Raw genomic sequence first — 55,149 nt, forward strand, 5'->3', positions numbered from 1 at the left:
ACCGGTTCAAGGGCAGGGAGATCTTCGAGAACCTCGGGATGCCGGTCAAGGAGTGCATGGAGTACGTCGACAACGGGCCGATCTACTCGCTGTACCAGTCGCTGCTGTTCAGCCGGATCGTCCCGTGCGTCCGCGACATCGGCCTGTGGGGCGACAAGGTGCAGAAGGCCTACGCCGACATGGGCGTGCTCGACGCCGCCAAGGGCGACCTCGTCGCGCTGATGAAGCAGGACGAGGAGATCGCCGAGGAGGTCGACCGGGCCAAGCACGAGCGTGAGCTGGCCGAGCGCCGGGCGGAGGTCCACGCGGCGATCGCCGACGGCGCCGCGGAGTAGGGGTCTGACAAATCCGCTGTCCGGCTGCGCGAACGAGATCTACCAGACACGCGCTGGCCCACCCCCGTAGGGTGGCCGGTCTCCCGTCACCGCCGGGTAGCCCGGCTCCTCACCGCCGGGTGGCCCGGCTCCGCCACCCTCGGAGGTCGATTCGCGGCGACGGGACACCTGCCGAAAACGGTGAGTTACCCACGATCACCGGGCGCTACCCCTATCGTCGGGGACTTGTGCGCGACGCCTCCGGGCGCGGCACCGCTCGGGCCTTACCGGCCTCCGGCCGGGGCCCGATGTCCTGTCCCCTACCGAAGGACGCTCTGTGGGTGGTTCGGGCCGACACCGCCGGGTCCATCGATTCACGCATCTCCGTACGCGCCTGCTCGCGATCGCGGGACTGGCCACGGCCCTGCTCGCGGCCGTCGTCGCGACGCTGATCGGGTCCGGCCGGTCCGCGCCCCGGGCGGACGTCGGGGCGGCGGTGGCCCCCGCGGCCCCGCCGATCGCTCCCGAACGGGCCAGCAGGGCGAGCCGGACGCAGCGCCGCGGCCCGCTCCGGGCCCGGTCCACGCGACACCGTACGTCGAAGAAGAGGACTCGCCGGCCGGCGCGAACCAAGGTGGTGGCCCAGGGGTCCTGCGAGGCGTCGTTCTACGGGACGGGCCCGGCGACCGCGAGCGGCGCGCCGTTCGATCCGCAGGCGCTGACCGCGGCGCACCGTACGCTGCCGATGGGCTCGCTGGTCCGCGTCATCAACCTGGGCAACGCCCGGTCCGTCATCGTACGGATCAACGACCGAGGGCCGTTCGTGCCGGGCCGCTGCCTGGACCTGTCCACGGCGGCGATGCGGGCGGTCGGAGGGGTGCTCTCGGGCGTCATCCCGGTACGGTACGAGGTGCTGGGGGGAATCTGAGCAAGTCCACAAATGAGTGAACGCCCGCGGGTAGGCCCCTTCCCCCAAAGAAGCTCAACCCGCGGACGTTCACCTTCCTGCGCGGCCTGGACGGGTACAGATCCAAGCCTGCGGATCCGGCCATCGCATCGCGTCCCCCGTTGAATCCCCCAATTCATCGCGACGCGTCGGCCGTATAGGGTGGTCCGTGTTCTTGCAGTAGCTACGGTACGTGAGACGGAGACGGCATTCCGTCCACCTCTGGTTGACACTTCCCCGTACACCCCCGGTTGACCTGCGGCTTTGCCCTCTTTTGGGGTTGGCAAGGCAAGTATCGACCGATGATCGGAATGTGACTGTGAGGGGGTCGCCGGCGAGGGCCGGTGTACGCGTGAGTCTGGCCGACGTCATTCTGTCGGCCGGAGTGTTCGCAGCCTTCATTCCCTACATTCACAGCAGTGGCAATCTGCACCTCACGATCCCGCTCGGCGCAGCGAACGCCACCCTGTTGCTCGCGAAGAAACGCTTCCCACTGATAACACTCGCCGGGTGTCTGCTGTTGACGTGGATGACGTCGATGCTGCTGCGGCGGTCCTACCCCGTCACCCCGGCGACCTTCGTCGCCCTCTACGCGGTGGGCCGCTACTGCTCCCGCAGCGTGGCGTTGGCGGCGACGGTGCTGACGATCCTGATCGGGTTCGCCGTCGCCCAGGTGGCCGAGAGCATCCCGTCGTACACCCTGCACAACGTCGTGAACCTCGGCTGGGTGGTGTTCGCGGTTCTCACCGGCGCGTGGGTGCGGACGCAGAAGACGTACGTCCGTGACGTCGAGGAGCGGGCCGAGCGGGCCGAGCGCGGCCGCGAGGAAGAGGCGCGGCGCAGGGTCGCGGAGGAGCGCGTGCGCATCGCCCGGGAGCTGCACGACATCGTCGGCCACGCGCTCATGTCGATCAATGTCCTGTCGTCCGTGAGCTCCCGGATCATCGAACGCGACCCGAGGTCGGGGCGCGACGCGCTACGGACGATCAGCGAGGTCAGCAACTCGGCGCTGCGGGAGATCCGCAGCACGCTGAGCCTGCTACGGGAGGGCACCGAACCGCTCAAAAGCCCCGAGCGCGGACTCGGCGACCTCGAGGCGCTCATCGAGCAGTCACGCGTGAGCGGCGTGCCGGTGACGCTGAAGGAGTCCATGATCGACCCGGGCATCCCGGCGATCGTCGGCTTCACGGTGTACCGCATCGTCCAGGAGAGCCTGACCAACATCACCCGGCATGCCGAAGGCGTCACCAGGGTCATCGTCGCCGTCATCTGTGCAAACGATCACTTGGATGTCACCGTCGTGAACGACGGCGCTCAGGCCTCCATCGTCGAGGGCGGCGGCATCGGCATCCAGGGCATGCGCGAACGCGTCACCGCCATCGGGGGCCGCCTGGACACCACGGCGCTCCCCGGCGGCGGGTTCCGTGTACACGCGCGTCTGCCGCTGAAGGAGGCATCGCGATGACGATTCGTGTCCTGCTGGCCGACGACCAGACCACCGTACGGGCAGGGTTCCGGATGCTCATCGACTCGACCGAGGACATGCACGTCGTGGCCGAGGCCGCCGACGGCGCCCGCGCCGTCGAGATGGCCCGCGCCACGGTGCCCGACGTGGTCCTCATGGACGTCCGGATGCCCGGAATGGACGGCATCGAGGCCACGCGCCGGATCACGACCGACCCGGCGCTGTCCACCGTGCACGTCCTGATCCTCACGACGTTCGAGCACGACGAGTACATCTTCGGCGCTCTGCGGGCCGGCGCCGGCGGATTCCTGCTGAAGGACACCGATCCGGACGACCTCCTGGACGCGATCCGGGTCGTCGCCTCCGGGGAGGCACTTCTCGGCCGGGGACTGACCCGCCGGGTGATCAAGGAGTTCGCGGCGCAGCCGCAGCAGCCGGAGCCGGGGTCCAAGGACCTGGACGTGCTGAGCGAGCGGGAACGGGAGGTGCTGCTGCAGATCGCCATCGGCCTGACGAACGAGGAGATCGCCACGAAGCTGCACCTCAGTCCCGCCACCGCCAAGACGTACGTGCACCGGATCATGACGAAGCTGCACGCCCGCGACCGGGTCCAGCTGGTGATCTTCGCCTACGACAAGGGGCTCGTACGACCTCGGTCATCGGAACGGCGATGACAAATGTCATCGCGAACCGAGGATCGAGCACACTAGGGCGCTGACCGGCGGGAATCTAGCGTTCTCACCATGAACGCGATCGCCTTCACCGGGGTGTCCAAGAGCTACGGAACGGTCCGCGCCGTCGAGGCGCTGGACCTCACGATCGACGCCGGCAGCACCGTCGCGCTGCTCGGCCCGAACGGGGCCGGCAAGTCCACCTCGATCGGAATGCTGCTCGGCCTCGTACGGCCGACGGCGGGCGAGGTCAGCCTCTTCGGCGAGACCCCCGACACCGCCGTCAAGCACGGCCAGGTCGGCGCGATGCTGCAGGACGGCACCCTCGTCCCCGGCCTGACCGTCCGCGAGGTCGTCTCCTTCGTCCGGAGCATGTACCCCGACCCGATGCCGCTGGAGCGGATCCTGGAGCTGGCGAGCCTGACCGACATCGCCGGGCGCCGGATCGACCGGCTGTCCGGTGGGCAGGCGCAGCGGGTGCGGTTCGCGATCGCCATCGCGGGCGCGCCCCGGCTGCTGGTCCTGGACGAGCCCACGGCGGCGATGGACGTCGAGTCCCGCCGGTCGTTCTGGGCGAGCATGCGGGACTACGCCGGCACCGGCCGGACGATCCTCTTCGCCACCCACTACCTGGAGGAGGCGGACGAGAACGCCGACCGGGTCATCGTCATCGCCCGGGGCCGGGTCGTCGCGGACGGCACCCCGCAGGAGATCAAGGCGATGGTCGGCACCGCCACCGTCCGGTTCACGATCGGCGACCAGGCCACGGCCGGGCTCGACGCCCTGCCGGGCGTGCACACGGTCGACATCCGCGGGCCGATCGCGCAGTTGCGGACCACCGACCCGGACGCGACCGTCGAGGCGCTGTACGCCACGGGCCTGCGCGTCACCGGCCTGGAGGTGAAGGGCGCCGACCTCGAGGACGCCTTCGTCTCCCTCACCCGCGACCGCTGACCCATCGCTCTCACGGGCAACTTCTCGGAAAGGACCTACGCGATGCTTCGCTATCTGAGCGTGGAGATCCGGCGCACGATCCGCGACCGGCGCTTCATCTTCTTCACCATGGCCATCCCGGTCGCCTTCTACCTCCTGTGGGCGAACGTCTACGGCAAGAGCAGCGGCTCCGTCTCCGGCACGAATCTGAACGTCCGCGCCTACCTGCTGGTGTCGATGGCCTCGTACGGCGCCGTGGGGGCCGCGCTGACGACGACCGGGGCCCGGCTCGCGTTCGAACGGCAGAGCGGCTGGCTCCGGCAACTCCAGGTGACCCCGCTGCGCCCCTGGGCCGTGATCACCGCGAAGATCGTCGCGTCGATGTTCCTCGCGCTTCCGGCGATCATCCTGGTCGGGCTCGCCGGCGTACTGACGCAGCACGTCCACCTGTCGGCCGGTGAGTGGGCCGGGATGATCGCCGTGATGTGGCTCGGCACTCTGCCGTTCGCCGCGCTCGGCACACTGATCGGCTCGCTCGTCGGCGCCGACGCCGCCCAGCCGGTGACGCTGGTCTGCTACTTCACGCTGTCCATCCTCGGCGGACTGTGGATGCCGATCGACACGCTGCCCAAGACGCTGCGGCAGGTCGCGCACTGGCTGCCCTCCAACCGGTTCGCCGGGCTGGGCTGGAGCATCGTCGGCGGGCACCTGCCGTCCGCCTCGGACGGGCTCGTGCTGGCCGGGTGGGGACTCCTCCTCGGCGTCCTCGCCCTCGCGGCGTACCGCCGCGCTACCGTGCGCTCCTGATGAACGCTTTCCTGCCGCAAGGCGACGACGGGGCCACCACACCGCCTCGGTGGCCCCGTCTCGTGTGGATATCGATGGGCCTGGTCTACCTCTTCTTCTGGCCTCTGGCCGGACTGCTGCAGCACGAACACTCGACGACGCGCATCGTGGTGTCCCTGGTCGCCTTTGCGGCGTTCGTCGGGTTCTTCCTCGCCCTGGCCCTCAGCAACAGACTGGGGAGCCCGGAGACCACCCGCCGCACCTGGGTCCTGCTCTGGATCGTCACGGCCATGGCGATCGGCTTCCCTCTGCTGCTCGGGGGTCAGTGGGACGGCCTGCCGATCTACCTGGGCGTCGCCTACGCCATGACGCTGCCGCCCTCGTGGGCCCTGCGCGGCGTCCTGGTCGCCACCGCGCTGACGGCGGCCCTCGGCTGGGCGACGCATGTGTCCGGCACGACGCTCCCCTTCCTGACCTTCCAGACGCTGAGCATCGGCCTGATCCTGCTGGGCTTCCGGGGCAGCCGGATGCTGATCGTCCAGCTGCAGGAGGCACGGAGCGAGGTCGCCCGGCTGGCCGCGAACGAGGAGCGACTCCGCATCGCCCGCGACCTGCACGACCTACTCGGCCACACGCTCTCACTCATCGTCTTGAAGAGCGAGGTCGCGGTGCGGATCGCGGACCGCGATCCGGCCAGGAGCCTGGCGGAGATCAAGGACATCGAGACGGTCGCCCGGCAGGGTCTGACGGACGTCCGCGCAGCCGTCACCGGGTACCGGCGGCGCAGCCTCGCCGAGGAGCTCGACAACGCCCGTGGCGTCCTGGCCGCCGCCGACATCGAGCCGTCCATCAGCACCTCCGGCACGCCGCTGCCGGACGGACTCGACGACCTGTTCGCCTGGGCGGTCCGCGAGGGCGTCACCAACATCGTCCGGCACTCCCGCGCCCGTACCGCCGGCATCTCGATCACCCGCCGCGACCGAGGCGCCGTCCTGCAGATCATCGACGACGGGTCCGGGCCGGCCGCGACGGACGATCCCACGGACGTCGGCGGGAACGGGCTGACGGGGCTCGGCGAGCGCGTGGCCGAGGTCGGCGGATCCATCGAGTCCGGTCCAGGCCCGGCCGGAGGCTTCCGGTTGGTCGTACACGCTCCACTCGACGCGCCGGCCTCGTCCGCGTGAGAGGGTCATCGGGTGTTCGAGGGAATGACGGGATGATTCGCGTACTTTTGGCCGAGGATCAGGGCATGGTCCGGGGCGCGCTCGCCACCCTGCTGAACCTCGAGGACGACATGGAAGTGGTCGGCGAGGCCGCCGACGGCGACGAGGCGCTCACCGTCGCCGTCCGGACGAGCCCCGACGTGGCGCTGCTCGACATCGAGATGCCGGGCCGGAACGGCATCGACACCGCCGCCGCCCTCCGCGACGCGCTGCCCGGCTGCCGCGTGATCATCCTGACGACGTTCGGCCGTCCCGGCTACCTGCGCAGCGCCATGGAGGCGGGCGCGTCGGCGTTCCTGGTCAAGGACAGCCCTGCCCGCGAACTGGCGGCGGCGATCCGGCGCGTCCTCGCCGGCGAACGGGTGATCGACCCGGCACTCGCGGCCGCCGCGCTCAGCGCCGGCCCCAACCCCCTCTCCCCCCGCGAGCGCGAGGCACTGGCCGCCGCGGCCGACGGCTCCACCATCGGCGACGTGGCGCGGAAACTGCACCTGTCAGAGGGGACGGTGCGCAACTACCTGTCCGCGGCGATCCGCAAGACCGGCGCCCGCAACCGCATCGAAGCCGTACGCACCGCCCAGCGCCAGGGCTGGCTCTAGAATCCGGCTCCACCATCGACGACGTGGTGCCGCCGCTGGTCGGCCCGTTGATTCAGGAAAGACACCGGACGGGTGACCGCGTCCGGTGCTCCGTGCCCACCGAAGTTATGCGTGGCGTGCGATGAAGGGGTAGGGGCCGGTGTCATTGTTCGAGTCACCGGTGGCGCCGACGGTCCACATCCCGCCGCCCGGTATGGCGGCGGCGCCGTTGATGCCCCCGGTTCCGGCTTGGGGGACCGAGCCGCGTGTCCAGCGCTTTCCGTCCCAGCGCACCGTGTACATGTCATATGGCTGATACGTGTCGCCGACCGCCCACAGGCTCCGGCCGTTCTGCACCAGGTCGTTGACCTCTCCGGGACCGTCCGGGACGCTGGTGCTGGACCACTCGTGGCCGTTCCAGTGCAGCACGATCGGCAGACGGTCCCCACCGTGGGATCCGGCCTGCCCGGCACCGACCACCCAGACGTCGTTAGCCGATAGCGCCCGGACGGCTTCCACTCGCCTGGTCCACCGGTTGCTGATCGCGGGTTCCTTCAGCCGTTGCCAGGTGCGGCCGTTCCAGTGCAGGATCACCAAGTGCTCTGAATGCTGGTCGCTGCCGGTGAAGTCGGTACCGGCGACCCAGACGTCGTGCGCGTTGCGGACGGCCATGCCGGACAGCTCCAAGTTGTTGCCCAGTTCAGGCAGCGCCATGGGCTGCCACTGGCGGCCATTCCACCGCCGGACGTACCCTCGTGAAACGCCGGTGCGGGAATCGTAGGTGCCGCCGATGAGCCAGGCGTCCTTCGGGCCCCCGGCGCCGACGAGTTCCCCGGACGACTGTTCCACGCCGGGGATGGTCGGGTAGCTCATCGAGGTCCAGCGCCGCCCGTCCCAGTGCAGCATCGCGCAGTCCGCGGTGGCCCAGACGTCGTTGCGGCCCGTGGCGGTGAGGGCGTTGATACGGCCGACGGTAGGCATGGTCACCGAAGCCCAGGAGTGCCCGTTCCAGCGCAACATCAATGTCGGGAACATCTGCTGCTCTTCCTGGCACGGATCGGCGGCCGCGGCCGGTCGCCTCGCAGCCGCACCGACGAAGTCGCGCCGTAGTGCGGTCGAGGGATGGCCGACGATGCTACTGACCTTGAAGCCGCCGGCCCAGGCCTCGGTACGCCCGGTGGTGACGACGCTGGTCAGGTTCGCCATGCCCTTGACCGGGATCGCGGACAGGTGCCAGCCGGGACCGGGCTTGACGGGCGCGGCCGAGGCCACGGACGCGCCGATGGCCAGTGCCGTGGCCGATGCCGCCGCAAGAGCGCCGAGCCGTGCCGCGAAGCTGCCTCGCCGATGAAGCAGAGTCATCAAGGGTCCTTTCGGAGGGACTACGGTCGACTCTGATTCCCCAATGTCCCGGGGATGGTTCCGCCGAAGAACCCGACCGCAGTCTGGAACGCCAGGGCACCCGGGTACGGCGACGGCATGTTCCGCCTGCCCAGCGGTCACCTTGAGCAGGGGGATACGTGGTGCGCAACTACCTGTCCGCCGCGATCCGCAAGACCGGCGCACGCAGCCGCATCGAAGCCGTACGCACCGCCCAACGCCAGGGCTGGCTCTAACACCGCAACGACCTGTCGTGACTCCCGGTTTCGCTGAGCTGCTGGAGGGCCAGTCGCGCAGCGGAGATTCCGACCTCGGCGAGCAGTCCGGGCGCGGCGGACTGGTCGGTGGCCACGGTGAGGGTATTGCCGCGGCCGACGGCTGGGCGGTCGCGCCATGTCGTCCCGGGCAGGTCCACGGCCCCCGTGCAGTCCGTACGCAGGGCGCTGCGGTGCCACTCCGCCGCAGCGCGCCAGCCGGGCCAGGTCTGGTCGAGAAGACGCTGCACTCGGCGTTCGGCGTCGGTCTTTCGCTCGTGGGGGGCGCATGCGGCGGCGACCTGGATCAGATCATGCCCGGGCGGGGCCAAGGTGGGGTCGGCGAGGCTGTAACGGGCGGCGTAGATCCGGTCATCCAGGTCGATCACCCGGAACCAGTCCGGGCCGCCGTCGGCCCGCAGGCCCAGGTCGAACGTTGCCACGCGGGCGCTGGGCCAGGTAAGCGATCTGTCGCCGGTCAGCCGGCTCGCTGTGGCGAGGCTGGTGGCCAGGATCGTCGGGCCCGCGGGCAGGGCGGGGATCCGTGTCCCGGTGCGTATCCGCACGCCGAGGCCGGCGGCCCGCTCGACGAGAAGATCGACCAGGGTGGACCATCCGCCGACCACGTACCGGGCGCCGCCGGCAAGCGACCGGCGAAGGCGCTGGTGGACGAACTCGGCCGAAAGCCGCCCGGGGTCGTGGTCGAAGGTGAAGATGAAAGCCACTCCGACGATCGCCTCCGTCGTCTTCGCGTCGACGTGCCGGAGCAGCCATGCGCGGAACGATTCCTCGGCCGGCGCCTCGTCGGGCAGCGCGGCGATGGCCTCGCTGAGCCCGGCCGGCCACGGGCCGAACCGGCCTCCGGCCCGGACGAGGCTGGGAAGGCGTGGTGCCTCCACGATGGGCGGCGTGAGACCGCGGCGCTCCAGCCAGGCCCACCATGGCCCGTCCACATAGATCGCGTGGGGACCGGCGTTGGCTCGGTAGGGAGCCTCCAGCGAGCGCGCCCGCCCGCCGGGCCGGGAATGTGCCTCGGCGAGGGTCACTTGCCGGCCACGTTCGGCTGCCTCGATGGCGGCGGTGAGCCCGGTGAGCCCCGAGCCGACGATCATCAGGTCTGGTTTCACAAGACAGGCCTCTCTGTGCGGTGTCCTCCTAACGGGAAAGTGGCGGGGAACCTTTGGGAGGTTCCGGCTAACTTTCCTAACGTGGACCCGGAGAACGTCGCGGCGGCTCAGCAGGGGGACGCGCTCGCGTTGGACCGGCTTCTCGACGAGCTGGCCCCCTATGTCCGCCGCCTGTGCGCGCGGATCGCCCCGGCGGCGGCCGACGATGCGACGCAGGAGGCCCTGCTGGCGATCTTCCGGGGCCTGCCTTCGCTGCGCGCCCCTGAGGCGATCATGACCTGGGTACGGTCGGTCGCAGTCCGGACGGCGATCCGGCTCGCCCGCCAGCATGACCTGGAGGTCCCTGCGGAGGGAACGCTCATGGACCGCCACGACTCTTCTCGCGAAGGGCTGGTGGACATCGATGACGCCCTGGCGCGTCTGCCGGTCTCCCAGCGCGTCGTGCTGATCTTGCGTACCCGGGAAGGCCTCAGCGAACAAGAGATCGCCACCACGTTGGGGATCCCGACAGGAACCGTGAAATCCCGGTTGCATCGAGCCCGGGCCGCGTTCCGGGAGGAGTGGGAATCATGAACGATCCCGTGGCGCTCCCCGATATCGACCCGATCGACCGCCTCACCGTTCTCGCGGCCGCCCTGCCCGGCGCCGCCGTCCGGCAGCGCCGCATCGCCGCCCCCTTCGACGCGGTGTGGCAGGTCATCGCGGACCTGGAACACGCCCTCCCCCGCTACGAACCCGGCGTCGCCCACGTGCGTGTCATCGAGCGACGCGGCGAGTACTTGCGCCTGCTGGTGCAGGACACCGCCGGCCACGAGGACGCGATGGACGCCAGGCTCCGGCCGGGCTGGTGCCTGATGCAATCCGCCACAGTCGTTGTAGCCTTCGCCGCCCGCCGCCTGGGCAGCGAGACCCTGCTGGCCCATCTTGAACACCGGCGCGCGCAGGCCTCCCTGCCCAGCGAAAGCCGGCCACATGACCGCCGCGCCGCCCTCGCCAAAATCGACCAGGAACTCCACACAATCGAGAGACTCGCCACCCACTATGGGCGCTGAGTTCCGAGGCATCGGCGCCACGGTCTTAGGGGCTGGTGTGATCCTTTCTCGGCGCGGAGAAGACCACCTTCCCCATGAAGCTCGAGCTCTCTATGCGGCAATAACCACATATGACAGACAGTCTGGATACCGCCTTGAGACCTCGTCCGGTCTCTCCCAAGGTGTCGACGGTGTGGAAATCAGGAAAGATGGCCGACTCGTCCACTACCTCGATCCAGGGGCGGCACTCCCACTCGCTGTAGTAGAGGGTCGCCGGTCGTTGCGTGTGCCGGTACGCGTTGGTGACCAGCTCCGAGACGATCAGCGTGGTGTTATCCAGCCATTCCTCGCGCCCATGGTCTTGCAGCGTCTGCTTGATCCATCTGCGCGCCTCACCGGCCGAGGACGGCACGGGGTACAGCCGTAGGGATTCTCGCGCTTTGGTCCTCACTCTGGTCACCCCCTGGCATCCGATTTCGTTCCGCGTAATGCCAAGAAGTCTGGACCGGCCGCTGGATAGGTGGCTACGATTCCCGGGGTAGTTGGAAAGGCCGGTGACGTGAATGGCAAGCGAGATCAAGCTCGATCCGGACTCGTCGATATTGGATTGGATCACAATCGACCTGCGTTTCCACACTAAGAAGTCCGGAATGTCCTACGCGGCCGTAGCACGGCTGCTGAATCGCAGCTACTCCAATGTTTCCAACATCATGGCGGGCCGCAGGAAGATCAAAGAAGAGGACGCCAAGAAGCTCGATGCGCACTGGGATCTCGGGGAGCACTTCACCCGGCTGGTGAGGTACGCCAAGCGGGACGGCTCGAGAGAGTGGTTTCGCGAATATCTCGAGTACGAGGCCGCCGCGTCGGTGGTCAAGGCGTACGAGGCTCTAGCCATCCCTGGCCTCTTACAGCTCCCGGAGTACGCGGCAGCCCTCATCAAGGAGCTCGGCACTGCGGATGCCGAAGATCAGGTGAAGCGGAGGATCGCCAGGCAGGCCATTCTCGACAAGACGCCGCCGCCGAGCATCTATGTCCTGCTATCGCAGAACGCCCTCAACTGGCCGGTAGGCGGGACCGAGGTCATGCGCGACCAGCTTGCACATGTCCTGGAGATGGCCGAGCGCCCCAACGTGGGCATCAGAGTCGTTCCCCGGTCTTCCGGCGCTCACGCTGGTTTCAGTGGGAGCTTCACCCTGATCTACGGAGAGGCCGGCGACGTCGCCTATACCGAAGCACCCGGCCGTGGACGCCTTGTGGATTCCCCCTCCGAGGTCAGAGAATACTGGGACAGATACGACCGGATCGGACAGGTAGCCCTACCTGTCACCCCCTCCCTGCAACTGATCAGAGAGGCCATGGAGGCGCTGTAATGGACAAACTCCTCACCGCCGACGAGTGGCGGAAGTCCACCCGTAGCGGCAACGAAGGTAACTGCGTCGAGGTCATCGAGGTCATAAAGGCCTGAGCGATCACAAGTCGCAACGCCCGGCCGCGAGATACGGCCATGCTGCGGCGCATTTTCGGAATCGTCTTTATGTGAGCAGGGGGCGCATGCCGGAGCGGTATCGGTCGATCATCGACGTGCACGTCATCCTGGAGCGCGGCGACGAGATCCTGCTTCTGGAACGCCAGGGCACCGGGTAACGGCGACGGCATGTTCCACCTGCCCAGCGGTCACCTTGAGCAGGGGGAATCCGTCGCCGACGGCGCCGTCCGGGAAGTGCTTGAGGAGGTCGGTGTCCGGATCGATCCCGCCGACCTGCGGCTTGCCGCCGTCGTCCACCACTGTCATCGGCCCGACCTCGCCCAGGTCGGCATGTTCTTCGCGACCGCCCGATGGGAAGGCGAGCCGTACAACGCCGAACCCCACAAGTGCGGCAAGCTCCTGTGGTGCGACCCGGCCGTCCTGCCGTCCAACACCATCGGCTACCCGGCCGCCGGCATCAACGCCTACCTGACCGGCACGCCCCTCGCCCTCCACGGCTGGGGTTGACACCGAGGCGATCTTCCGTTGTCGGGAGGGAACGTCTTGATCGCTTGTAGCGTGGCATGGATTCCGTCCACGTGATCAGATTGGCGCTCTCTCCGTGTACAGCGACACCGCCGGCCGTCTCCCGTCCGCTCCGGATCAGGTTCTCCGCCTGATCGTCACGGGTGGTGGGACGGGCGGCCACACGTACCCCGCTCTCACCGCAGTACGCACGCTGCAGGCCAGGCTCGCAGCCTCCGGCCGGAGGCTGGAGGTCCTGTGGGTGGGGACCGCCGACAGTTTGGAATCCCGCGTCGCGGCCGGTGAGGGCATCCGGTTCGCCTCGGTGGCCACCGGAAAGATCCGCCGGTCGAGCAACCCGTTGAAGATGCTCCGGCCGGCCAATGTGCGGGACATGCTGCGGGTGCCGCTGGGTGTGCTCCAGGCTCGCCGGATCGTCAAGAGATTCCGGCCCGATGTGGTGCTGGCCACGGGCGGCTATGTCGCCGTTCCGGTCGGTCTGGCGGCCAGCATGCGCCGCCGTCCGCTGGTGGTCCACGAGCAGACCGTCCGCCTCGGTCTGGCCAACCGGTCCCTCGCCGGCCGGGCGACACGAGTCGCCGTGTCCTCGGAGTCCACGCTGCCGCTGCTCTCCGAGGCCGTGCGCTCGACGACGGTGGTGACCGGCAACCCGGTGCGGCCCGAGGTGCTGGCAGGACAGCCGGACAAGGCGATCCAGGCGCTCGGCCTGCACCGTTTCGACCCGCGCCGTCCGACCGTGTACGTCACCGGCGGCGCCCAGGGGGCGGCGCAGATCAACACCCTCGTCGCCGCCATCCTCCCGTGGCTGCTGTCCCACGCCAACGTCATCCACCAGTGCGGCGCGGACAAGGTCGCCGACGTGCGGCAGCACACCGCGGGCCTGCCGGACGAGGCCGCGGCGCGCTACCTGCTGACCGGCTACATGGGTCCGGAACTGCCCGACGTCCTGGCGTTGGCCGACGTGGTGATCTCCCGGAGCGGTGCGGGCACGATCGCGGAGGTGACCGCCCTGGGCAAGGCGTCCGTCCTCATCCCCCTCGCCTCCTCCGCGGGTGACGAACAGGCGCACAACGCGCGCCACCTGGAGGAGGTCGGCGCCGCCGTGGCGCTGGTCGGTGAGCCCACGCCGGAGGACCTGGGCGCCGCCATGGAGCCCCTGCTCACCGACCCCGCGCGGCGTACGACGATGGCGCAGCGGGCCCGCGAGATGGGCCGTCCCGACGCGGCCGACCGGTTGGTCGACGTCCTGCTGTCCGTCGTCACCGACGGACGACGATAAGCGGCCCGGCTCCGCCACGCCGAGGGCCCGGTGAATGTCGGATCTGGCCGCTACGGTGCCGCCACACCTGCGATGAAGGGCGATGACATGGGCACCTGGGCGGCCTACCTGGCGTTCCGCACCCCGGCCGATGGGCACGAGCCGCTTCTTGACCGTGAGCGCGTCGCCGTGGCCGTCGCCGGTTGGACCTACCTCGCCGACGACATCCGTCACCACGACCAGTTGCGGGCCGCGCTCACGGACGTCCCCGGCCCCGCCCTGCTGTCGGTGGTCTGCGACAGCGACTACGCCGAGGTCACCGGCCATCTGGACGGCGAGTCGCAGTGGACCGCCTATATCAATCCGGAATGGGCGGCCGGCGAGCTCGACCTGCCCGCGCCCGACGTCCGATCGGCCGAGGACGAGGACCTGCTCGACCGGATCACGACCTGGGCCCGGGCGGCGGGCGCGCCGCCGGTGGACCGTGACCGGCTGCGCGAGGTCTTCGCGACGTCCTACATCTTCGCCGACGATGGCCTGCTCGCCCTGGAGCAACTGCTCGGCGTGATCTCGCCCGAGGTCCGGCCCTTCGGCGAGGACCAGCAGATCGACTACGAGATCATCCTGCAAACTCCGGCGGGTGAACCCGTGTCGGACGAGGCGATCGCCGAGATCGAGCAGGCGGTCCAGGGCAAGGCCGACCCCCGCGAGCCCGATGAGAACGGGCACCGGGTCGAGTTCCTCGTACCCAAGACGCATGAATCCGCCGTGGCCATCCCGGCGTTCGCGGCGGCCCTGCGGCGGCTGGGTATCTCCCCGGCCACCCACGTCTACTGGGATGGCTGCGACGACTGGACATTCCTGGCGGAGCTCGACCGATAGGCCGTGTGCTCCGACGGCTCGTGGCACGGGCCTCCAGCGGCGCGCGAGGGGGATTACAAAGCCGGGGTGGCATCTTTTGGCGGGACCACCGACCGCCGAGAGCGGCCCCTAGAAGCGACAATGAGCGCGATAGCCCTCGAAAGGGAGGTACTTCGTGTCCAACACGCAGGCTGTGGCGACCCGTCCGGCCGTCCTCGGCGATCTGGTGCCGGGTCGGCTGGTTCGTGACGTCGCGCTCGTCGTCGGCGCGGCCGTCTTCGTCGGGATCGCCGCGCAGGTGAGCGTGCCCATCCCGGGAACGCCGGTGCCGGTGAGCGGCCAGACGTTCGCCGTGCTGCTGTCCGGGGCGGCGCTCGGGCTCGGCCGGGGTGCCGCCGCCATGGTGCTGTACGCGCTCGCCGGAATGGTCGGCGTGCCGTGGTTCGCCGAGGGTGCCTCGGGCTGGCACATGGCGTCGTTCGGTTACATCATCGGCTTCGTCCTCGCCGGGGCCGTCGTGGGCGCTTTGGCCGCGCGCGGTGGTGACCGGTCGCCGCTGCGGACCGTGGGCACGATGGCACTCGGCCTCGCGGTGATCTACGCCGCCGGAGTGCCGTGGCTGATGGCCTGGACCCACAGCGACCTGGGTAAGGCGCTGAGCCTGGGCGTGCGGCCGTTCCTCATCGGTGACGCGATCAAGATCGCTCTCGCCGCCGGGCTGCTGCCCGGCGCCTGGCGGCTTCTCCGCCGCTGACCTGACCGCTGGGCCGGGCGCCGCCTTCGGCGCACCGGCCCGCCGACCCGACGGTCCGGCCGGGCGCCATCGCCGACGCACCGGCCCCCGGACCGCACAGGCACGGCGCGGGCCCGGTCCCCGTTCACGCGGCCGGGTTTCATCCCCGACAGACGCCACCTGCGGGCCCCGTCCCGTATCGGGGGACGGGCCCGCGTCGTTCATCGGCCGTCGAGGTGATCCGCCAGATACCCGTGGATCAGGCGTTTCACCTCGGCGAGCAGCGCCGGGTCGCCCTCGGGGTCGTGGCGGAACGCGAGCTTGAGCACGGCGTCCGCCGCCTCGACGGCGACGGCAAGCGCGGTCGCGAACTCCCCGTTGTCCGGCAGTTCGAACGCCGAGACGAGCAGCGCCTTCAGCCGGTCGGCGACGACGGCGTTGTTCTCGGCCGCGACGTCGAGCAGGTGGACGTCGGCGATGTCCCCGAAGCGCAGGACGCGGAAGCCCGGGACCGTCCGGTGCATGCCCACGAAGATCTCGATCACGACGCCGACGGCGTCGTACCAGTGCGCGAACTCTTCCTCCTCGAGCGCCTCCGCCACCCGGTCACCGAACATGTCGAGGTTGCGCAGCGCGAGTTGCTGGGCGATGGCCTTCTTGTCGGGGAAGAACTGGTAGACCGAGCCGATCGCGACGTCCGCCCGCTGGGCGATCTTGGTGGTGGACAGGCCGTCGTACCCGGACTCGTCGAGGATCTCCGCACAGGCGTCCAGCATGCGCTGGACTCGTTCGGCACTCCGTCGTTGTGCAGGTCGGCGACGCAGCGCCGAGCTATCCGTCGTCACGCGTTCAATCATGCCTTTTCCGACGGTGCTACCGGCGCGTAGGATCCGAGAGCCATTCACGTTCAGCGGAGGCCGCCTGTGTTCCCCCCTGACTTCCAATGGGGCGTCGCGACGTCGGCGTACCAGATCGAGGGCGCGACGACGGAGGACGGCCGGGGTCCGTCCACGTGGGACACCTTCTGCCGGGAGCCCGGCCGGGTACGCGACGGGCACACCGCCGACGTCGCCTGCGACCACTACCACCGCTGGGCCGAGGACCTCGACCTGATCGCCGGGCTCGGCGCCCAGGCGTACCGCTTCTCCATCGCCTGGCCTCGGGTCCAGCCGACCGGCAGCGGCTCCGCCAACCCCAAGGGCCTGGACTTCTACGACCGGCTCGTCGACGGCCTCGCCGCACGCGGGGTGGCGGCCGTGCCCACGCTGTACCACTGGGACCTGCCGCAGCCGCTGGAGGACGAGGGCGGCTGGATGAACCGTGACACCGCCCACCGGTTCGCCGAGTACGCCGCGCTGGTCGCCGAACGGCTCGCCGACCGGGTCGACCTGTGGATCACGCTGAACGAGCCGATGGTCGTGATGTCCTACGGTTACGCCTTCGGCCTGTACGCGCCGGGGCGGACGCTCATGCTCGACGCCCTGCCCACCGCCCACCACCAGTTGCTCGCCCACGGCCTCGCCGCGACCGCCCTGCGCGCCGAAGGGGCGGCCCGGATCGGGGTCGCCAATCACTACACGCCCGCCTGGCCGGCCGGCGACGGCCCCGAGGACGTCACGGCGGCCGTGGCCTTCGACGCCCTGCTGAACTGGCAGTTCACCGACCCGATCCTGCTGGGCCGCTACCCCGGCCTCGGCCTGGACCTGGCCCACGTCCGGGACGGCGACCTGGAGGTCATCGCCGCGCCCATCGACGCGCTGGGCGTCAACTACTACAACCCGACCGGAGTCGCGGCCCCCGACGACGACGGCCTGCCGTTCGCGATCCGGGACCTGAAAGGCTTCCCGACGACGGGCATGGGCTGGCCGGTCGTCCCGGACGGCCTGCACCGGCTGCTCGTCGACCTGCGGGAGCGGTACGGCGCCGCGCTGCCGCCGGTGTACATCACCGAGAGCGGCTGCTCCTACGACGAGTCGCTCGACGACACCGCCCGGATCGGCTTCCTGAACGCGCACATCGGTGCCGTACGGGCGGCGATGAACGACGGCATCGACGTACGCGGCTACTACGTGTGGTCGCTGCTGGACAACTTCGAGTGGGCCGAGGGCTACCATCCGCGCTTCGGCCTCGTCCACGTCGACTACGCGACACAGAAGCGGACGCCGCGCGCTTCGTACGCCTGGTACCGCGACCTCATCGCGGCCTGTTCCTGATCAGGGACGGCGGCATGGCCGGTGCCGCGCCGAGGCCCCCGTCAGGGCGTGGCGATGAGGCCAGTGCCGCACCGAGGCCCCCGTCAGGGCGTGGCGATGAGGCCAGTGCCGCACCGAGGCCCCCGTCAGGGCGTGGCGATGAGGCCAGTGCCGCACCGAGGCCCCCGTCAGGGCGTGGCGATGAGGCCAGTGCCGCACCGAGGCCCCCGTCAGGGCGTGGCGATGAGGCCGGTGCAGCGGCGCAGCTTCTCCCACTTCGCATGATCGCGGGTCGCCGCCGTGCCGGTGAGCAGCCGCGGCACTCCCTTGGTGATGTACGCCGGCTTCCACTCGGCCTTCATGATCTTCCGCTTGCGGAGGGTCAGCTCGAGGATGCCGGAGTGGGGGTCGTTCCGGTCCGGCGCGGTGAAGAAGAAGTTGCCGAACCCATAGTCGACGTACCGGCCCTTCATGAAGCCGCCGCCGAGCGGGATGTGCGCGTGCCCGCCGACGACCACGTCGGCGCCCGCCCGTACGAGGGCTTGTGCCAGCGTCTTCTGGCGGGGCAGCGGGCAGGGATCCAGCTCCTTGCCCCAGTGCAGGTAGACGATGACGGTGTCGGCCTTCTTCCGCGCCGCGCGGACCTCCTGGACGAGGCGCGGGACGTTCTTCGCCGAGGCCAGGCCGCCCTTCTTCGGGGTCGCCGTCCACGCCGTGACCAGGTTGTCGTCCAGGACCTGCGTGGCGCCGAGCACCGCGATCCGGTTGCCCTTCACCGTCACGTAGTAGGGCCGGTACGCCTGGGCGGCGTTCGCGCCGATGCCGACGACGGGGAACCGCGACGTCCTGATGGCGGCGAGGGAGTCGTGCAGGCCGACCGTTCCGTAGTCCATGGCGTGGTTGTTGGCCATGGTCACCACGTCGATGCCGGCAGACCGCAGCGCGTCGAACGCGCTCGCCGGGGCGCGGAACGTGAACTGCTTCGGCGCCTTCTTCCCCCGCGTGGTGATGGCCGTCTCCAGGTTCACCATCATGAGGTCGGGGCGCTTCAGCTCGGAGATGATCGGCCCGAGGGCGGTCGCCGGGTCGGCCAGCCGCTTGGCGAGCGGCCCGTTGAAGTGGACGTCCCCGGCGAACCCCACCGTGATCGGTCCGTCGTCCGCGCCGCCCGCCGTCTGGCCGGACGGGGCGGAGGCGCGCGGCGGACGCTTCGCGTCACCGCCACCACCACCGCAGGCCGCCGCCACACCGGCCAGACCGGCCAGGGCGGCCGCCAGTACCGCACGCCGCATCACGCCCCCCTCCCCAGGGAAGTCACAAGAATGACACGTTTCGTCCCTAACGGATAATGGAGTGATCTTGCTCGACATCGCGGGCATTCGCGCGGAGACCCCAGGCTGCGGGGAGGTCGTGCACCTCAACAACGCCGGAGCGGCGCTGCCTCCACGGGCCGTGATCGACGCACTACACGACCACCTGAACCTCGAGGCACGCATCGGCGGGTACGAGGCGGCCGACGCCGTCGCTCCCCGGATCACCGGCACGTACGACTCCCTGGCCCGCCTCATCGGCGCGCACCCCGACGAGATCGCCTACGCCGAGAACGCCACCCGCGCCTGGGACATGGCGTTCTACGGCATCCCCTTCCGTACGGGCGACCGCATCCTCACGACCGCGAGCGAGTACTCCAGCAACACGATCGCGTACCTCCACGCGGCGCGTCGGCACGGCGTGAAGGTCGAGGTCGTGCCGGACGACGAGTACGGCCAGCTCTCGCTCGACGCCCTGGCGAACGCGCTCGACGACGACGTACGTCTCGTGGCGATCAACCACGCCCCCACCCACGACGGACTGATCAACCCGGCCGCCGAGGTCGGCCGCCTGACCCGCGCCGCCGGAGCCCTCTACCTCCTCGACGCCTGCCAGTCCGTCGGCCAGCTCGTCGTGGACGTCGAGGAGATCGGCTGCGACCTGCTGTCGGCCACGGGCCGCAAGTTCCTGCGCGGCCCGCGCGGCACCGGCTTCCTGTACGTGCGCCGGTCGGCGCTGAACCGCCTCGAACCGCCGTTCCTCGACCTGCGCGCCGCGGACTGGACGGGACCGGACTCGTACGAACTGCGCGACGACGCGCGCCGGTTCGAGTCGTGGGAACGCTCGGTCGCCGGGCAGCTCGGCCTCGGCGCCGCCGCGGAGTACGCCCTGGAGGTCGGCGTCGAGGCGATCGAGCAGCGCGTGCTCGAGCTCGGCGCGCTGCTGCGGGCGGCCCTGGCCGAGAACCCGGCCGTCACCGTACGGGACCGGGGACTGCACCGGTCGGGGATCGTGACGTTCACGCACCGCGACCGGGAGCCCGCCGAGATCGTGGCGTCGCTCGCCGAGCGGCGGATCAACGTGCGGGTCTCCCAGCAGACGTACCGGTACGACGAGGGCGCGCAGCCGGCGCCCCGCGTGCGCGCGTCGGTGCACTACTACACCACCGAGGACGAGATCCGGCAGCTCATCACCGCACTCTGAGGCCGCGGCACGTCCCGGTGGACCCGCGTTCGGACGTCCGACGCGCGAAGGGGCGGCCCCGGATGCCCGGGACCGCCCCGTTCCGTCATGGCATCTGCCCGACCCGGTCGACGTACGCCGTGCGCAACAACACGCTGTAGAAGGTGACCGTCCCCGGTGGACGACCGTTGAAGCTCTTCACGAGCACGTTCCGCTCACCCAGGAACGCGTACGTGCTCCGATCAAAGATCAAGATTTCCCGCTCCCGGTGCGCGGTGTTCCCACTCACGTAGGCCACCCCGACGCCCGGACGCCCGGCGTCGTCGGTCACGTTCTTGATGACCGTGGCCCCTGGGATCCGGGCCATCGCCTCGAGCAGGGCCGCCCGCGATCGGGGAGGGAGAGCCTCTCCTGTCAGGTCCGAGGCCTGTTCCCATGCGGCGTCATCCTTGGAACCTCCCCCGTCCTGTTGGTAGAGATAAGCGAGCATCCGACCCGCGTCGGTGGGCAGATCGCTCCGGTACATCGACGTCGCCTTGCAGGACGGCGGATGCCGAAGGTCGGTCGCCGGGTGGTTTCCCTCCTCGCACGCCCACTCCTGGCCCCACCCCTTACGGCCCGGCGGCCCGCCGAGCGGCGGATTTCGGCGAAGCAGCCCGACGCGGCGCCCGTCCGCCGACAGCCAGTCCGTTCCTTCTCGCGTTTCCCCGTCCTGCCGCTCTTTGAAGTGAACGAACACGAACTGGTCCGGACGTGGCGCCGGCTCCTTGGCCGCGGTCGCGGCCGCCTTGATGAGCACCTCCGCCGCGTCCGCCGACGCGGACGGCTCCCGGGACCCGAACCGTACGGTCTGGGCAAGGGCGAAACCGACGGCGAGGGTCACCGCGAGTCCGCCGGCGACGGCCGCCCGCCACCTCCATACCGCGCGGCCGCGTACGGGACCCGCGGAAAGACGATTTCGCTGGCGGGCGAGCGTTCCGGGGGGTTCCCGATCGAGCCGGCCGCCGAGTTCACGTAGCATCGCCATCTCATCCATCGATTCACTCCTTCGTGGGGTCGGTTCCGCCGAGCGCGGCGCGTACCTTGCGCCGGGCACGGTTGAGACGCGAACGCACCGTCCCGATCGGGATGCCGAGCGCGGTCGCGGTCTCCTCGTACGACAGGTCGGCCCAGGCGATCAGCAACAGGACGTCGCGGTCACCACGGGACAATTCGGCCAGGGCGCTGGTCAGTTCGGGCCGTACGCTCCGCGCCGCGATATCGGCCAGCGCCCGCTCGACCGGGTCCTCGGCGGCTTGCTCGGGTAGAGCGCGCTCCAACGCCCGATATCGGGCGCTCTCCCGGCGGTGATGCCGGGAGATCAGCTTCGTGATGATGCCGAACAGCCACGGCCGGGCGTCGGCACGGCCGGGGTCGTACCGATGCCGCTTCTGGAACGCGACAAGGAACGTCTCCCCGACCAGGTCTTCGGCGACCTCCGGTCCGAGACGTTTGACGGCATAGCGGTAGAGCATCGCGGAATACCGGTCGAAGAGCCCGGCGAAGGCGTCCGGATCGTCACGAGAGGCCGAGATGATCTTGGAGTCCGGCGGGGCCATGGATTCCGCGATCATCTCAGGCATGCCTGTCCGGGCATGGGCGACCCTTTCACTCGGGGGATCGGTCGCTCATATCTCTCCACGAGCCCCGCCCCGAGTTCACGCCCGCGTCGGCGTGCTCACCTCTTGATGAGGGCGTTGAATGCCGCGCACAGGAGGTGGATGCTACGCCGGAACTTCTCGTCCTGGCTCAGACGAGGTGCCTCCTCGAAGACGTGCGGGAAGCGTTCGACGAGGTCGGCGTAGGTCTCCGCGGTGACGGCGGGGATCTCGAACGTGGCCTGTTCCTGGAGAACGAACCCCGTGACGTGGCTGAGAAGGGTGTCGGCGGCGACGATGCGGTGCTCGGTGGGGACGCCGGCCGCCGAGAGGGTCCGCAGGAGGCGTTCCATGATCGATAGAGCGCCGGGGCTGAGCGTTTTGGGGCTCTCGGCCAGCAGGATGGCCCCGCCGGGGTGCCGCTCGATGACGCGGCGCAGCGCGGTGGCCTGGACTTCGATCTCGTCCTGCCAGGTGGACTCGGGCGGGAGCGCGGCCAAGGCGGCGGTACCGGCGTCGTAGGCCTGCCCGCAGACGCGGTCGGCCATCATCGCGAGCAGGTCGTTCTTGTTGCGTACGTGGTAGTACAGGCTGCCCGCGTGCGCGCCGAGTCGCTCCGCCACTTGGCGCATGGACAGGCCGTGGTATCCGACCTCGGCGAACGTGGCCATGCCGGCGTCGACGATCCGCTCCTTGGTGAGCTTCATCGCTCCACCGTACCGGTTTTTTGAACAGTGTTTGAATCGTGTGCTAGCGTTGCCACCAGATTCGAACACTGTTGGAAAAGGTGCGGGCCTTGGGAAATCTGCTGTTCTTCGCGACCACGGCCGCGTTGATGATTCTGATGATCAACAGCGGTCTCGCGGCGGTCGGGCGTGACACCCTGCGCGGGCGCCCCATCCCCTGGGTCGCCGTCGGGCTGACCGCACTGGCCCTGGCCGGAGTCACCCTGCAGCTGTGCTGGTCGGGCGCCATGGCCGCACTCGACCAGGACCCGGCCAAAGCCGGCTGGTGGCGGGTGTTCACCTCGGTCTTCATGCAGAACGGCGGCGTCGGCGGCGCCGCCTGGAACATCGCCACTCTCGCCATCGTCGCCGCGCTCGCCCAGTGGCTCTGGGGTGGCTGGCTGACCGGCGTCTTCTTCCTCGCCGGCATCCTCCTGCCGGAACACATCGACGCCCTGCTCGGCCTGGGGAGTGGCCCCAGCGCCGATCCCCGCAACTTCGCCGGAAGCTCCGGCGCCACCTACTTCCTCGGGGCGAGCCTGGCCCTGGCCCTGCTGACCCGCACCAGGATCCGGAAGCACCAGGCCCTGGCGATCGCCGTCCCGGCGCTCGGGCTGGCGATGTGGTTCGCCCAGGACAACGGCCACGGCCTGGTCTCCGCCTACGGCTTCGTCCTGGCGATCGTCGCCTGGGCGGCACGCCGCTGGATGCCGCGCTCCGAACCCAAAGCCGCGTAGTCGGCAAAGGGTCGGCTCGACGTGATGCTCACGGCCGAAGGCTGCTATCACGACAGCTTCGACTTCGACGCGCCGCACCGGGTGCTGCTCGATCCGCTGGGCCCCGGGCTACCTGCCGGGCCGCGTTCTCGTGTACGCCTCGCAGTCTAGGCGCAGGTGTCGGGGGGCGTCCTGCCCGCGAAACGGTCGGCGAGATAGGACAGGGCGTCGCCTCCCCGGACGAGGGCCTCCAGGGCGTGCTCGCCGACGGCATCCCGGACGACCTGCACGGTGGCGCCCTTGGCGCACCACGCCCTGGCGACCGCGTCGGCCTGGGCGACAGGGACGATCTCGTCGGTGTTCGCGTGGTAGTCGTAGACCGGTGCCACCGGGGCGGCCGCGCCCATCGTGTTCTTCTGGAGCATCGCGGCGACGGACGGCACGGACAGCGGGTCGGGCACGGTCGTGTAGTCCGCGAGCCTCTTGAAGGCGAACCCGGTGATCAGGTCGGTCAGGCACTTGCCGCGCGCCTTCTGGAAGGCCTCTTTGCCCTGGGCGTTGGCCAGGTCCTCGATGCCGGCCTCGGGGTACTCCGCGGCCAGGCTCACGGTGGCGGCGGCCTCGAAGCCGGAGAACGCCCCGCCGTCCAGCGACCGCGCCACCGCGGCCGGGTCGGCCGGGGTGCCGCCCATGGCCACACCGGCGAGCCGTACGTCCGGAGCGTAGGAGGGCTGGAGTTCGGCGGCCCAGCCGGTCGCCTGGGCACCGCCGGAGTAGCCGTTCAGCGCCCACGGGTTACTCGCGCCGACGCCGCCCACGCCGAGGTTCTTCACCGCCCGGATGCCGTCGAGCACGGCGTGCCCCGCCTGCGGGCCGCCCATGAACACCGACTTCGGTCCCTCGAAGTCGGGCATCGCCACGGCCCAGCCCTCGTCGAGGACGGAGCCGCCGAACAACGCGGACGACGCGGCGTACCCCTGGCCCGACGAGATCCCGTACGACGGCGCGCACTGGGTCCCGGTGGAGTCCTCGGCCGCCTGCACCGAGACGACGGGGCGGGGGCCGCCGCCCGTCCAGGCCTTCTTCGGGACGAGCAGGGTCGTGACCGCCAGCTCGGGCTGCTCGTGCGAGTCGTCGGTGCGGAAGGAGATCTGCCAGGCGTCGACCGTGTCGGCCAGGTCACCGGCCTTCGGGGTGATCTTCCGGTCGTCGACGACCTGGCCCGGCCGGTAGGACCCGATGTCGGCCGGGGCGCTGTAGAAGGGGTCCTGGTCCGGGGGGACCGAGCCGGCGGGCGGTGGATCGACGGCCGACGCGGTGCCCGCCAGGAGGGTGAGGGCCGCGGCGGCGATCGGCAGCGTGAGGGCGGTTCTGACAACCGGTCTCATCGGACACTCCAGTGTGGGGGCACCGGACCTTCCGGATGCGGGGACCTGGACTATCCCCCTTCCGCCTCCCGAGAGATAGGCGACCGTCCGCAAATCACCAGCAGGTGATCACGCCGAAAATGACAAACCGCTACCTGGATGAGTCGGGCGGCGCCACGTCCGGCAGTCCGAACGCCGGCCGTACGGGTGCGCCGACGGCCAGCGCGGCCTGCCGGATCTGCTCCGCCACCTCGTCGGCACGGCCCGGCCGGCCCAGCCAGAGGGCGAGATTCGACTTCTGGACCGCCCACCCGACGTACGCGGGCCGGCCGCCGACGAAGACGACCAGCCCCTCGGAACTCGGCATGACCGACTCGATCGTCCGCAGGTCGACGCGCTCGGTCCCGCGCTTGTTGCGGAGCACGAGCTCGGTGGACGTGAGGCTGATCGAGGGCCGAAAGGCGATCCACCAGAGCCATCCGGCGAAGAAAGGGAACAGCAGCAGCGGGACGATCGCCCCTGTTACACCTTGGTCGACCAGATTCGCCACGCCCCCGGCCTCGAACACGGCCAAGACAACGATGATCAGGCCCACGACGATCCGGGTGCTGGTCGCCGTACGCCATCTCACTAAGGGCGCGTCCATGGACTGATCATGACACCGTACCGACCGCTCGGCCAGATCGAACCAACGTGTCAGGCACCGTAGCGGCGCTGTCTGGCGGCGAAGCTGCGCAGCGCCCGGAGAAAGTCGATCTCACGGAACGCGGGCCAGTTGGCCTCGCAGAAGTACAGCTCGGAGTAGGCGCTCTGCCAGAGCAGGAAGTTCGACATCCGCTGTTCGCCGCTGGTGCGGATGATGAGGTCCGGGTCCGGCTGTCCTGCCGTGTAGAGGTGCCGGGCGATGTCGTCCACCGTCAGGGCCTGTGCCACGTCGGCCAGGGACTCGCCGGCCTCGCCTCGCTCGTGCAGGTGCTCACGGAGGGCGTCGATCACCTCCTGCCGGCCGCCGTAACCGACGGCCAGCGTGACGTGTGCGCCGGTCGCGCAGTCGCGGGTGGCCTCCACGGCGTCCTTCAGCGCACGGGCCGTCGTATCGGGCAGCGCGTCGAGCATGCCCGCGACGTGGACCCGCCAGCGGGCGTCCGGGCGGCCGAGCCGGTCGGCCACCATCCGCTCGATGACCTGCATGAGGAAGGCGACCTCGGCGTCACCGCGGTTCTGCAGGTTCTCCGTCGAGCACAGGAACACGGTGGCGTGCTTGATCCCCACTGCCTCGCACCAGGACAGGACGTTCTCGGCGTGCTCGGCGCCGTACTTGTGCCCGAGGCTCGGGTTCTCCAGGCCCATCTGGCGGGCCCAGCGGCGGTTGCCGTCCATGATCAGGCCGACGTGCTCAGGGAGTGGGCCGTTCGTGACCTGCCGGCGCAGGCGGCGGGCGTAGAGCGTATGAAGAAGGGTGGACATCGTCACCTCCATTGCGAGATCCCACTGTACTACGCATTGCGTACTACGCGACGTGTACTATGCCCGGCATGAGCGAACGGCATCCTGCAACGCGCCAACGCCCGAGGTGGCGGAGAATCCTACGGCGGGTCCTGGCGGTGACGCTGGCGGTGCTGTCCGCCGTGGTGCTCGCCGCCGGGGCGTACGTCGGCTATGCCGCGATCCGGCACACTCGGCCGGTCACGCTGCCCGCTCCGACCGGCGCGTACCCGGTGGGCCGGACGACGTTCGACTGGACCGACCCGACGCGCACCGACCCGCTGGCCCCGCGTCCCGGCACCCCGCGCGAGCTTTCGGTTTGGCTCTGGTACCCGGCCGCACCGTCCGGTGCGCGACGCGCGGCGTACCTGCCCGGCGCGTGGAACGGCCTGCACTTCGGGAGCCTGCCCGGGCTGGGCGAGACGAGCTTCGACGCCGTCCGGGTGCACGCGTACGACGACGCGCCGGTGGCGGCCGGCCGGTTCCCGATCGTCGTCCTGCTGCCCGGACTGGGCTTCGCCGCGCCGCAGTACACCGCGCTGGCCGAGAACCTGGCGAGCCACGGCTACCTCGTCGCCGGCGTCACCCCGACGTACACCGCGAACCTCACCGTGCTGCACGGCCGTGCCGTGCACAGCACGACGGCGGGGAATCCACCCGCGCTCAACGTCGCGAACCTCCACATCGGCGCCGCCGCTCAGGCCGGTGACCGGCTCGTCGCGATCTGGGCCGCCGACGCGCGCTTCGCCGCAGGGCGGGTCGCCGGGCTGGGGCAACGGTTCGCGGGACACATCGACGCGGCGCACCCGGCGTACATCGGTCACTCCTTCGGCGGGGTGGCATCACTGGAGGCATGTCGGCTCGACGCGCGCTGCGCGGGCGCCGTGAACCTGGACGGCACCCAGTTCGGCCCGGTCGTACGGACGGGGCTCGACCGGCCGATGATGATCGTGGCCAGTGCGGGGTCCTGCGTGACCGGCGTGTGCCGGGCCACCGACGCCGTGAGCCGCGCCGACGTCGCCACCGCCCGTACGCTGCTGACCGCGAGCACCGGAGCGACCTGGTGCTACGAACTGGCGGGAAGCCGGCACTTCAACTTCAGCGACTACGCGTCCTACTACCTGGCCGCGCCCCTGCGCCGCTTTCTCGGGCTGGGCCCCATCGACGGCGGCCTGGGGTTGCGGGTCACCGGCGTATACCTGGCCGCGTTCCTCGACCACACCGTACGGTCGCTGCCGGAACCTCTTCTCAGCGGAGCGTCGGCTCCCTATTCACGGATGCATGCCGTCCACTGCAAGAATTGACGATTCACCTACGGACAGAGGGCGCCGGGCCACCGATCGAATGGGTGGCCCGGCTCACTCCTATCCGGCGTCGGAGAACACGCCGGTATCGCGATCGATTACTGACCCTCTTCGGCAGAGCCCTCGCTCGTCGTGCCACTCTCCGAGGACGCGGGCGCCTCCTGCACCGTGGGGTTCTCGGCCGTCGAAGAACCCTCCTCGGAGCCCTGACCCGTCATGCTGCCCTCCGGGGAGTACTCGGGCACCTCCTGCGCCGTAGGGTTCTCGGCCGTCGAAGAGGCTTCCTCCGAGCCCTGACCCGTCATGCTGCCCTCCGGGGAGTACTCGGGCACCTCCTGCACCGTGGGGTTCTCCGCCGTCGAAGAGGCTTCCCCCGAACCCTCCTCAGAGCCCTGACCCGTCGTGCCGCTCTCCGAGGAGTACTCGGGCACCTCCTGCGCCGTAGGGTTCTCGGCCGTCGATGAACCCTGCTCAGAGCCGACCTCCGACTCGTTCCGCTGCGGGCTGGACTCGTCCATCGAACTGGCCAGCGAGACCTGCCCGGTCAACCCCGACGAGGCGGTCCGTGACATGGACTGCGTCTGCGTCTGGGTCTGCGACCGCGACGCCGACCGTTCACTCGGCGACTGGATGATGATCGTCGTCCCCGACGACTGCGGGAGCAGCGGGAACCCCGTCGTCACGCCCGACGGATACAGCGGATACCCCGTCGTCACGCCCGACGGATACAGCGGATACCCCGTCGTCACGCCCGACGGATACAGCGGATACCCCGTGGTCACGCCCGACGGGTACAGCGGGTAGCCCGTCGTCACGAGCGGCGGCGAGAGAACCGGGCCCGTCGTCACGACCGGCGAGAGCTGGGGCGTGTAGGTCGCCGTCTCGGGCACCAACGAGACCGAGACCCCGGGCGTGAGCTGCGTCGGATAGTAGCCGACCGGCGGATACTGCTGGGCGGACGCGGACGACGCCATGCCCAAGGAACCCGCAGTGGCGGCGGTTACCACGCCGCAGACGGCAATCGCCTTTCTGAGCACGTTAAGTCACCTACCTACCTTGAGATGCGCAATTATTGCCCATTACGCCCTTTTAAGATCACATTTCAGGGCGTCACTTAGCCAGTATCACCCGCCAATCGACACAAAACCCCAGAAGCTCGTAATATGGCCGCCAACATCAATATTGGTATCGAGCAGGATTTCGATGCCGTGTGCGGGCTGGCCGAGTGATCGCCGGAGGCGGTTGGATGGTCGGATGACGTCCATCACGCTGGTTCAAGGGGACATCACCGAGCAGGAGGTCGACGCGATCGTCAACGCCGCGAACTCCTCGCTTCTCGGCGGGGGCGGCGTGGACGGCGCGATCCACCGCCGTGGCGGGCCGGAGATCCTCGCGGCCTGCCGCGATCTTCGGGCCTCCCAGTACGGCAAGGGCCTGCCGACGGGGCAGGCGGTGGCCACGACGGCGGGGCGGCTGCCCGCACGCTGGGTGATCCACACGGTCGGCCCGGTGTACTCCCGATCCGAGGACCGGTCCGAGCTGCTCGCCTCGTGCTACCGGGAGTCGCTGCGCGTCGCCGACGAGCTCGGCGCCGCGACCGTCGCCTTCCCCGCCGTGTCCGCCGGGATCTACGGCTGGCCGCTGGACGACGCGGCCCGTGTCGCGATCGGCACCGTACGGGCGACGCCGAGCCGGGTGGAGGAGGCGCGGTTCGTGCTGTTCACCGCCGACGTCCACGAGGCCTTCGCGCGGGCGCTGGCCGAGTAAGGGGCGTCAGACCGGGTAGGGCCGGGCGGTGCGGGCGTCGCGCAGGGCACGGGCCCACCAGACGAGCTGGTCGAGCAGGGGCCTGACGGCGGTGTTGCAGGAGGCGGTGGCCTTCGGCCAGGTGCCGTCCGCGGCGAACAGGTCCCAGTAGCACGGAAGGCTGATCGCCGTCGCGATCGGCACCGCGTGCAGCTCGGTGAAGATCTGCCGCAGCTGAGCCACGGCGTGCAGGCCGCCGGACTCCCGGCCGTACGAGACGAACCCCACCGGCTTGGTGTGCCACTCCTCGTACAGCCAGTCGATGGCGGTCTTGAGCGGGGCGGGGAAGCTCTGGTTGTACTCCGGCGTGACGACGACGAACGCGTCGGCCGCGGCCATGCGCACGCCGAACTCCACCACCCGCGGCGGTGCCGCCTCGTCGTGGTCGCGGAGAGTCGAGGGCAGGTGGATCTCGGCCAGATCGACGAGATCCACCTCGAGGTCTCCGCGGCGGCGGGCACGGGCGGTGAACCACTCGGCCACCGTGGGCCCGAACCGGCCGTTGCGGGTGCTCGCGATGATGACGGCCAGTCGCATCGTGTCCGCCCTCCCGTCGTTCTCGGTGTGGTCCCACCATGCGGGAGGGCGTTTACGGCTTGTTTACGGCGCCCGAAGAGGATCGTCCGTGGCGGCGTTCACGCGGCCGGGGGCGAGTTCGAACGGCGGTGTGTGCTCCCGCAGCGCGGCCTGCTCATCCGGGCCTTCGACGGCGCCCGGGCGAGGCTCCGGCACCGGAGTGGCGGGCTCCTTCTTCACCGCCGGCCGGCTGTGCCCCCGTTCGGCCTCCTCGGTCTGGCCTCCGAACGCCGCGCTCACCGCCCGCAGCGCGGACGTCATCTCGCCCGGGATGACCCAGAAGGTGTTGCCCTCGCCGGCGGCGAGTTTCGGCAGCGTCTGCAGGTACTGGTAGGCGAGCAGCTTCGGGTCGGGATCGTTCTCATGGATCGAGGTGAAGACCTGCTCGATGGCCTTGGCCTCACCTTCGGCCTTGAGGATCGCCGCCTGCCGCGCGCCTTCCGCCTGCAGGATCGCGCCCTGTTTCTCCCCTTCGGCGGTCAGGATCCGGGACTGGCGTACGCCTTCGGCCTGCAGGATGGTGGCGCGCTTCTCCCGCTCCGCCCGCATCTGCTTCTCCATCGCGTCCTTGATGGACTGCGGCGGCTCGATCGCCTTGATCTCCACGCGCGTCACGCGGATGCCCCACTTGCCCGAGGCGTCGTCCAGCACGCCGCGCAGCGCCGTGTTGATCCGGTCGCGGGACGACAGCGTCGCCTCCAGGTCCAGCGTGCCGATGACGTTCCGCAGCTGCGTCGCGGTCAGCTGCTCGATCGCCTTGATGTAGTCGACGATCTCGTAGTCGGCCGCCCGCGGATCGGTGACCTGGAAGAACAGCACCGTGTCGATGTGCACGACGACGTTGTCCTCGGTGATGACCGGCTGCCCCTGGAACGCCACCACCTGCTCGCGCAGGTCGATCAGCGGCTTGACCCGGTCGACGAACGGCACGATGACGTTCAGGCCCGGCTGCAGGGTCTTGCGGTAGCGCCCGAAGCGCTCGACGTTCCGCGCACGGGCCTGGGGCACGATCCAAACGGTCCGCACCACCACGGTCGCCACCAAGAGCAGTCCGATGACCAGCGCGATGATGACCGCTAGGGCGAGATCGGCCATGGGTCCTCCCGGGGATGAACGAGGGCGGTGACGCCTTCGATGGCGAGGACGTCGACGGCCGCCCCCTCAGGAATGACGACTCCGGGGTCGTACGGGCGCGCGCTCCACTCCTCACCGCCGATGCGCACCCGGCCCTTGTAACGGGAGACCTCGGTGAGGGCCAGCGCCTCACGGCCGACGAGCGCCGCGGTGCCGCTGCGGAGCAGCGGCGGCTGCCGGATGTGCCGGACGGCGATCGGGCGTACGGCGGCCAGGCCGGCGGCCGAGGTCGCGCCGAACGCGAGCACCTGGACCACCACGGGAAGCCCGGCCGACGCGGTCACGGCGGCGACGAGCGCGCCGATCGCCATCAGGCCGAGCGCGAACGTCAGCGTGGTCACCTCGGCGATTCCGAGAACTGCGGCCACGACCAGCCAGACCACCCACGCCGGCATCGCGACTCCTTCAAGGACGCACGGCCCTGAATCCACGGTAACTCCGCACGCGCCGATTGCCGCCGCCCGAACGGGCGATACTTCGCGGAATCGCGCCATGCCCGAGGACGTGCCGGGGAAAATCGTTACGGGTAGGACCCTGAGTGCCGGGGACGTAAGCACGGCAGACTAGTGTCCGAAAAGCGAAGCCAGCCGAGGAGGTGCGGTGAACCATCAACGGGTGAGCAGGATCTCCCGGTCGCTGGTGCGGCCCCGTCCCTTGAAGGTCGCCGAGGACCTCGAACACGCCAACGCCCTCGACGGGTCCGCCCGGTTCATCACCAAGGTCGTACGGCGGTTGCTGCCCCCAGGGCCCGTCAAGGACCTGCTGCACGGAGTACCGGTGGGCCATCCCGCCCATCCACCGTTGACCGACATTCCGATCGGCTGCTTCATGTCGGTCGCCGTGCTCGACCTGCTCCCGGGGACCGATCGGGCGGCCGAGGTGCTCGTGGCGACCGGGTTGGCGGCTTCGGTGCCGACCGCGCTCACCGGGATCGCGGACTGGTCGGCCCTGCACAGTGAGCAGCAGCGCGTCGGCCTCGTCCACGCGGTCGGCAACATCACCGCGGGAACGTTCTACACCGCCTCGCTCATCGCCCGCAGGCGCGGCTATTTCGGCACCGGAAAGGCGCTGTCCTTCGCCGGTCTCACCGCGCTGGTCGCCGGCGCGTACCTCGGCGGGCACCTGGCCTTCCGGCAGTCGGCCGGGCCGAGCCACGCCGAGTCGATCACTCACCTCGGTCCACTGGGCTGGCACGACCTGTGCCCGGTGGAGGAGCTGCCCGACGGCTGGCCGGTCCACCGGAACCTCGGCTACATCAGCCTGTTCGTCCTGCGCGAGGGCGATGAGGTCTACGTCCTCGCCGACCGCTGCTCCCACCTCGACGGGCCGCTGCACCAGGGACGCATGGTCGAGATCGACGAGGAGACCTGCGTCGTCTGCCCCTGGCACGGCAGCACGTTCCGGGTCAGCGACGGCACGGTCGTCCACGGCCCCGCCACCGGCCGCCAGCCCGCCTTCGAGACGCGGGTCGGCGACAACGGCATGATCCAGGTACGCCCCGCCCGCTAGGAATGGTGGTTACTCGTCGTCCTCGGCTTCGGCCCGCGCGTCTCCCCGATCGTTCACCGGGTGCTCGACCAGCGCGAGAATGCGACTCGCCATGAATCGAGCGGTCCGTACGGGCGTGCCGGTGCGGGTGACCTCGACGACCTCGACGACACCCCGGCGCGTGACGACCTCGACCCGGCGACCCGCGCGCGTCGCCACGACCTCATAGGTGCGGGTCGCCCCTCCGGCATCGATCACGATCTCAACCCGGTCACCCTTCACACCGCACCCCTTTCGAACGCATATTCGATTGATACCCGCCGCCCCAACCCCCCAACCGGACCGACACCAAGCTGTCACCAAATACGCCGATCACAGCGTGTATTCGATCGAACACGAATACGATTCGCCGGGTGGCCATCCATGCCTTCGTCGACGAATCCGCGCGCCGCGACCGATACATCCTGTGCGCGGCGACCGTGGACACCTCACGCCTGGACGAGGTGCGACGGCTCCTACGCGGCCTCTGCCTCCCCGGCCAGCGACGCTGGCACTTCAAACACGAGTCGACACCGCGACAACGGCAGATCCTCGACGTGATCGCTCGCTGTGGCGCCGTGCAGGCACTCATCTACGAGGGCTCCGGCAAAGAACTGCCAGTGCGGCGTGAGTGCCTGGCGGCACTCGTGTTCGACCTTGTCGACCGCCAGGCCGGCCGCCTGGTCATCGAAAGCCGGGAGACCATGGACCATTTCGATCGAAGTTGCATTGCTCAGACGCTTCGCAAGGCTTCCGAGCACCTCGGCTACGCTCATTTGCGGCCGCACGAGGAGCCCGGGCTGTGGCTGCCAGACGCGCTCGCCTGGGCCTATGGCGCAGGCGGCGACTGGCGACGCCGGGTCCAGCCGATCATCGAACACACGAGGAACGTCGGTCAGGTGTCCTGAAACGCGAAACCCGACCCATCACCGTCCGGAGAAGAGCCAGGCTCACTTCCACGGGCTACTGCCCGCGGCAAGGTCACTAAAGCGCGAAACCCGACTGCTGACCGTCCGGACAGGAGTCGGGCTCACTTCCTTGGGCTAGTGCCCGAGGCTGCGACCATTGTGCATCAGACGCCGACAGTAATCAAGTGGTCACGCGATCGAAGGACCTTCTCCGTTCAGGCGCGCGGGGCGAGGGCGCGGGCGTGCCAGCGACCGTCCTGGCGCTCGACGGTCAAGGGCAGGCCGAAGCACTCGGACAGCAGCTCGTCGGTGAACACCTCGTCGACCTTGCCCGTGCCGACCACCGAGCCACGTCGCAGCAGCATCGCGTGGGTGAACCCCTCGGGCACCTCCTCGACGTGGTGGGTGACGAGGCCCATCGTCGGCGCGAGACGGTCGGTGGCCAGGGCCGTGAGGCGGGCGACGAGGTCCTCGCGGCCGCCGAGGTCGAGGCCGGCTGCCGGTTCGTCCAGGAGGAGCAGCTCGGGGTCGGGCATCAGGGCGCGGGCGATCGACACCCGCTTGCGCTCACCTTCGGACAGAGTGGAGAACCGGCGGCGGATCAGGTGCGCGCAGCCGAGCGCGTCGAGGAGCTCGACGGCGCGCGTGACGTCCGTCGAGTCGTACTCCTCTTTCCACCGGCCGATGATGGCGTACGACGCCGTCAGGACGATGTCGATGACCTTCTCGTCGGCCGGGATCTTGTCGGCGACCGCCGCGCTGGACAGGCCGATGCGGGGCCGGAGCTCGAAGACGTCGGTCTTGCCGAGGGTCTCGCCCAGTAGCTCGACACTGCCCTCGGTGGGGAACAGCATGGCGGCCGCGACCTGCAGCAGCGTCGTCTTGCCGGCACCGTTCGGGCCGACGATGACCCATCGCTCGTCTTCTGCGACCGTCCAGTCGACGTCGCGCAGCAGCGACGCGCCTTCGCGCCGGACCTCGACGCCCTTGAGACGGAGTACCTCGCCGGCCATCGCATCCTTCCCCTAGCGCGCGGAGCGTCCGGCGGGATGCCGCCAGGCGCTCTCCGGGTCTCGGAACGAACCTACGGCATTATGGACGGCTTATGGTGGTCGGCATGCGCCTCACTCACCCTTCCACCGGGCTTGTCGCCTGGGGCAACGCCTGGCTGACCGGCCACGTGGGGCTCGACGAGGCCGCCGACGCCGTTGAGCGCCAGGGCGGTCCGCACGTGGTCGTCGGCGTACCCGGGGAGAACGGCGAGCTCCCGTTGCGGCGGGGTCTCGGCGCGTTCCGCGTGGCGGGGCTCGCCGCGCTGCGCCTCGCGCTGCCCGCCCCTGGCGACCCGCTCGGGCTGACCGGTCCGCCGGACTTCAACGCGGCGGCCATCGACACGGGAGAGGCCGTGCTCGCCACGGTCGGCGACCGGTCGCTCGGGCTGATCCCGGCGGAGGACCGCCGGGGTTCGTCGTACGTCGGCACCCGCTGGGAGGTGCACGAGACGCGCCACGGCACCCCGGACACACCGTCGCTGCCCGACGCCGATCATCAGCTGACGATGGCCGTCCGGGATGCCACCGAGGCGCTGCTGTCCGTGGACGGCGGCCAGGAGTGGCGACCGGAGATCGCCGAGGCGCTCAGCGCCCTGCGCGAGTCGCACCGCCACGAGCAGGTCGGCGGCCTGGCGCCGGGGTACGCCGCACGCGCGCACCGGGTCGCGGCGCTCGCGAGCCGGCTGGCCGTGGTGGTGGACCTGGCACGTTCCACCGAGAGCGTGGGGCTGTCCGCCGTACACGTCCAGCGCCGCGCGGAGGCGCTGCGCACGCTCGACCGCGCGGTGCGGCGAGCCCGGGTCGCCGCCTGCAACAGCGTCCTGGACCCCGTCCGCTGACTCCGCGCCCGCCCGGCTCGGCCGACGCCGAACGGTCCGGCCGCGCGCAAGGGCGCCTGCGATGTCCCGAACCCGGACTCCGCGCCCGCCGAGTCGGCCGATGCCGATCGGCACGGCGTACGAGGCCTGCGACGGCGCGCTGAGATCCGTCCGCTGATCCCACGGCGCCGCCCGGACGCGAAACGCCCCGGCGATCGCTTTAGCGGTCGCCGAGGCGTCTGTCGTGTGGCCTCCGGTGTCAGGCCTGGACGACGATGGTGGTGCAGACCTTGTCGGCGAACGTCTGGCTCTTGTCGTCCCACAGCGGCCAGAGGAAGCCGATGTAGCAGGCGAGGCCGTCGAGGAAGTGCGCGAGCTTGCGCACGAACGCCATGCCGAAGCCGATGGGCTGACCCGTGCTCTCGCTGATGAGCTTGATGCCGACGACCTTCTTGCCGGGCGTCTGACCGGTCGTGCCCTCCTGGTAGCACAGCCACAGGCTGAGGCCGAAGCCGACCAGCAGGCCCAGGAAGATGAGCGCGGCGCCGCCGCCTCCGCCGATCGCCCCGCCGATGCCGTAGAAGAGGCCGTAGGGCACGCCGACGATCAGGCCGTCGACGATGTACCCGCCGACCCGCGAGAACCAGCTGGCGTACTGGCCCTGGTTGTAGCCGGTGCCGTAGCCCTGCTGCGGGTACTGCTGGCCGTACGCGGCGGGCTGCTGGCCGTATCCCTGCTGCTGCCCGTAGTCCTGCTGGCCGTAACCCGGCTGCTGCTGCTGACCGTAGCCCGGCTGCTGCTGCCCGTACCCGGGCTGCTGCTGGCCATAGCCCGGCTGCTGCTGCTGGCCATATCCGGGCTGCTGCTGACCGTAACCCGGCTGCTGCTGCTGACCGTAACCCGGCTGCTGCTGCTGGCCGTAACCCGGCTGCTGCTGCCCGTACCCGGGCTGCTGCTGCCCATAGCCCGGCTGCTGCTGCCCGTAACCCGGCTGCTGCTGGCCGTACCCGGGCTGCTGCTGACCCTGGCCGTACGGGTCGTAGGGGGTGCTCACGCTGTTACTCCTTCATCGAATGACGCCCGTCTGCCAAGCCGGGCCCGCGATCGCCGTGACGAGATATGAAATTCACCACTGCAGGAGCCCGAACCGGGCAAGCTGCCATAGCCAGGACAGGGCCACCACGACGCCGAGCATCCATGCGCGGGTACGTGGTGAGATCGCCCACCATCGGCGCCCGAACCCCAGCGGCGCCGTTGCCACACCGATCGCCCCCGCGAGGGCGAAGGGGTTCGCGAGGGCGGCCCTGGCCGGATGGGCGGCCCCCAGCTCCATGAAGACGGTCGTTCCGCCACATAGAGGACAGGGGACTCCGGTAAGAGCCCGAAGCGGACACAGTATGCCGGGATCGTGGGCACGATGCACAAACGCCGCCAGAACCGCGACGACGGCCATGCCGCCCACGCGAATCGCCACGCCCCGTACACCGTCGCCTGCGGCGGAGGTGAGACGGCCGACCATACGCGCCGGCACGGTCGGCGCACCAGGGGTGACCCTCGTCCCCCGTGCGACATCCAAAGTCGCCCCTCCAACCCGGTGCCGTTATACGCCCTGTGGACCCTATATCGCAGTAAGGCAGGCAACGGTCAAGTCGAAGAGCCCTCAGAGCTCAGAACGTGACCGCACAGAGACATTGGCGACCAGGTCGGCGTCAGCGCTCGGCGGCGCCCACGACGACCGGGGGCCGTGCCTCCACGCCCTCCGTGATGACGTCCACCACGATGACAGTGATGTTGTCCGGTCCGCCACCCTGATTGGCCAGATCGATGAGCGTTTGAACGGCGCCCTCCGGATCCTGCTGGGTGGTCAGGACCTGATGCATCGTCTCGGCGTCCACCGGACCGCTCAACCCGTCGGAGCACAACAGGTAGCGATCGCCCGGCAGGGCCTCGCGCAGCGACAGGTCCGGCTTGCGGTCCGGTTTGCCGTCGAGGACCCGGACGAGGCGGTTCGCCAGGTGTGGCGCTGCCCCGTCCTCGCCGGTGAGCATCTTCTCCAGCGTGTGGTCCTCGGTGATCTGGTAGAGGATGCTCTCGCGCAGCATGTACGCACGGGAGTCCCCGATGTGTGCGAGGGCCAGGTGCGTGCCCGACCAGAGCATGGCCGTGCAGGTCGTGCCCATCGACTGCAGGGCCGGTTCCTGTTCGACGCGCTGGGCGATCGCCTGGTTGGCGGACAGGACGGCGCGTTCGAGGGTCTCCACCAGGGTGTCCTGGGGGACCTCGGCGTCGATCGGCGCGAGGGTCTGGACGGTGAGGGAGCTTGCGATCTCCCCGCCGACGTGTCCCCCCATGCCGTCGGCGACTGCGAGCAGCCATGGGCCCGCATACGCCGAATCCTCGTTGTTCTCGCGAGCGCGACCTACGTTCGATCCCGCGGCGTAGCGAATGGCGACTCTCATGTGAATTCCGATGACGTCCTCGGCGATGCGGTTCACTCAGCCGACTACTGAGGTTCATCAAGATATTCGACCCGCGCGTCTTACGCCTCCTCGATCTCACGCGAATACTCGCGAGTCACCGATCGGCGAGGCCGTGACGCACCGCGTACAGGGCCGCTTGGGTGCGATCCTGCAGCCCCAGCTTCAGCAGAATGTTGGACACGTGCGTCTTGACGGTCTTCTCCGAGACGACGAGCGCACGGGCGATCTCGCGGTTCGACCGGCCCTGGGCGATCTGGACGAGGACCTCGCGTTCGCGTTCGGTCAGCACCCCGGAGCCCCGATCGACCGGCGCGGGCGCGAGCATCGCCTCCGTAGCCTCCGGCGCGAACAGCATGTGCCCATCATGCACGGCGCGGATCGCCTGCACGAGGGCCTGCGGGTCGACGTCCTTGTAGAGATATCCGGACGCGCCGGCGCGAACGACCGGCAGGACCTGCTCCCGCTCGCCCACGCTCGTCAGGACGATGACCCGCGCGTCGACGCCCCGCCCACGAAGCTCCCGCAGCGCGGTCAGGCCGTCGACGCCCGGCATCTTGAGGTCGAGGAGGATCACGTCGGGCCGCAGCGCCTCGGCGCGTGAGACGACCTCCGCGCCGTCGGCCGCCTCGCCCACGACCTCGACGTCCTCCTGCACGCCGAGGAACGTCCGCAGGCCCTGACGGACGACCGGATGGTCGTCGGCGATCAGCACTCGGATCACGCGGGCACCTCCAGGCGTACGACCGGACAGCCGCCGGCGACCAACACCCCGATCACGCAGGCACCTCCAGGCGTACGACCGGACAGCCGCCGGCGATCAGCATCCCGAGCACGGCGGACACGCGGGCACCGGTCACGCGGGCACCTCCAGGCGTACGACGGTGCCGGCGGCCGAGGACTCGATGGTCAGGGTCCCGCCCACCGACTCGGCGCGGTCGCGCATGGAGGCGAGCCCGAGACCGTCGCGGGAGTCGGTCCCGACGTCGAATCCGGCGCCGTCGTCGCAGACCTCCAGCACGCCGGGTGTGAGCCGCACCGTCACCTCCGAGGGGTCGCCGTGGCGGAGGGCGTTGTACACCGCCTCCTGGGCGACGCGGTAGACGACCGCCTCGACGTCGGAGGGCAGTGCGACGTCCTCGCCCTCGAACCGTACGCGAGGCCGCCGTCCGCGTCCGGCGCCCCAGGCGCGGTCGAGGACGCGGACGTGCTTGCGCAGCGACTCGGCGAGCCCGTCGCCCGCCAGCTCGGCCGGGCGGAGCTCGAAGATGACCTCGCGGAGCTCGGCCAGGGCCTCCTTGGCGAGGGCCTGGACGCGTTCGAGCTCGGCCCGGGGGTCCGATGCGGACAGCGCGGCGGCGGCCGTCAGGCGGAGCGAGAAGAGCTTCTGCGCCACCGCGTCGTGCAGTTCGCGCGCCAGCCGGGCGCGTTCCTCGATGACCGTCAGCTCGCGGTTGCGCTCGTACAGCCGGGCGTTCGTCATCGCGATCGCCGCGTGCGCCGCGAACAGTGTGAGGAGCTCCTCGTCGGCGACCGTGAAGCCGCCCGGCGTGCGGCGGTTGGCGAGGAAGATGATGCCGAGGGTCTCGGTGCCGTCCTTGATCGGGACACCGAGGAAGTCCTTGAGGACCGGATGCGCGGTCGGCCAGCCCTCGAACGCCGGATCCCGGCGCACGTCCACCAGCCGCTGCACCCGGTCGTCGCGGAGCATCAGGGCGAGCAGCCCGTGCTGCCGGGGCAGCGGGCCGATCCGCTTCCACTGCTCGTCCGAGACGCCTTCCACGACGAACTCGGCGAACGACCCCTCGTCGTCGGGCACGCCGAGGGCGGCGTACCGGGCGTCGAGGAGCTGTGCGGCGGCCCGGACGATCACCTGCAGCACCTCGTGCACGGACAGGTGCCGCGTGACCGCGAGCACCGCCGTACTGACGGCGTGCAGTGTGGCGTCCCGATCCGTTTCCACGGCTCCGACCGTACCGCCGCCGGGGCCCCGCTCATCCGGTCGGGAAACCCGGCGGCGGCGGTCAGCCGCCGTTCTGCAGCCGGACGGCGGTGCCGATGACTCCCAGGATCAGCGCGACGATGCCGCCGATCCAGGCCACCCTGGCGATGGTGTCCGGCCGCCCCTGGGCGCGGAACTGGTTCTGGGCGACGATCCCGAGCACGATCGCGGCGGGCGAGCAGCAGAACCAGCAGATGATGCCGATGATCGACAGCACCTGAGGAGTGCTGGACTGCGGCTGCGGGGCGGGTTGTCCGTATCCGCCGCCGTAGCCGGGGGGCGGTCCTTGGGGCGGTCCCTGAGGCGGGTAGCCGCCGTAACCGGGGGGCTGGTCCTGAGGCGGGTATCCCACGGTTCCTCCTGTCAGATGATGCCGAAGCGGGCGAGCTGCCAGCCTTCCGAAACGATCAGGATCGTGACGATAGTGACAACGGGCGCTATTTGTCGCGTTCTGTGCGACATGTCACGCCAGCGAGTCATCAACCGGGAACGCCGGGTGACCGGCACGAGAACGAACGCCACACACGTTGCGACCGCCAGTGGCGACGCGCCGAGGGCTCCCACCACGTCGGCGTGACCGAGGTGGACCGCCGCCGTGGTGAACCCGCACAGCGGGCACGGGACGCCCGTCGCCTGGCGCAGCAGACACAGCGTCGGCGGGCGCGGAATCCGCAGCGCGGCGAGACCGACGACCCCCATGAGCAGCAGCATCACCCGTGTGGGCACGCCCCACGGCCGCCGGATCGCGTACTTCATATGTCGAGTGTGCCCGAGAGTCCTACGACCATCCGCCCGGACGGGCCCGGTCCCGCGACCGATGTCGGCCGCACGGCCCCCTGCCTAACGTCGGAGGCATGAAGGCACTGATCACCGGAGCGTCCCGCGGGCTCGGCCTGGCCCTGGCCCGCTCGCTCGCCCAGGACGGCTGGACCCTGGTCCTCGACGCGCGGGGAGCCCCCGACCTGGAGAAGATCGCCGCCGACCTGGACGCCACCGCCGTCGCCGGCGACATCGCCGACCCGGCCCACCGAGAGGCGCTCGTCCACGCGTCGGACGGGCTCGACCTCCTCGTCAACAACGCGAGCACCCTCGGCGCCACGCCGCTGCCCCGGCTGGCCGGGTACCCGCTGCCCGAGTTGGAGCGGGCGTTCGCCGTCAACGTCCTCGGGCCGCTGGGCCTCATCCAGGGACTGCTGCCGGCCCTCCGCGAGCGCCGCGGCGCGATCGTCAACATCTCCTCGGACGCCGCCCGCGAGCCGTACGAGGGGTGGGGCGGGTACGGCGCGACCAAGGCCGCCCTCGACCAGCTCTCCAACGTGCTCGCCGCCGAGGAGCCCGACGTCGCCGTCTGGTCGGTCGACCCGGGCGAGATGCGCACGCGGATGCTGGCCGACGCCGGAGAGGACGCGGACGCCGCTCCCCTTCCGGAGGACGTGGCCGTCCCCGCGCTGCGCCGCCTGATCGCCCGGCGGCCCGAAAGCGGCCGGTACGCGGTGGGCGAGCTGTGAACGAGCCGATGAGCAGAGCAGCTTCGCTCACGTTGCCGACGAAGGAGGCACTGCGAGCGAGCGCAGCGAGTGAGCCAATGGGCAGAGCAGCTTCGCTCACGTTGCCGACGAAGGAGGCATCGTGAGCGCCCCCGCGGAGACGGTCGACGTGGCGGGGGCGGTCCGGCGCCCCCGCCTGCTGGCCGGCCCGTACCGCACGGCCACGGTCGGGATCCTGCTCGTCGTCACGCTGCTGGCGTTCGAGCAGATGGCGGTCGGCACGGCGATGCCGGTCGCGGCGCGCGAGCTGCACGGACTGTCGATGTACGCATGGGTCTTCACCGCGGTGTCCATCAGCGGCCTGGTCGCCAACGTCCTCTCGGGCGGCTGGGCGGATGCTCGGGGGCCCGCCCTCCCGCTGTTCACCGGGCTGGCGGTGTTCGTGGCCGGGCTCGTCATCGCGGGCGCCGCCCCCGGGATGGCCTGGCTCATCGCGGGACGCGCCGTCCAGGGCTTCGGCTCCGGCCTGGCCGTCGTCCCGCTGTACGTCATCGTGGCGCACGTCTACCCGGAGGAGTCCCGGCCGAAGGTGTTCGCGGCGATGTCGGCCGCGTGGGTCGTGCCGTCGCTGGTCGGCCCGTCCGTCGGCGGGCTCGTCGCCGAACACGCGGGCTGGCGCTGGGTCTTCCTCGGACTGATCCCCCTCGTACTCCCGGCGACGGTCATGCTCGCCCCGGTCCTGCGCGGCTCACGGACGCACGGCGCGCTCCCCCGGGGCCGTACGCTCGCCGCCGTCGCGCTGGCCGCCGGCGCCACCCTCCTGCTCTGGGGCATCGACCACCGCTCACCGCTCGCGCTGCTCGGCCTGGCCGGGCTCGCGTACGGGCTGCGGGTCCTGCTGCCGCGCGGCACGCTGCGCCTCCGCCGGGGCCTGCCGACCGCGATCGCCATGCGCGGGCTGCTCATGGGCACGATGGCCGGGACGGAGACGTTCATCCCGCTCGCCCTGGTCACGCGGCACGGCTTCACGCCCACGGCCGCCGGGGTCGTGCTCACCTCCGGGGCCCTCGGCTGGAGCGTCGGCTCCTGGTGGCAGGGCAGGTTCACGGACACGTCGGGGGCGCGGTTCGCAGTGCTCGGCACCGCCCTGCTCGCCATCGGCGTCGGCGGGATCACGCTGGCCCTGTACACCTCCGGCTGGGCGGCCGTCCCCGCCTGGATCGTCGGCGGGGTCGGGATGGGCATGGCCTTCCCCGCCCTCAGCGTCCAGGTGCTCAATCTCTCGGCACCGGCCGAGCAGGGCGTCAACTCCTCGGCCCTGCAGATCAGCGACACCCTCGGCTCGTCCCTCGCCATCGGCGTGGCCGGGGCCCTCGTCAACGCCGCGGGCCTGGGAGCCGGGCTCGCTTGGACCCTCGTCATCGGCCTCGTGGCGGCCACGGCCGCCCATCGTGTGGAGGTCTCCCGTGCTTGACTTCGCCCTTCCCCCGGCCCTCGAGGCGCACGAGCCCCCGCCTCGCCGCGACGCCGTCCGCCTCCTCGCGGCCACCCGGGACGGCGTGACCCACCACGCCTTCACCGACCTGCCCGACCTGCTCCGGCCCGGGGACCTGCTCGTCGTGAACACCTCGGCCACCCTGCCCGCCGCCGTACGCCTCGACCGCATCGCCGTGCACTTCTCCGGCCCGATGCCCGCCGAGCCGGAGAACTGGCTCGTGGAGCTGCGGCTGCGGACCGGCCGGGCGACCGAGCCGTACGCCGGCGGATGCCCGGGAGAGTGGTTCCCCCTGCCCGGCGGCGCGACACTGACCCTCCTGGACCGCTACACGCCCCGGCTGTGGCGGGCACGACTCGACACCGACGTCGAGCCGTACCTTCGGCGGTACGGCGTGCCGATCCGCTACGGCTACGTCGACCGCGACCAGCCGACCGCCGCCTACCAGACCGTCTTCGCCGACGCGCTCGCCGTCGACCGCGGCTCGGGCAGTGCCGAGATGCCGAGTGCGGCACGTCCCTTCACCCCGGAACTGGTGACCCGCCTGGTGTCCCGGGGCGTGCTGGTCGCGCCGCTGACCCTGCACACCGGCGTGGCGTCGCCGGAGAAGGACGAGCCGCCGTACCCGGAGCGGTACGACATCCCGGCATCGACTGCGGCGCTGGTGAACCATGTGAGGTGGGAGGGAGGGCGGGTGATCGCCGTGGGCACGACGGTCGTACGGGCGCTGGAGACCGCCGTCGCCGATGACGGGTTCGTCCGCGCGTCACAGGGCTGGACCTCGCACGTGGTCACCCCCGAAGAAGGCGTACGGGTGGTGGACGGCCTGCTCACCGGCCTGCACGAGCCGCGCTCGTCCCACCTGCGGATGCTGACCGCGATCGCCGGCGAGGACCTGCTCGAACGCGTCTACACCGAGGCGCTGGCGGGCGGCTACCGCTGGCACGAGTTCGGCGACGCGAACCTCCTTCTTCCCCACTAGTGGCACACACGGCGGCCAACGGCGAGCGGCTGATCAGGTCGCCGCGAACATCTGGGCCGCCAGGCGCCGCGAGTTGTCGATGGCCGCGAAACCACGCGGCAGCATGATCTCCTGGTAAGCCGCAACCGCTTCGACCAAGGATTTCCCGCCTCGTGCGGCGGAAAGGATTTCATCCGCCAGCGTGGCGGCGTCGGCCAGCGCGGTGTTCGCTCCGGCACCCGCGGTCGGCGGCATGGTGTGGACCGCGTCGCCGAGCAGGGTGATCGGGCCCGGCGCCCACGCCGGTATCCGTTCGCTGATCCGGAACGTGATCGGGAAAAACGATTCGATGTCGGCACGGGCGTAGATTTCGCGAATAGCCGGATGCCAGTCGGCGACGGCGTCCGTCGAGAGTTTCCACAGGTCTTCCGACGACATGCGGAACAGCCTCTCGTCCGTGACGCCGAGATGATCCGGGGTCGCGACGAGGGTGACCATCAGGTAGTCCTGCGCCCCGTCCACGGGGGTGCGGAACCGGACGGTACCGAACCCGGCACCGCACGTGCTGCCGCCCGAGACCCAGCACAGACCACGCTCGAATTCCTCGGGAGACAACGATCCGGTGAGGGGCATCCGGCCGTACACACACCGCAGACCGAAGTCGTGCGGCACCGCTCCGGGGAGCAACAGGCGCCGGATGGCGGACCCGACGCCGTCCGCGCCGACCAGCAGATTCCCCTCGTCGCTGCCGCCTTCGGCGAACTCGACCCGCACCCGTCCCGAGCCGGTCACCTGATAGCCGGACACCGTGTGCCCGAACCGAACGACGTCCTCGAGGCCGGTGAGCAGGCCCTGGCGGAAGGTGTTGCGGTCGACGGCGGTGAGCTGGTCGGCGGGAATGTCGGGGAAGTGCTGCGTGAACACCTGCCGCAGCCCGGTGGTGAAGGTCGTCACCAGATCGCCGTTGCGGCCGCTGGTGCGGCGCAGCACTGCCAGTACGTCCGGCGGGACGCAGGCGGCCAGTGCCGCGTTGCCGGTCGGGTCGAGGTGGATCCGGTAGCCCTGGTTCCGGGTGCGGGGTGTCGGGTCCTGCTCGTAGACGACGACATCGAGCCCGGCGTGGTGCAGCGCCTGCGCGAGCGCCAGGCCGCCGACACCGCCACCGGCGATGAGAATCCTTGTGCTTTCCGGCATTTCACTCCCCTTGTCGACTCCGATGCCCCAATGGTGCGCCCGGGAAGCGACGCTGTCAAACGTTCATTTGATACATCCAAGTAGGCGTTTGATAGAGCTAGGCGAAGGTATGATCGTGGGCGTGCCCGCGTCGAAACCCCGAAGGTCCCCCAAGCCGCAGGAACGGCAGCGCGATCCCGAACGCACCCGCGCGCTGATCCTGGACGCCGCGATGGCCGAGTTCGGCGCGCACGGCTACGCGGGCGCCCGGATCAGCGCGATCGCCGCCCGCGCCGGGGTGAACGTGCAGCTGATCTCGTACTACTTCGACGGTAAAGAGGGCCTGTACCAAGCCATTTCGCGGCAGTGGCAGCAACGGCAGGGCGAGCTGGCGCCCGCGGACACGCCGTTGCCGGAGCAGCTACGTCGCTATGCGCTGGAGGCGTTGCACAACCCGGACGGGGTCCGCCTGCTGGCCTGGAACGGGCTCGAATACACCGGATCCGACGCGCACCCGTCGACCGGCATGTTCGCCGAGACCATCGACGAGCTGCGGAAACTGCAAGAGAGCGGTGAACTGCCCGCCGATCTCGATCCGGCCTGCCTGGTCGTCATGCTGATGGCGATGACCATGGCGCCCACCACGCTGCCGCACATCATCGAGGGCACCTGCGGCGCCGACCCGCGCTCGCCCGAATTCCTCGACCGGTTCGCCGACCAGGTAGCCGTCCTGGCCAGGCACCTCGGGCTCGGCTGAACAGCAGGGCCCGCTTCGATCCATGGGACGGCTTTCGAACGCAGGATGAACCACCGGTAGGCGCGGGCAGGCCGGGCGGCGAACAGGCACGGAAACCGTGGTGTCCGCATGGTGGACCGCCGCGCGAGTCACGATCAGAGCCAAGTACCGTGGTGAACAGCATGAATGCCAAGACGCGCACACTGCTCATCACGCTCACCGGCCGAGACCGTCCCGGAGTCACGTCTCGCCTGTTCAGCATCCTCGCCGCCTTTCCCGTGGCCGTCGCCGACGTCGAGCAGGTCGTGATCCGCGGCCGCCTGGTCCTCGGTGTCCTCGTCTCGTACGGCCCCGACACCGACGTCGGGCGGGTCTGGGCGGCCGCCGAGAAGATCGCCGCCGATCTCGGGATGGAGATCGAGCTGGCCACCGGCACCGGCAACGGCGGCCCCCGACGCCGCGGGCGGCTGCACGTCACCATCCTCGGCAACCCGCTCACGCCCGCCGCGATGGCCGGGATCGCGGGCCGCGTCGCCGCGCACGGCGCCAACATCGACCGCATCGAGCGGCTCGCCCACCACCCGGTCACGTGCATCGAGATGGACGTCTCCGGTGCCGACCCGGACGGCCTGCGCACCGCGCTCGCCGCGGAGGCCGCCGAGCAGCACGTCGACGTCGCCGTACAGCGCGGCGGCCTCGCCCGCCGGGCCAAACGGCTCATCGTCATGGACGTCGACTCGACCCTCATCCAGGGCGAGGTCATCGAGTTCATCGCCGAGCACGCCGGGCTGGCCGGCCAGGTCGCCGAGATCACCGAAGCGGCGATGCGCGGCGAGCTCGACTTCGAAGGTGCGCTGCGCGAGCGGGTCGCGATGCTCGCCGGCCTCGACGAGAGCGTGCTGGAGAAGGTCCGCGACCGCATCGAGTTCTCTCCGGGCGTGCGCACCCTGGTCCGTACGCTCAAGCGGCTCGACTACAAGTTCGCGATCGTCAGCGGCGGGTTCACGCAGATCACCGACGCGCTCGCCGCGGACCTCGGCATCGACTACACGGCCGCCAACGTCCTCGAGGTCGAGGACGGCAAGCTCACCGGCCGCCTCGTCGGCCCCATCATCGACCGGGCCGGCAAGGCCGCGGCCCTGCGCCGGTTCGCGACCGCCGCGGGCGTGCCGGTCAGCCAGACCGTCGCGATCGGCGACGGCGCCAACGACCTCGACATGCTCGCCGCCGCCGGGCTCGGCATCGCCTACAACGCCAAGCCCGTCGTACGCGAGGCCGCCGACACGGCCGTCAACGTGCCCTACATGGACACCATCGCCTTCCTGCTCGGCATCTCCCGCGAGGAGATCGACGCCGCGGACGCCGAGGACCCCGACCTTCCCTGAGCCGGCAGGCGGCCGCGCCCCGGAGACGCTCGGTGCCGGAGACGATGCCACTTGGAGATCGCCCTCGGAACGGCGCCACCGCGACGGCCTCGGAGGCGAGACCCTCCGGAAGATCTGAACGACGCGCCGGAGACCCTCCGCATTGGAGACGCGGCCTTCCTCAGAGATCGTCAGGCGGCCTCGACCTGGACGGCGTTCCGCAGGCGTTCGGCGTCGGAGACGAGGCCGCGCAGCGCGTGTCGGGCGGCCGCGACCTCGACCAGTGAGCGGCGCAGCGTCGTGACGGCGTCCGTACCGACGCCGCTGTCCAGCTCGTCGCGGCGGCGGCGCGTCAGCTCCGCCAGGTGCTGGTCGAACTCGTCCAGCAGATCGTCGAGCCGTAGTTCGGCGTCCGTCCGCTCGTCCGACAGCACGGCGTCGGCGCCCTCCTCGAGGTGGTCGGCGACGCGTTCGAGGATCGCGGACAGCGGGCCGGGATCCGAACGGTCCTCTTCGTGCAGCGCGACGAGAGCCCTCAGGTCATCGCGGAACCGCCGCGCCTCGGCGCCGACTTCGCGGAGCCGCCGGATGAGGTCGTCCGGCGGCGCCGGTTCGCGGCCGAGCCCGGACACCGACTCCTCCACGTCGGACGCCGCCGCCGCGGCGTCCTCCGTGCGCCGGCGGATCGACGCCTCCTGGTCGCCGTCGAAGCGGGCCGCGACGGTCCGCGCCAGCCGGGCGTGCGTCCGCATCAGCCGGGCCAGCCGGCCGGGCAGGAGGCCGATCGTGCCGGCCGGCCACAGCACTCGCGCCGCGACGAGCGCGAAGAGCCCGCCGACGATGGTGAGCCCGATCCGCCACCCGGCGGCGGACCAGCTCATCGGCTTGGAATAGTCGACCAGCAGCATGATCATCGGGGTGGCGAACGCCATCCAGTGCCCGTGGTTGACCGGCCGCACCGTGAAGCCCAGCGCCGCACCGATGAAGACGAGCGCGATCAGGGTGCCCTGCTGCGGCACGAGCGCGAGGGCCAGCGCGGCGACGATCGCGCCGATCGCCGTGCCGCCGATCCGCTTGACGACCCGCGAGACCGTGTCGCCGTACGAGTCGCGCAGGCTGACGACGACCGTGATCGTCAGCCAGTGTCCGTGCGGCAGCCGCAGCGCCGTGGTCGCGGCCATGGCCACCGCGATCGCCACGCCCATGCGCGTGGAGTACCGGAAGCCCGGTGAGCGCGTGCGGACGGCCTCCCGGAACCGGGTCCAGCCGCCGCTCGGCCGCTCCGGGAGGTGCGGCGCGTCGAACCCGATCTTCAGGCCCGGGGCAATGATCTTCCGGGCGCCGTCCACCCTCTCGGTCATCCGGGAGACCAACCGGCGGACCTGGACCACCAGCGCCGTCTCGATCAGGTAATCCGGCTCCGCCAGCCACGCCAGGCGGAGGTCCTCGCTCACCCGGGTGAACCGGTGCAGCGCGACCGGCTCGTCGGCGCCGAGAGACGGGCCACCGCGCGTCTCGATCGCCCTGGCGACCAGTCGCAGCCGGGCGGCGATCGCCGCGACCGCGACCTGGCGCTCCCGCTCCCACTCCTCCGGCGGGGGCACTTCCAAGGCGACGTCGACCAGCATCCGCAGCGCCACGGCCTCATCCATCACGCGGGCGAACGCGTCGATCAGCCGCTTCGGGCGCTGATGGTCGTCCCGGCCGCCCGACAGGTACAGCCCGTACGTCGCCCGGGCCTTCCGGATCGCCTCGTACGCCCGGCGGCGCCGCCGAGTCCACTCGCCGCTCGGCGACTCGGGATCGGCCAGGACGTCGAGGGCGTCGGCCACCGCCGTGCCCGCGTCCGCCAGCGCCGTCCGCAGCGGCTGCAGGCGGTGGGTGAGGAGGGGGACGACCATCAGCAGGGCCACGAACAGCCCGCCGATCATCTCCATGAAGCCGTTGAACAGGGCGGGACTCCCCGGCGGCCGCACCGTGGCGACGACCGTGCACAGCGTCGCCGTGACGCCCAGCCAGGGGACGGCCGCCGCCAGCGCCGCGACGACGGGCACGACCACGACGGCGAGCCAGCCGTGGCCGGCCAGCAGGCCGCCGAAGACGGTGGAGGCCGTCACGACGATCACCGCCGCCAGCAGGGCGCGGGCCCGTGCGCCGTACGGGCCCTGCGGCGTCGTGTTGACGACGAAGAACGCCCCGAGGGCCGCCAGCCCGCCCTGGGCGGGATGACCGGTCACCGTGCCGATCACGAGGGGCGTGGCGATGGCGATGGACGCGACCGCGCCGTACATCCACGACGGGCGCCCCTCGGACTCGGCGTACGTCTCCCGCAACCAGGTCAGCGATGACCGCAATCCTCGCTCCCCCCTGTCCGGAATCTCCTGCTCTACTACAGCACGATGGCGGGGGACGCACTACAAGCACGATGCCGGGGCCCGCGCGGCCCCGGCATCGTCAGACGGTCAACAGGAGGCTGGATCGGGGACAGCCCCCTGTACGGCTTACAGACCGCCCGAGTTCAGCAGCAGGTTGGGAGTTCCGGCCGGGACGCCGCTGATCGCGTCCTTGACCGCGTGCGAGGTGATCCAGGAGGTGACGGCCGACTCGGAGCCGTCTCCGTTCGCCTCCTTGTAGAGGGCTGCCACGCCGACGACGTGCGGGGTGGCCATGGAGGTCCCGCTGATCGTCTTGGTGCCGCCGTTCAGCCAGTCGGAGGTGATGTCCACGCCCGGGGCGTACACCTGGACGCACTTGCCGAAGTTGGTGAAGCTCGCCGAGGCGTCGGTCTTGTCGGAGGCGGCGACGGCCAGGACCCCCTGGGCCCCGGACGGCGAGCCGTTGCAGGCGTCGGCGCTCTCGTTGCCGGCGGCCACCGCGAGGAACACCCCCGCGCCGGTGAGCTTCTTCGCCGCGTTGTCGATGGAGGAGGACTTCGCGCCGCCGAGGGACATGTTCGCCACGGACGGCTTGGCGGCGTGCTGAGCCACCCAGTCCATGCCCGCGACCACGTCCGCGTCGGTGCCGGAGCCCTGGCAGTCCAGCACGCGAACCGCCTTCAGCGTCACGTCCTTCGCGACGCCGTACGTCTTGCCGCCGATCGTGCCCGCGACGTGGGTGCCGTGGCCGTTGCAGTCCTTACCGTCACCGCCGGTCGCGTCGTAGCCGACCGCGGCGCGGCCGCCGAAGTCGGAATCGGACGTGTCGATGCCGGTGTCGATGACGTACGCGGTGACGCCCTTGCCGGTGTGCTGGTAGGTGTACTTCTGGTCAAGGCCCTTGGCCGCGTCGAGGCGGTCCAGCCCCCAGTCCGCGTTCGACTGGGTCTCCATGGTGTGCACGGTGGTCGCCTGCGTGACCTTTTCGACGTTCGGGTCCCGGCGCAGGCGGTCCAGTTGCGCGGCGTCGAGCCGGGCCGAGAAGCCGTTCGTGACGGCCGTGAACACGTGGGTGATCGCGCGCTGCGGTACGCGGTCCATCGCGTCGCTGCGCCGCGCGTTGCCGGACTTCACGGTGACGATGTACTGACCGGACGCCGCGCTGCCCTGTGCGGCGACCAAGGGTGCCAGAGTCGTTGCCGACGCGGCAGGGGTGACCGCGGCCATCGGCAGTGCGAGGAGGGGGAGGAATGCGAGCCTCTTCACGACCTCTCCGTTCGTTCGGCCCCATCCGGATCTCGGATGCGGCAGGCACGGGCCAACGGCTGGCCCGACCGAACGACGCCGGCTCCCCGCCGCTTCCGGCACGGTCCCCTGCCTGGCGTCCGTCCGCAGGTTAGAGATCCGGTCGGGGCTAATGGCACCCCTATGACGTTCCGTAACTGGCGTGACTGGATTTCTGACGGCCAGTCGCGGACGCTGTGATCAGTACGGACAAGAGCGTCACCGGTGCGAGTGTGTGGCCGGATCCGGCCACTTTGTAAACCGGCAAGTAACTGTGAGTGTCACCACGCTGCGTCCGCGCGCGACTCGGCTCCGTACCGGACGGAGCTGCGCGGACGACGCCGCGCATGCCGGGTCCTGAAGGCCGAGAGATCAGACGGCTATGACGGTGGAACCGAGACGGGTCATCCGGGGAGCGGTACGTTCACTGCGCCGTCAGTGGCCGCGTGGAGTCCAGTACGCGGTGAGGCGGCCGATGCCCGGCCACAGGTCGGACCAGTCCCCGTCGAACTCGATGACCGCCGTGGCCGCCGTCGGGAAACGCTCGGCGGCCGCACTGCCGAGGTCGAGCACGAGCCGGTGCATCGACGGGTTGTGGCCGACGAGGAGCAGCGTGCCGGGCTCCTCGTGCTGGGCTCGCAGGAGGTCGAGGATGGCCGCCGCGTCGTTGTCGTACACCCGCTCCTCGAAGTCGACGGGGGCGTCGATCCGGAGCTCCTCGAGGGTCTGCCGGGTGCGCAGGGCGGGCGAACAGATCACCCGGTCGGGGACGCGGCCGGCGGCGCGCAGCTCGTCGCCGACCGCCCGCGCGTCACGCCGGCCACGGGCGGCCAGCGGGCGCTCGAAGTCCGGCGTGCCCAGCGGAGAGTCGGCTTTGGCGTGCCGGAGCACGATGAGCGTGGGCATCAGAGGCGGTGGTGCGGCGAGAAGATCACGGCGATCACGATGAGCACAAGGACGATCGCGACCATGATGCCGACGAGGACGGCGAACCCCTTGGCGCCGGACGGCTGGGACTTCTGCATGCCTCCAGTCTGCCGTGCCCTCGCCGTGCCACGACCACACCCCGCCCTCAGGAGGAGACGCGCTGGTCGGCGGCCATACCCGGAGGTGCGCGGTGAATCGCGGCCTGGAGAACGACGGCGGGGAGGCACCGGCCCGGACGGGCCCGCACCTCCCCGCGGATCGTCGGAATGTTCAGCCGGCGCGTCCGTGCCTCGGCTGACGTACCGGAACGATCAGTTGAAGTGGAGCAGCTTGAAGTTCAGGCCCACTGTGCGGTGGTTCTGGAAAACGATCCGCTGGTGAGCCTTGAACTTCACCTTCCTGCCGTCGTCCCGCCGCACGAGGTAACCACCGTGGTTTCCGGCCTTGATCACCCGCACCAGGCGGTTGGGCATCCCGACGTTCGTCCGGTGCCCGGTGGTGCACTCGTGGGAAGTCGGCTTGCTGGTGACGTACCAGGTGTTGAACACCTTCGAGCTGCAGGGCACGTCCGCGTGGGCCGGGGACACGAACGCCCCCAGCGCCAGCGCGGCGACTCCAGCGGTCGCCGCTCCACCGGCGATGAGCCGTTTGATCATCGAATCCTCCTTGTTGATCTTGCTCCCCTGAGGGGATGCGACGATCTTGAACGGCCGGGAGTTCCACGGAATCGTGAAATTTGAGCTGGAGACGCGGAGAGGGCCGGACGGTGATCCGTCCGGCCCCCTCTGCCCTTCTTTCCAGGGTTGGCTCAGGTCACGACGCCTTGGCCGCCGCAGCCTCTTCCTCGTCGGTGGTGTCGGCGTCGCCCGGCGTCTTCGCGTCGCCGCTCTCGACGGCCGGCTCGGACTCCCCGCCGATGGAGGAGGCCCGCCGCTTCGACACGACGATGGCGGCGACGATGATGCCGACCGAGACGACGGTGACGATGATGCGCAGCGCGGCGTTCGCGGCGTAGGTGACGACGGCCTGGGCGATCAGCAGCGAGACCAGGTTCATCACCTTGATCAGCGGGTTGATCGCGGGGCCGGCGGTGTCCTTGAACGGGTCTCCGACCGTGTCGCCGATGATCGTCGCCTCGTGGGCCTGAGAGCCCTTGCCGCCGAGGTTGCCCTCTTCGACGAGCTTCTTGGCGTTGTCCCAGGCGCCACCGGAGTTGGACAGGAACACCGCCATCAGCGCGCCGCAGGCGATCGCGCCCGCGAGGTACGCGCCGAGCGGCGCGTATCCGAGGGCGAAGCCGACGGCGATCGGCGTCATGATCGCCAGCAGGCCCGGCGTGGCGAGTTCACGCTGGGCATCGGCGGTGCAGATGCTGACCACGCGGTCGTAGTCGGGCTTCTCGGTGAAGTCCATGATCCCGGGCTTGGTGCGGAACTGGTTGCGCACCTCGACCACCACCCGGCCGGCCGCGCGGCCGACCGCCATGATCGCCAGGCCGGAGAACAGGAACACCACCGAGGCTCCGATGAGCAACCCGATCAGTACGTTCGGGTTGTCGACGCCGAGGTTGAAGTGCTGGAAGGTCGGCCCGAGGGCCTTCTTCACGCTGTCGTTCGCCCCGCTGAGCTCGTTGACGACCGTCGTACGGAACGAGCCGAACAGCGCGGTCGCGGCGAGCACCGCCGTGGCGATGGCGATGCCCTTGGTGATCGCCTTGGTGGTGTTGCCGACCGCGTCGAGGCTCTCCAGGACGCTCGCGGCCTCGCCCTCGACGTCGCCGGACATCTCCGCGATGCCCTGGGCGTTGTCGGAGACCGGGCCGAACGTGTCCATCGACACGATCACGCCGACCGTCGTCAGCAGACCCGTACCGGCCAGCGCGACCGCGAACAGCGCGACGGTCGTGTTGTTGAAGCCGAGGAGGAACGCGCCGTACACGGCCGCGCCGATCACCAGGGCGGTGTAGACGGCCGACTCCAGGCCGAGCGAGATGCCGGACAGGATGACGGTCGCCGGGCCCGTACGGGCACTGTCGGTGACGTCCTTGACCGGGCGGCGGTTGGTCTCGGTGAAGTAGCCGGTGAGCAGCTGGATGGCGCTGGCCAGCACGATGCCGACCAGCACGGCGCCGAGGGCGACCCAGCGCGGGTCGACGTCCGCGAGGTTCGAGTCGCCAGTGATCGAGGCGTTGGCGCCGTGCAGCTTGGCGAACGAGTCGGGGAGGTACAGGAAGGTGGCCACCGCGACCGCGATCGCGGAGATGATCGCCGAGATGAAGAAGCCCCGGTTGATCGCGCTCATGCCCGACCGGTCCTTGGCGCGCGGCGCGACCGCGAAGATGCCGATCACCGCGGTGATCACGCCGATCATCGGCACGATCAGCGGGAAGACCAGGCCCTCGGTGCCGAAGGCCACCCGGCCGAGGATGAGGCTCGCGACGAGGGTGACCGCGTACGACTCGAACAGGTCGGCCGCCATGCCGGCGCAGTCGCCGACGTTGTCGCCCACGTTGTCGGCGATCGTGGCGGCGTTGCGCGGGTCGTCCTCGGGGATGCCCTGCTCGACCTTGCCGACCAGGTCCGCGCCGACGTCGGCGGCCTTCGTGAAGATGCCGCCGCCGACCCGCATGAACATCGCCAGCAGGGCCGCGCCGAATCCGAAGCCCTCGAGTACGCCCGGGGCCTTGCCCTTGTAGGCGAACACGACGACGGCGGCGCCGAACAGGCCGAGGCCGACGGTGAACATTCCGGCGACGCCGCCGGTGCGGAAGGCGATCCGCATCGCGATCTTCTCGCCGCTCTCCCGCGCCGCCGCGGCGACGCGGACGTTGCCGCGTACGGCGAGCCACATGCCGGTGAATCCCGTGATGCCGGAGAACGCCGCGCCGACGACGAAGAACACCGATCGGCCGATCTTCACCCCGGTCGACTCCGCCGGAAGCAGGAGCAGCAGGAACGGAATGAGGATCACGAAGATGCCCACCGTACGGAACTGGCGCTTGAGGTACGCCAACGCGCCCTCTTGCACCGCCCGCGCGATTTCCTGCATCTTCTCGGTGCCCTGGCCCGCCGCGAGTACCTCGCGGACCAGGACACCTGCTACGGCCAGCGCCAACAAGGCGATCACACCGACAACGACCACCAGACTCAGGTCGCTGCCGCCGAGATTCACCTCTGCACTGGCCTGGGCGGGCAGGGAAAGCCCAGACATGCATCCTCCTCGACAGCCGCGTTCGATCCGGTCGCCCCGGGGGTGACCGGCCACCGCCACGCGTCGGGCGGGGCAATGGTGCCGGGAGTCTACGCAGGCGTAGCCGGAATTAGAAGCCTGCTCGGTTGCTTAACAGTAATGCGACCGAGATGTGACACTCGCTGCACCAGAAATTAATCTTACGCCGCTAGCGAGGAGCATCTCCGCTGGTCAATCGCGACTTATAGGGCGATCCACTTCTTGATCAAAAAGCAGTCCATAAGGGGCGATCATGATTAGGACTGCGAAAACTGGGAAAAGTGTATCTCCCGTATAAAGCAGAGACCCCTGGGGCCGCGTCTACGCGG

Annotated in this window: 59 protein-coding genes (1 of these 59 cut by a window edge); 29 read left to right on the forward strand and 30 right to left on the reverse strand. The window is 70.2% G+C overall.

Features of this window, described 5'->3' with window-relative positions; translation table 11 throughout:
* The 8 genes from ACQP2O_RS53800 to ACQP2O_RS53835 all read left to right on the forward strand — a co-directional run.
* Nucleotides 1–335: the final stretch of a ferritin-like domain-containing protein gene (locus tag ACQP2O_RS53800; RefSeq protein ID WP_433178344.1), read on the forward strand. Its footprint begins 772 nt before the window's first position; the window shows 335 of its 1,107 coding nt (coding positions 773–1,107); its start codon lies beyond the left edge, outside the window; its stop codon occupies nt 333–335.
* A 316-nt stretch (nt 336–651) separates the two neighbouring features.
* The gene (locus tag ACQP2O_RS53805; protein WP_433178346.1) at nt 652–1,242 is read left to right on the forward strand and encodes a septal ring lytic transglycosylase RlpA family protein; all 591 of its coding nucleotides are present in this window, start codon (nt 652–654) and stop codon (nt 1,240–1,242) included.
* A gap of 370 nt (nt 1,243–1,612) precedes the next feature.
* Nucleotides 1,613–2,725, forward strand: a complete 1,113-nt coding sequence (locus ACQP2O_RS53810) for a sensor histidine kinase (RefSeq protein WP_433178348.1) — start codon at nt 1,613–1,615, stop codon at nt 2,723–2,725.
* The gene (locus ACQP2O_RS53815) at nt 2,722–3,399 is read left to right on the forward strand and encodes a response regulator (RefSeq protein ID WP_433178349.1); all 678 of its coding nucleotides are present in this window, start codon (nt 2,722–2,724) and stop codon (nt 3,397–3,399) included. Before ACQP2O_RS53810 ends, ACQP2O_RS53815 begins: the two co-directional genes overlap by 4 nt.
* 69 nt (nt 3,400–3,468) lie before the next feature.
* Nucleotides 3,469–4,350 (forward strand): ATP-binding cassette domain-containing protein, encoded by an 882-nt coding sequence (locus ACQP2O_RS53820; protein ID WP_433178351.1) that lies wholly within the window; start codon nt 3,469–3,471, stop codon nt 4,348–4,350.
* Between the two features lie 42 nt (nt 4,351–4,392).
* Nucleotides 4,393–5,136, forward strand: a complete 744-nt coding sequence (locus ACQP2O_RS53825) for an ABC transporter permease (RefSeq protein WP_433178353.1) — start codon at nt 4,393–4,395, stop codon at nt 5,134–5,136.
* Nucleotides 5,136–6,299, forward strand: a complete 1,164-nt coding sequence (locus tag ACQP2O_RS53830; protein WP_433178355.1) for a sensor histidine kinase — start codon at nt 5,136–5,138, stop codon at nt 6,297–6,299. Before ACQP2O_RS53825 ends, ACQP2O_RS53830 begins: the two co-directional genes overlap by 1 nt.
* A gap of 32 nt (nt 6,300–6,331) precedes the next feature.
* Nucleotides 6,332–6,937 (forward strand): response regulator, encoded by a 606-nt coding sequence (locus tag ACQP2O_RS53835; protein ID WP_433178357.1) that lies wholly within the window; start codon nt 6,332–6,334, stop codon nt 6,935–6,937.
* 105 nt (nt 6,938–7,042) lie between these two features.
* Here ACQP2O_RS53835 and ACQP2O_RS53840 read toward each other — a convergent pair whose 3' ends face one another.
* Both ACQP2O_RS53840 and ACQP2O_RS53845 read right to left on the reverse strand, forming a co-directional pair.
* Entirely contained in the window at nt 7,043–8,278 is a 1,236-nt protein-coding gene (locus ACQP2O_RS53840; RefSeq protein WP_433178359.1) for a hypothetical protein, read from the reverse strand.
* Between the two features lie 250 nt (nt 8,279–8,528).
* Entirely contained in the window at nt 8,529–9,677 is a 1,149-nt protein-coding gene (locus ACQP2O_RS53845) for a phytoene desaturase family protein (RefSeq protein ID WP_433178361.1), read from the reverse strand.
* Between the two features lie 81 nt (nt 9,678–9,758).
* On the opposite strand from ACQP2O_RS53845, the gene ACQP2O_RS53850 reads away from it, so the two are divergent.
* Both ACQP2O_RS53850 and ACQP2O_RS53855 read left to right on the forward strand, forming a co-directional pair.
* Nucleotides 9,759–10,250: an RNA polymerase sigma factor gene (locus ACQP2O_RS53850; RefSeq protein ID WP_433178363.1), complete on the forward strand. Its 492-nt coding sequence runs from the start codon at nt 9,759–9,761 to the stop codon at nt 10,248–10,250.
* Nucleotides 10,247–10,729: a hypothetical protein gene (locus ACQP2O_RS53855; RefSeq protein WP_433178364.1), complete on the forward strand. Its 483-nt coding sequence runs from the start codon at nt 10,247–10,249 to the stop codon at nt 10,727–10,729. The genes ACQP2O_RS53850 and ACQP2O_RS53855 overlap by 4 nt, the downstream gene beginning before the upstream one ends.
* Before the next feature lie 25 nt (nt 10,730–10,754).
* Here the strand turns inward: ACQP2O_RS53855 and ACQP2O_RS53860 are convergent, their stop codons facing one another.
* Nucleotides 10,755–11,159, reverse strand: coding sequence for an ATP-binding protein (locus ACQP2O_RS53860; protein ID WP_433178367.1), 405 nt, complete (start codon nt 11,157–11,159; stop codon nt 10,755–10,757).
* A gap of 112 nt (nt 11,160–11,271) precedes the next feature.
* Between ACQP2O_RS53860 and ACQP2O_RS53865 the strand changes: the two genes are divergently transcribed.
* The 6 genes from ACQP2O_RS53865 (at nt 11,272) to ACQP2O_RS53890 (ending at nt 15,592) form a co-directional block, all read left to right on the forward strand.
* On the forward strand, nt 11,272–12,078 hold the full coding sequence (locus ACQP2O_RS53865; RefSeq protein WP_433178369.1) for a helix-turn-helix domain-containing protein: 807 nt from the start codon (nt 11,272–11,274) through the stop codon (nt 12,076–12,078).
* Complete coding sequence (locus ACQP2O_RS53870; protein WP_433178371.1) at nt 12,078–12,173, forward strand: DUF397 domain-containing protein; 96 nt, start codon at nt 12,078–12,080, stop codon at nt 12,171–12,173. Before ACQP2O_RS53865 ends, ACQP2O_RS53870 begins: the two co-directional genes overlap by 1 nt.
* Nucleotides 12,174–12,362: 189 nt before the next feature.
* Entirely contained in the window at nt 12,363–12,701 is a 339-nt protein-coding gene (locus ACQP2O_RS53875; protein ID WP_433178373.1) for an NUDIX domain-containing protein, read from the forward strand.
* Nucleotides 12,702–12,795: 94 nt separating this feature from the next.
* Nucleotides 12,796–13,998: a UDP-N-acetylglucosamine--N-acetylmuramyl-(pentapeptide) pyrophosphoryl-undecaprenol N-acetylglucosamine transferase gene (locus ACQP2O_RS53880; RefSeq protein WP_433178375.1), complete on the forward strand. Its 1,203-nt coding sequence runs from the start codon at nt 12,796–12,798 to the stop codon at nt 13,996–13,998.
* Nucleotides 13,999–14,085: 87 nt separating this feature from the next.
* Nucleotides 14,086–14,859, forward strand: a complete 774-nt coding sequence (locus ACQP2O_RS53885) for a hypothetical protein (RefSeq protein ID WP_433178377.1) — start codon at nt 14,086–14,088, stop codon at nt 14,857–14,859.
* 154 nt (nt 14,860–15,013) lie between these two features.
* Nucleotides 15,014–15,592 carry a biotin transporter BioY gene (locus ACQP2O_RS53890; RefSeq protein ID WP_433178380.1) on the forward strand — a complete coding sequence of 193 codons (579 nt, stop codon included), beginning with the start codon at nt 15,014–15,016 and terminating at the stop codon, nt 15,590–15,592.
* Nucleotides 15,593–15,792: 200 nt separating this feature from the next.
* Here the strand turns inward: ACQP2O_RS53890 and ACQP2O_RS53895 are convergent, their stop codons facing one another.
* Nucleotides 15,793–16,347, reverse strand: a complete 555-nt coding sequence (locus tag ACQP2O_RS53895) for a TetR family transcriptional regulator (RefSeq protein WP_433178382.1) — start codon at nt 16,345–16,347, stop codon at nt 15,793–15,795.
* Between the two features lie 147 nt (nt 16,348–16,494).
* Between ACQP2O_RS53895 and ACQP2O_RS53900 the strand changes: the two genes are divergently transcribed.
* The gene (locus ACQP2O_RS53900; RefSeq protein ID WP_433178383.1) at nt 16,495–17,784 is read left to right on the forward strand and encodes a GH1 family beta-glucosidase; all 1,290 of its coding nucleotides are present in this window, start codon (nt 16,495–16,497) and stop codon (nt 17,782–17,784) included.
* Nucleotides 17,785–17,993: 209 nt separating this feature from the next.
* Here ACQP2O_RS53900 and ACQP2O_RS53905 read toward each other — a convergent pair whose 3' ends face one another.
* Nucleotides 17,994–19,055: a CapA family protein gene (locus tag ACQP2O_RS53905; protein WP_433178385.1), complete on the reverse strand. Its 1,062-nt coding sequence runs from the start codon at nt 19,053–19,055 to the stop codon at nt 17,994–17,996.
* Nucleotides 19,056–19,116: 61 nt separating this feature from the next.
* On the opposite strand from ACQP2O_RS53905, the gene ACQP2O_RS53910 reads away from it, so the two are divergent.
* A complete protein-coding gene (locus tag ACQP2O_RS53910; RefSeq protein WP_433178387.1) occupies nt 19,117–20,277 on the forward strand; it encodes an aminotransferase class V-fold PLP-dependent enzyme in 1,161 nt (386 codons plus the stop codon).
* A gap of 85 nt (nt 20,278–20,362) precedes the next feature.
* On the opposite strand, the gene ACQP2O_RS53915 is transcribed toward ACQP2O_RS53910, so the two are convergent.
* The 3 genes from ACQP2O_RS53915 to ACQP2O_RS53925 all read right to left on the reverse strand — a co-directional run bounded on the left by ACQP2O_RS53915 (nt 20,363) and on the right by ACQP2O_RS53925 (nt 22,600).
* A complete protein-coding gene (locus ACQP2O_RS53915) occupies nt 20,363–21,292 on the reverse strand; it encodes a CU044_5270 family protein (RefSeq protein WP_433178389.1) in 930 nt (309 codons plus the stop codon).
* A gap of 4 nt (nt 21,293–21,296) precedes the next feature.
* A complete protein-coding gene (locus ACQP2O_RS53920) occupies nt 21,297–21,878 on the reverse strand; it encodes an RNA polymerase sigma factor (protein ID WP_433178391.1) in 582 nt (193 codons plus the stop codon).
* 95 nt (nt 21,879–21,973) lie between these two features.
* The gene (locus ACQP2O_RS53925) at nt 21,974–22,600 is read right to left on the reverse strand and encodes a TetR/AcrR family transcriptional regulator (protein WP_433178394.1); all 627 of its coding nucleotides are present in this window, start codon (nt 22,598–22,600) and stop codon (nt 21,974–21,976) included.
* Nucleotides 22,601–22,689: 89 nt separating this feature from the next.
* Here ACQP2O_RS53925 and ACQP2O_RS53930 point away from each other — a divergent pair, with 89 nt between their 5' ends.
* The gene (locus ACQP2O_RS53930) at nt 22,690–23,355 is read left to right on the forward strand and encodes a hypothetical protein (protein WP_433178396.1); all 666 of its coding nucleotides are present in this window, start codon (nt 22,690–22,692) and stop codon (nt 23,353–23,355) included.
* 146 nt (nt 23,356–23,501) lie between these two features.
* Here the strand turns inward: ACQP2O_RS53930 and ACQP2O_RS53935 are convergent, their stop codons facing one another.
* From ACQP2O_RS53935 to uppS, 3 genes are all read right to left on the reverse strand, one after another.
* Nucleotides 23,502–24,722: a lipase family protein gene (locus ACQP2O_RS53935; RefSeq protein ID WP_433178398.1), complete on the reverse strand. Its 1,221-nt coding sequence runs from the start codon at nt 24,720–24,722 to the stop codon at nt 23,502–23,504.
* Between the two features lie 130 nt (nt 24,723–24,852).
* Nucleotides 24,853–25,347, reverse strand: coding sequence for a hypothetical protein (locus tag ACQP2O_RS53940; protein ID WP_433178400.1), 495 nt, complete (start codon nt 25,345–25,347; stop codon nt 24,853–24,855).
* 50 nt (nt 25,348–25,397) lie between these two features.
* Nucleotides 25,398–26,168, reverse strand: coding sequence for a polyprenyl diphosphate synthase (gene uppS, locus ACQP2O_RS53945; RefSeq protein WP_433178402.1), 771 nt, complete (start codon nt 26,166–26,168; stop codon nt 25,398–25,400).
* A 68-nt stretch (nt 26,169–26,236) separates the two neighbouring features.
* Between uppS and ACQP2O_RS53950 the strand changes: the two genes are divergently transcribed.
* On the forward strand, nt 26,237–27,490 hold the full coding sequence (locus ACQP2O_RS53950) for a hypothetical protein (protein ID WP_433178403.1): 1,254 nt from the start codon (nt 26,237–26,239) through the stop codon (nt 27,488–27,490).
* A gap of 98 nt (nt 27,491–27,588) precedes the next feature.
* On the opposite strand, the gene ACQP2O_RS53955 is transcribed toward ACQP2O_RS53950, so the two are convergent.
* On the reverse strand, nt 27,589–28,527 hold the full coding sequence (locus ACQP2O_RS53955; RefSeq protein WP_433178405.1) for a hypothetical protein: 939 nt from the start codon (nt 28,525–28,527) through the stop codon (nt 27,589–27,591).
* A 217-nt stretch (nt 28,528–28,744) separates the two neighbouring features.
* Here ACQP2O_RS53955 and ACQP2O_RS53960 point away from each other — a divergent pair, with 217 nt between their 5' ends.
* Nucleotides 28,745–29,257 (forward strand): O-acetyl-ADP-ribose deacetylase, encoded by a 513-nt coding sequence (locus tag ACQP2O_RS53960; RefSeq protein ID WP_433178407.1) that lies wholly within the window; start codon nt 28,745–28,747, stop codon nt 29,255–29,257.
* Nucleotides 29,258–29,263: 6 nt separating this feature from the next.
* On the opposite strand, the gene ACQP2O_RS53965 is transcribed toward ACQP2O_RS53960, so the two are convergent.
* The 3 genes from ACQP2O_RS53965 to ACQP2O_RS53975 all read right to left on the reverse strand — a co-directional run bounded on the left by ACQP2O_RS53965 (nt 29,264) and on the right by ACQP2O_RS53975 (nt 31,401).
* Entirely contained in the window at nt 29,264–29,833 is a 570-nt protein-coding gene (locus ACQP2O_RS53965) for an NADPH-dependent FMN reductase (protein ID WP_433178409.1), read from the reverse strand.
* A 63-nt stretch (nt 29,834–29,896) separates the two neighbouring features.
* Nucleotides 29,897–30,967 (reverse strand): SPFH domain-containing protein, encoded by a 1,071-nt coding sequence (locus ACQP2O_RS53970; protein ID WP_433178411.1) that lies wholly within the window; start codon nt 30,965–30,967, stop codon nt 29,897–29,899.
* Complete coding sequence (locus ACQP2O_RS53975; protein WP_433178414.1) at nt 30,949–31,401, reverse strand: NfeD family protein; 453 nt, start codon at nt 31,399–31,401, stop codon at nt 30,949–30,951. The genes ACQP2O_RS53970 and ACQP2O_RS53975 overlap by 19 nt, the downstream gene beginning before the upstream one ends.
* A 205-nt stretch (nt 31,402–31,606) precedes the next feature.
* Here ACQP2O_RS53975 and ACQP2O_RS53980 point away from each other — a divergent pair, with 205 nt between their 5' ends.
* Entirely contained in the window at nt 31,607–32,515 is a 909-nt protein-coding gene (locus tag ACQP2O_RS53980; RefSeq protein ID WP_433178416.1) for a Rieske 2Fe-2S domain-containing protein, read from the forward strand.
* Between the two features lie 9 nt (nt 32,516–32,524).
* Here ACQP2O_RS53980 and ACQP2O_RS53985 read toward each other — a convergent pair whose 3' ends face one another.
* Entirely contained in the window at nt 32,525–32,776 is a 252-nt protein-coding gene (locus ACQP2O_RS53985; protein WP_433178418.1) for a hypothetical protein, read from the reverse strand.
* A 131-nt stretch (nt 32,777–32,907) separates the two neighbouring features.
* On the opposite strand from ACQP2O_RS53985, the gene ACQP2O_RS53990 reads away from it, so the two are divergent.
* Entirely contained in the window at nt 32,908–33,441 is a 534-nt protein-coding gene (locus tag ACQP2O_RS53990; RefSeq protein ID WP_433178420.1) for a hypothetical protein, read from the forward strand.
* A 215-nt stretch (nt 33,442–33,656) separates the two neighbouring features.
* Here ACQP2O_RS53990 and ACQP2O_RS53995 read toward each other — a convergent pair whose 3' ends face one another.
* Nucleotides 33,657–34,454, reverse strand: a complete 798-nt coding sequence (locus tag ACQP2O_RS53995; RefSeq protein ID WP_433178422.1) for an ABC transporter ATP-binding protein — start codon at nt 34,452–34,454, stop codon at nt 33,657–33,659.
* A gap of 104 nt (nt 34,455–34,558) precedes the next feature.
* Here ACQP2O_RS53995 and ACQP2O_RS54000 point away from each other — a divergent pair, with 104 nt between their 5' ends.
* The gene (locus tag ACQP2O_RS54000; RefSeq protein ID WP_433178424.1) at nt 34,559–35,332 is read left to right on the forward strand and encodes a hypothetical protein; all 774 of its coding nucleotides are present in this window, start codon (nt 34,559–34,561) and stop codon (nt 35,330–35,332) included.
* Nucleotides 35,333–35,570: 238 nt separating this feature from the next.
* Here ACQP2O_RS54000 and ACQP2O_RS54005 read toward each other — a convergent pair whose 3' ends face one another.
* The 7 genes from ACQP2O_RS54005 to ACQP2O_RS54035 form a co-directional block, all read right to left on the reverse strand.
* A complete protein-coding gene (locus ACQP2O_RS54005) occupies nt 35,571–36,365 on the reverse strand; it encodes an RDD family protein (protein ID WP_433178426.1) in 795 nt (264 codons plus the stop codon).
* A gap of 72 nt (nt 36,366–36,437) precedes the next feature.
* A complete protein-coding gene (locus tag ACQP2O_RS54010) occupies nt 36,438–36,830 on the reverse strand; it encodes a DUF2752 domain-containing protein (RefSeq protein WP_433178428.1) in 393 nt (130 codons plus the stop codon).
* 190 nt (nt 36,831–37,020) lie between these two features.
* Nucleotides 37,021–37,770, reverse strand: a complete 750-nt coding sequence (locus ACQP2O_RS54015; protein ID WP_433178430.1) for a PP2C family protein-serine/threonine phosphatase — start codon at nt 37,768–37,770, stop codon at nt 37,021–37,023.
* A gap of 115 nt (nt 37,771–37,885) precedes the next feature.
* A complete protein-coding gene (locus ACQP2O_RS54020; protein ID WP_433178432.1) occupies nt 37,886–38,512 on the reverse strand; it encodes a response regulator in 627 nt (208 codons plus the stop codon).
* A 132-nt stretch (nt 38,513–38,644) separates the two neighbouring features.
* Nucleotides 38,645–39,751: a GAF domain-containing sensor histidine kinase gene (locus ACQP2O_RS54025; protein ID WP_433178435.1), complete on the reverse strand. Its 1,107-nt coding sequence runs from the start codon at nt 39,749–39,751 to the stop codon at nt 38,645–38,647.
* A 61-nt stretch (nt 39,752–39,812) separates the two neighbouring features.
* Nucleotides 39,813–40,142, reverse strand: coding sequence for a DUF4190 domain-containing protein (locus ACQP2O_RS54030; RefSeq protein ID WP_360899979.1), 330 nt, complete (start codon nt 40,140–40,142; stop codon nt 39,813–39,815).
* An 11-nt stretch (nt 40,143–40,153) separates the two neighbouring features.
* Nucleotides 40,154–40,546, reverse strand: a complete 393-nt coding sequence (locus ACQP2O_RS54035; protein WP_433178437.1) for a DUF2752 domain-containing protein — start codon at nt 40,544–40,546, stop codon at nt 40,154–40,156.
* Nucleotides 40,547–40,644: 98 nt separating this feature from the next.
* Here ACQP2O_RS54035 and ACQP2O_RS54040 point away from each other — a divergent pair, with 98 nt between their 5' ends.
* From ACQP2O_RS54040 to ACQP2O_RS54050, 3 genes are all read left to right on the forward strand, one after another.
* The gene (locus tag ACQP2O_RS54040) at nt 40,645–41,298 is read left to right on the forward strand and encodes an SDR family NAD(P)-dependent oxidoreductase (protein ID WP_433178439.1); all 654 of its coding nucleotides are present in this window, start codon (nt 40,645–40,647) and stop codon (nt 41,296–41,298) included.
* A gap of 121 nt (nt 41,299–41,419) precedes the next feature.
* Nucleotides 41,420–42,751 carry an MFS transporter gene (locus ACQP2O_RS54045; protein WP_433178440.1) on the forward strand — a complete coding sequence of 444 codons (1,332 nt, stop codon included), beginning with the start codon at nt 41,420–41,422 and terminating at the stop codon, nt 42,749–42,751.
* Nucleotides 42,744–43,754: an S-adenosylmethionine:tRNA ribosyltransferase-isomerase gene (locus ACQP2O_RS54050; RefSeq protein ID WP_433178442.1), complete on the forward strand. Its 1,011-nt coding sequence runs from the start codon at nt 42,744–42,746 to the stop codon at nt 43,752–43,754. Before ACQP2O_RS54045 ends, ACQP2O_RS54050 begins: the two co-directional genes overlap by 8 nt.
* Before the next feature lie 33 nt (nt 43,755–43,787).
* Here the strand turns inward: ACQP2O_RS54050 and ACQP2O_RS54055 are convergent, their stop codons facing one another.
* Nucleotides 43,788–44,927 carry an FAD-dependent oxidoreductase gene (locus ACQP2O_RS54055; protein WP_433178444.1) on the reverse strand — a complete coding sequence of 380 codons (1,140 nt, stop codon included), beginning with the start codon at nt 44,925–44,927 and terminating at the stop codon, nt 43,788–43,790.
* Between the two features lie 115 nt (nt 44,928–45,042).
* On the opposite strand from ACQP2O_RS54055, the gene ACQP2O_RS54060 reads away from it, so the two are divergent.
* Together ACQP2O_RS54060 and serB are read left to right on the forward strand one after the other, a co-directional pair.
* Entirely contained in the window at nt 45,043–45,663 is a 621-nt protein-coding gene (locus ACQP2O_RS54060) for a TetR/AcrR family transcriptional regulator (protein WP_433178446.1), read from the forward strand.
* Between the two features lie 161 nt (nt 45,664–45,824).
* Nucleotides 45,825–47,027 carry a phosphoserine phosphatase SerB gene (serB, locus tag ACQP2O_RS54065; protein ID WP_433178448.1) on the forward strand — a complete coding sequence of 401 codons (1,203 nt, stop codon included), beginning with the start codon at nt 45,825–45,827 and terminating at the stop codon, nt 47,025–47,027.
* Between the two features lie 170 nt (nt 47,028–47,197).
* On the opposite strand, the gene ACQP2O_RS54070 is transcribed toward serB, so the two are convergent.
* The 5 genes from ACQP2O_RS54070 to ACQP2O_RS54090 form a co-directional block, all read right to left on the reverse strand.
* Nucleotides 47,198–49,360 carry an FUSC family protein gene (locus tag ACQP2O_RS54070; RefSeq protein ID WP_433178449.1) on the reverse strand — a complete coding sequence of 721 codons (2,163 nt, stop codon included), beginning with the start codon at nt 49,358–49,360 and terminating at the stop codon, nt 47,198–47,200.
* 147 nt (nt 49,361–49,507) lie between these two features.
* Nucleotides 49,508–50,647, reverse strand: a complete 1,140-nt coding sequence (locus ACQP2O_RS54075) for a S8 family peptidase (protein ID WP_433178451.1) — start codon at nt 50,645–50,647, stop codon at nt 49,508–49,510.
* Nucleotides 50,648–51,100: 453 nt separating this feature from the next.
* Nucleotides 51,101–51,571 (reverse strand): SixA phosphatase family protein, encoded by a 471-nt coding sequence (locus tag ACQP2O_RS54080; protein WP_433178453.1) that lies wholly within the window; start codon nt 51,569–51,571, stop codon nt 51,101–51,103.
* A 332-nt stretch (nt 51,572–51,903) separates the two neighbouring features.
* On the reverse strand, nt 51,904–52,248 hold the full coding sequence (locus tag ACQP2O_RS54085; protein WP_433178455.1) for a hypothetical protein: 345 nt from the start codon (nt 52,246–52,248) through the stop codon (nt 51,904–51,906).
* A gap of 157 nt (nt 52,249–52,405) precedes the next feature.
* Complete coding sequence (locus ACQP2O_RS54090) at nt 52,406–54,802, reverse strand: sodium-translocating pyrophosphatase (RefSeq protein WP_433178457.1); 2,397 nt, start codon at nt 54,800–54,802, stop codon at nt 52,406–52,408.
* Nucleotides 54,803–55,149 lie beyond the last annotated feature (347 nt).

The organism is Actinoallomurus sp. CA-150999 (assembly GCF_050942425.1).
GTDB lineage: Bacteria > Actinomycetota > Actinomycetes > Streptosporangiales > Streptosporangiaceae > Actinoallomurus.

What these genes read in the sequence shown, in the direction of transcription:
- ACQP2O_RS53815 (WP_433178349.1), top strand. Translation starts at nt 2,722, where the DNA reads ATGACGATTCGTGTCCTGCTGGCCGACGACCAGACCACCGTACGGGCA.
- ACQP2O_RS53820 (WP_433178351.1), top strand. Translation starts at nt 3,469, where the DNA reads ATGAACGCGATCGCCTTCACCGGGGTGTCCAAGAGCTACGGAACGGTC.
- ACQP2O_RS53825 (WP_433178353.1), top strand. Translation starts at nt 4,393, where the DNA reads ATGCTTCGCTATCTGAGCGTGGAGATCCGGCGCACGATCCGCGACCGG.
- ACQP2O_RS53830 (WP_433178355.1), top strand. Translation starts at nt 5,136, where the DNA reads ATGAACGCTTTCCTGCCGCAAGGCGACGACGGGGCCACCACACCGCCT.
- ACQP2O_RS53835 (WP_433178357.1), top strand. Translation starts at nt 6,332, where the DNA reads ATGATTCGCGTACTTTTGGCCGAGGATCAGGGCATGGTCCGGGGCGCG.
- ACQP2O_RS53840 (WP_433178359.1), bottom strand. Translation starts at nt 8,278, where the DNA reads ATGACTCTGCTTCATCGGCGAGGCAGCTTCGCGGCACGGCTCGGCGCT.
- ACQP2O_RS53855 (WP_433178364.1), top strand. Translation starts at nt 10,247, where the DNA reads ATGAACGATCCCGTGGCGCTCCCCGATATCGACCCGATCGACCGCCTC.
- ACQP2O_RS53865 (WP_433178369.1), top strand. Translation starts at nt 11,272, where the DNA reads ATGGCAAGCGAGATCAAGCTCGATCCGGACTCGTCGATATTGGATTGG.
- ACQP2O_RS53870 (WP_433178371.1), top strand. Translation starts at nt 12,078, where the DNA reads ATGGACAAACTCCTCACCGCCGACGAGTGGCGGAAGTCCACCCGTAGC.
- ACQP2O_RS53875 (WP_433178373.1), top strand. Translation starts at nt 12,363, where the DNA reads ATGTTCCACCTGCCCAGCGGTCACCTTGAGCAGGGGGAATCCGTCGCC.
- ACQP2O_RS53885 (WP_433178377.1), top strand. Translation starts at nt 14,086, where the DNA reads ATGGGCACCTGGGCGGCCTACCTGGCGTTCCGCACCCCGGCCGATGGG.
- ACQP2O_RS53895 (WP_433178382.1), bottom strand. Translation starts at nt 16,347, where the DNA reads ATGCTGGACGCCTGTGCGGAGATCCTCGACGAGTCCGGGTACGACGGC.
- ACQP2O_RS53905 (WP_433178385.1), bottom strand. Translation starts at nt 19,055, where the DNA reads ATGCGGCGTGCGGTACTGGCGGCCGCCCTGGCCGGTCTGGCCGGTGTG.
- ACQP2O_RS53915 (WP_433178389.1), bottom strand. Translation starts at nt 21,292, where the DNA reads ATGGATGAGATGGCGATGCTACGTGAACTCGGCGGCCGGCTCGATCGG.
- ACQP2O_RS53920 (WP_433178391.1), bottom strand. Translation starts at nt 21,878, where the DNA reads ATGCCTGAGATGATCGCGGAATCCATGGCCCCGCCGGACTCCAAGATC.
- ACQP2O_RS53925 (WP_433178394.1), bottom strand. Translation starts at nt 22,600, where the DNA reads ATGAAGCTCACCAAGGAGCGGATCGTCGACGCCGGCATGGCCACGTTC.
- ACQP2O_RS53935 (WP_433178398.1), bottom strand. Translation starts at nt 24,722, where the DNA reads ATGAGACCGGTTGTCAGAACCGCCCTCACGCTGCCGATCGCCGCCGCG.
- ACQP2O_RS53940 (WP_433178400.1), bottom strand. Translation starts at nt 25,347, where the DNA reads ATGGACGCGCCCTTAGTGAGATGGCGTACGGCGACCAGCACCCGGATC.
- uppS (WP_433178402.1), bottom strand. Translation starts at nt 26,168, where the DNA reads ATGTCCACCCTTCTTCATACGCTCTACGCCCGCCGCCTGCGCCGGCAG.
- ACQP2O_RS53950 (WP_433178403.1), top strand. Translation starts at nt 26,237, where the DNA reads ATGAGCGAACGGCATCCTGCAACGCGCCAACGCCCGAGGTGGCGGAGA.
- ACQP2O_RS53960 (WP_433178407.1), top strand. Translation starts at nt 28,745, where the DNA reads ATGACGTCCATCACGCTGGTTCAAGGGGACATCACCGAGCAGGAGGTC.
- ACQP2O_RS53965 (WP_433178409.1), bottom strand. Translation starts at nt 29,833, where the DNA reads ATGCGACTGGCCGTCATCATCGCGAGCACCCGCAACGGCCGGTTCGGG.
- ACQP2O_RS53970 (WP_433178411.1), bottom strand. Translation starts at nt 30,967, where the DNA reads ATGGCCGATCTCGCCCTAGCGGTCATCATCGCGCTGGTCATCGGACTG.
- ACQP2O_RS53975 (WP_433178414.1), bottom strand. Translation starts at nt 31,401, where the DNA reads ATGCCGGCGTGGGTGGTCTGGCTGGTCGTGGCCGCAGTTCTCGGAATC.
- ACQP2O_RS53995 (WP_433178422.1), bottom strand. Translation starts at nt 34,454, where the DNA reads ATGGCCGGCGAGGTACTCCGTCTCAAGGGCGTCGAGGTCCGGCGCGAA.
- ACQP2O_RS54000 (WP_433178424.1), top strand. Translation starts at nt 34,559, where the DNA reads ATGCGCCTCACTCACCCTTCCACCGGGCTTGTCGCCTGGGGCAACGCC.
- ACQP2O_RS54010 (WP_433178428.1), bottom strand. Translation starts at nt 36,830, where the DNA reads ATGGTCGGCCGTCTCACCTCCGCCGCAGGCGACGGTGTACGGGGCGTG.
- ACQP2O_RS54015 (WP_433178430.1), bottom strand. Translation starts at nt 37,770, where the DNA reads ATGAGAGTCGCCATTCGCTACGCCGCGGGATCGAACGTAGGTCGCGCT.
- ACQP2O_RS54035 (WP_433178437.1), bottom strand. Translation starts at nt 40,546, where the DNA reads ATGAAGTACGCGATCCGGCGGCCGTGGGGCGTGCCCACACGGGTGATG.
- ACQP2O_RS54040 (WP_433178439.1), top strand. Translation starts at nt 40,645, where the DNA reads ATGAAGGCACTGATCACCGGAGCGTCCCGCGGGCTCGGCCTGGCCCTG.
- ACQP2O_RS54055 (WP_433178444.1), bottom strand. Translation starts at nt 44,927, where the DNA reads ATGCCGGAAAGCACAAGGATTCTCATCGCCGGTGGCGGTGTCGGCGGC.
- serB (WP_433178448.1), top strand. Translation starts at nt 45,825, where the DNA reads ATGAATGCCAAGACGCGCACACTGCTCATCACGCTCACCGGCCGAGAC.
- ACQP2O_RS54080 (WP_433178453.1), bottom strand. Translation starts at nt 51,571, where the DNA reads ATGCCCACGCTCATCGTGCTCCGGCACGCCAAAGCCGACTCTCCGCTG.
- ACQP2O_RS54085 (WP_433178455.1), bottom strand. Translation starts at nt 52,248, where the DNA reads ATGATCAAACGGCTCATCGCCGGTGGAGCGGCGACCGCTGGAGTCGCC.
- ACQP2O_RS54090 (WP_433178457.1), bottom strand. Translation starts at nt 54,802, where the DNA reads ATGTCTGGGCTTTCCCTGCCCGCCCAGGCCAGTGCAGAGGTGAATCTC.